The organism is Novosphingobium sp. PASSN1 (assembly GCF_002278815.1).
In genome coordinates, this window is sequence record NZ_NKIS01000019.1 from 1 (window position 1) to 51,287 (window position 51,287).

A 51,287-nucleotide genomic window follows, 5' to 3' on the forward strand; every position below is an offset into this window, starting at 1 on the left:
GGCACAAGCACACTCGGGCATCAGGACAGCTAATCCCAATGAAACACGAGGTCGCCACTTCAACCTCGATTAATCCCGCTTACCATCCCCAACCGGTGTCGCCGCTGCAGCAACAACGCCCTCTCGTCGGAGATGGCCTTAAGTTATGCGGGGTTTGATGGGTGGGGGATAAGTTTTTATTTGTCCCTGCAAAGGACCGCGCAGCACGAGCTGCGCCTGTCAACGCGTACCGATGCGCAGCTCTTGCTGCGCGTTCCCATTCAGCGGCTTCGGCGGACATCGGCGCATGCGCCGAAACCCCGCGAGCGGGGAAGCTGTCCCGAAGGGACTGAAGGGGTGTTCAGCGGGGATAAGTGTTGTTTTTTCGCTCCCCTCTCCCACTGGGGTCGACCTGTAGGTCGACGGGTCGGGGGTGAGGGCCTTTAGGGCGTAAAAGCTACTTGTTCTGGGCAAATGAAAACTCGCCAACCCGCCTTATAGATTGGGTGCGTGTAAGCCCTCACCCCCGCCCCTCTCCCAGAGGGAGAGGGGAGAGCGGCAGCAGCTGGGACACGCCGCTTCCCCACTGGTGGGGAAGCTGTCCCGAAGGGACTGAAGGGGTAGGTTTCCATCTGGAAGGCTTTGGTGCAGGCCCTGCCTGCACCAAAGGCCACCCTCAATTGTTTGTGGGCGATTTGACGAGTCAAGTCCGCTTCGCGCCGCTGCGCGGCAGATTTCTGAAAGAAATCTGGACTTGACGCGACACATCGCCCGATCACGATATTCAAAGCGGTTTGGTGAGACAGAAGGATCACCAAAACCGCTTCTAAATAGAAACCCCATCAAAAGGACCGCGCAGCACGAGCTGCGCATGCAATCGCGATGACAAGCGCAACTGTTGTTGCGCGTTCCCCTTCAGTCCCTTCAGGACAGCTTCCCCAAGGCTGCCGCATGCCGCTTAAGTTTTTATCTGCACGCTCCTAACCCCCTCACTTCCCCGCTTTAGCCGCCTCAATCGCGATAAGATTATCGTCGCTGTTGCGATCAATCCGCTTCACATAGGGATCGATGCCGACAAAGCCCGGTTCGGGGACGGCAGGCAAAGTTAGGACCAATTGTTGACGACCGCTGCGGATAGGGCGGCGTTCAAACGCCAGAACATTGGCTTTGGTAAAGACCTTGTCTTCGGGCTTTTGATTAAAGACGCCCACTTCCCAAGCTTCCGACATGGGGGCCTCGGTCTCTTTGCCTTCGCCATCGGCATAGAGCTTTTTGGCCTCGACCGTCAGCGTCACTTGCCACCGGCCATCTGGCAATTGGACCTTAGACGCTTCCGCCACTTTGGCATCATAAAGCGTGATCTTCTCAAACAGATCGGTGATTAGCTGTTGCTTGACGGGATCGGGTCCCACTTCAGCGCGCAGGTAGGTGATGAATTGGGCGCTGGTAGGATAGGGCGCAGGCTTGAACGCGAATTGGGCGATCAATTTGCGAATGGCGGCATTGACTGGTGCCTCCCCCACTTCATTACGCAGGAAGTACATCACCAAGGCACCCTTATTATAATGGATATAGCCTTGGTTCTCGCCCCGCATCAGCGGCAATTCTTCCACCACTTCGCTGCCGCGTGCGCCCAGATAGGAATCGAGCTCATTCTTTAGGAATTGGCGGACATGATCTGGCCCCAACATGTCTTCCATCACCAAAAGCGCACCATATTGAGAGAAGCTTTCTGACAACATGGTCGAGCCTTGTTTGTCACCGCCCACAAATTGGTGGGCAAACCATTGGTGTGCGATTTCGTGCGCGGTGACGAAGGTGACGAGGTCAATCTTCGTCGGGTCTCGATTGGCCTGCAGCCAGCCAATGTCCTCACTGAACGGCACGGTGTTGGCAAAGGACTGGGCAAAGGCCGCATAGGCTGGAAATTCCAAAATGCGGAATTGGCGGAACTGGTAGGGCGAGAAGCGCTCGGAGAACAGGGTCAAAGACCGATGCGCCGCCTTTTCCATCCGCTCTAGGTTCGCGGTATGATTGGGGTGATAGTATAATTCCACCGAGACAGGCTTTCCCGCCACTTGGACTTGCGAGCGCTTTACACCATAGCGCGCCGACTGGATCGAGAAGAAGTGGTGGATGGGCGCTTCGGTTACAAAACGACGCGTGATGCGGCCGTCCTTCTTGGTCTCAGAAACCTGGTAACCGGGCGCGATGGGAATTTGATCATCATCGGTGCTGACTGTGATGTCGGCATTCACCCAATGGCTGTCAGGCCGCAAATAATGGTGTGCATCGCCCTTAGGATCTTCCAATTTAAAGGGGCGACGGTCTGGGTCGAGGCCATATTTGCGCCGCTTGGACCGATCGGTCATCCAATTGCCGCGCGAGACGCCGAGGATGGGTGTCAACTCAAAATTATCGAGGAAGGTGCCATTGGCGATCAAGCGGCTCTGCCCACTGCCATTGGTGAAGCCCTTACGGCCATAGGTGGTTTCAAACGTCACAATGCGCTTTTCACCCGCTGCCATCGGCTTCTCAAACCGGTAGAGTGTCACATTATAGTCCGGCCAAGCCTTTTCAACGACCACGCCGGGGATGGATAGGCTGGCGCGTTCTACTGTTGATCTGTCGGGCAGCGCGGCAATAATGCGTGACAGTGGCGCGCCGGTTTGGTTTTCGATGACATAGCTGCCGGTCACATCGGCTTGGCGATCCTTTAGGCGCAGATTGACGTTGAGTTTTACGTCCGTGATCGTTGGGCCTGGCATCTCCTCATATTGGGCCAAAGCCTTTTCGGCATTGGCTAGGCTTTCTTCGCCCGCGACGCTTGATTGATAGATGTTGAGCACATTGGTGTTGTAAAAAATCCACCCGCCAAGGCCGGCAAAGGCGGCAAGGGCTGAGGCCAGAACAAGCCCTGTCGCGCCCATCATGCGTCGTGGGAATCGGTTGATCCGCGGCATCAATCGTGTCTCCGCCCCACGACGCCACAGGCCGTAGGATAGGATCACCAGAACGACACAGAAAGCACCCCAATAGAGGTCAAACCACGTTTTTCCGATCCAGAAATGCGCCATGCCGTTAAAGGCGCTTAAGGGTGTGCCGGGGTTGCCGCCGTAATTATAGAGATTGTGCTGGAAGCCCATGCTCGCCAGCGTGATCGAGGCGACGAGATAAACCAAGAGACAACCCCAACCTACATATTTATTGGGCGAGAGCGCTTGGAAAAAGACAGCCAAAATAGCGAGTTGCAGCCCCGAAATGGTGCCCGGAACAATCCACCAGAGCAAATAGCCCACGGGTTCAAGGCCTGCGTAACCTTTGAAGAGCTGCACCCCCATCGCCGCCAGCATGCCGACGACATTGGTTGCCAACAGAACCAGAAAGATCGCCAAGACTTTTGGGAAGACAAAGGCCCAATCGCTGACCGGGGTGGAATCGATAATCTCTGCCATGCGGCGCTCGCGGTCGCGCCACACAAGGTCACCCGCATAAAAGCCGGCAATGATGATGGGGATGATGGAGAAAGAGCCTTGCAAGGCCACGACCATCAGGCGTGTGACCGGCTCAATCGCGGTGCCCCGCACTTCATCCGCATAGAGAAGGGCGCCCATGGCGTTAAAAAGGCCCAAGACCAATAGTACAAAGAAAGCCGGGCTGAAAATCACCGCCTTCACGTCAAACGCGGTGCGCGCCCAGAGCTGCGCCAAGCGCACTTGGCCGGTGAGGACAGGCGCGATGACGGGTGCGGTAGCCACGATTGGTCCAACGACGGCTTTACCAGCCTTGGCTGCCTTGTCTGCCTTCACACCTTTGCCGCCCGGGCGATAGATGAAATAGGAGAGGCCTAGAAAGGCCAAAGCAATGCTGAGCCAGATGGCTCGGTTCTGCAGAAATGTGCCGACCAGTTCTGGCAGGCGCGTGTTGCGGTCTGCCGCCGTCCAATATTCGGTCTGGCGGAACAAGGCGCTGACGCCAGTAGGGTCAAATAGGCCGGCAATGTCCTTCATGTCGGGCTTGTCGAAGATGACGCCCGTGGTCACCCAAGCAACCAAAATGCCGATCAGGCCCAGATAGGCCCCCATCATGGAGCGGGTCGCGGTAGCAAAGGCAAACAACATCGCGCCAAATACGAACAACATCGGCAAGGCGATAATGAAGTAAGCAAAGGCATAATGGGCCAAAATCAGCGGCCCGACCTTCTCTTGATCCAGCCACGGCATGAGCGAGCCGATCAAGATCGCCAGCGGCACCGACAGATAGCCCACCGCTGCTGCCAGCCAAGACCCGGCAAAACGGCCATACAGATAGGCCGCTTTGCCCAAACGTGTGGCACGTAAAATGGGGCCATAGCCGGTCTCGTCATCGCGTGTGACCGAATTGGCGACAAAGGCTGTCACGGCAAACAGCGCAAAAATCCCCATCACCATCATGGTTTGATTGATGGCAAAGGGCGAGTTGATATTCGTATTGCCGGTGCCCCCGATCTGGATTTCATCGACCGTGACGGCCCCGAACGTCAGCAGAAAGAAGAGGGTAAAGCTGACCCAGAGTACCGGGTTACGAAGCTGATAGCCGAACTCAAAGCCGGCCACAGACAGGAATTGGCGCAAGGATTTCATAATGTCTGTCCCGATCTCAAGCAGCAGCGCGCGTAGCGGCGAGGGTTGAGAAATAGACGTCTTCCAGCCCCCCTTCGACGGCATTAAAGCCGGGCTCTGGCTCTTGGTCGGCCAACACATGAATGACGGTCTCGCCGCCAAAGAGGCGCGAGGAGATGACTTGCATCCGCGCTTGATAATCCGCGAGCGCGGCGCGCCCAATGGTCTTGCGCCATACCCGCCCCGACAGCGCGTGGGTTAGGTCTTTGGGTGCACCCTCTGCCACAATCTTCCCACCGGCCAGAATGGCCATGGCCGGGCAGAGATCGGCGACATCTTCCACGATGTGGGTGGAGAGGATCACGACCACTTCATCGCCAATCGCGGCCAATAGGTTCAAGAAGCGGTTGCGCTCTTCAGGGTCGAGGCCCGCGGTCGGTTCGTCCACGATGATCAGCTTGGGGGCACCAATCAAAGCTTGTGCGATCCCAAACCGCTGCCGCATGCCGCCGGAAAAGCCCGCGATGGCTTTGTTGCGCACCTGCCAAAGATTGACTTGGTTCAATAGGCCTTCAACGACTTCCTTGCGCTCTTTAGCGCCAGCAAAGCCCTTTAGGATGGCCATATGGTTCAGCATGTCTTTGGCGGTGACGCGCGGATAGACGCCGAAGTCTTGCGGCAGATAGCCCAAAGTCTCGCGCAAGAGTTCGGGCTGTTGCAGCACGTCAATCTTACCAAACTCAATCGCGCCAGAGGTCGGCGTTTGCAGCGTGGCGATGGTGCGCATCAAGGTCGATTTGCCAGCACCATTGGGGCCGAGCAGTCCATACATGCCCGGCGCTATGGTCAGATTGATGTTATCAAGCGCCTTGACGCCATTGCTATAGACATGCGTCAGGCCGGTAATCTTTAACATGTTAGTCCCCCGTTTTGCCGGAGGGTAACGTGCGCGTTATGAGGCGGCAATGCCCCCAGATAATTAAATTAACGTCATAAACCTCTAGGATTATGCCCCTTTTTATCCAATTTCTAAGCCAAAAGCCGAATGGCGTCGCGGAGACGTATCACACGACCTCGTTACAAAAAATCTCATGACTTTATGTCATGGTTGATGCCCATGAGTAGACCAAGTCATTGTCAATATTTGATCACAGGGCAAGCCCAAGTGCCCCCTAATTCAAAGGTGCAAAACGATCTCAAAGGGAGAATACAGCCCAACTGAAAGCTTCATTATTGTGCCAATAAACAAAAAAGGGCCCAAGCCTTTCGGCTTGAGCCCATTTAGAAGGAGATTTTTTCTTGTTGTTCGGTTTAGCGGAACAGCGACAGAGCCGACTGCGACGAGCTGTTGGCAATCGACAGCGCTTGAATGCCAAGCTGAGACTTGGTTTGCAGGGCCTGCAGTTTCGCGCTTTCCTTGGCGAGGTCGGCGTCTGCAATCGCCCCGATCCCGTTGTTCAATGCGTCCTGCAGCTTACCGATGAACGTGCGGTGCACGTCCAAACGCTTTGCGCCAGCACCCCAGGTTGCCAATTGGGTACCCAAGTTGGTGATGGATGCGTTCACAAGGCCCAATGCGGTGCCCGAAGTGGTGTTGTCCGTCAGAACGCTACCAGCTGCGACGGTCACAACCGTACCACCCAATGCCAAACTGGCACCGTTGACCGTGATGGTGTTACCACCCGCCGCGTCGCCCAAGGACACAGCATTGCTCGGCGTACCTTGGATCATGTTCGCGCCGTCGAATGAAGCGTTTGCGATGACGCTGGTGATTTGGTCACGGAGCTGGGCAAAGTCGGCGGCAAGCGCTGCCTGTGCAGATGCCGAGTTACCAGCTTGGGTGCCGGCCAAAGCCTTGCCCTTCATTTCGTTCAGAAGTTCCATGATGCTCTCACCAGCCGCAATGCCGGTGTCGAGGATGGAGGCGGCGCGGTCAGTCGATTCACGAACGCGGTCATAGGCACCAACGTCGGAGCGCATCTTATTGGCGATAGCCCAGATCGCACCATTATCTTTTGCGGAGGCGACCTTCAAACCCGTCGAAATCGCGTTTTGGGTTTTGTCGAGGTCGGAATTGGTCTTATTCAAAGTTTGAAGCGCGACCATAGCGCCTTGATTCGTGTTTACGCTGAGCATTTCTAGCCCTCATCCATACTTGGTTGTCCCCCGCTACGAGCGAGGTGTATTCGTTTTGAATACCAGACCAGCGTAAAATTGAGTTCTGAATCCGGCGTTGAGAAACATGGTAAACAAATTCCTACCAAAAGAGAGAATGCAGTATTGTTGGGTAATGGAAATGGTTGATGGATGTTTTCAACTGAAATCAACAAACGAACCAATCAACAGAATGCTATGACATTTTTTGAATATTTATGGTTTATTTTGGAAGCCTTGTACGACCTATAAAGCCCGTATCGAGGCCGGTTGGCAGGTTTTAAAAAAATTTGGGGGCCGCTGCGATTCACCCTTTTTCGCGCCGCTTTTTCTGAACCAACGACCAAAAGAGGGCACGACGGAGCCGCTTGAAAGTCGCTTGACCGATCGGATTGACCAAGTTTGCCCGCCAATTCAGCGATAGACTTTAATGCTTGCGGACGAATTCCGCACGCAGCACGAGGCCGCGAATGGTGTCGTGCTTGCAGTCAATTTCCTGCGCATCGCCCGTCAGGCGGATCGAACGGATCACGGTGCCTCGGCGCAACGTTTGCCCAGCCCCCTTCACATCGAGATCTTTGACGAGAACCACGGCATCGCCGTCTTGCAACACATTGCCAACCGCATCGCGCACCACGACAGCGCTTTCCGCCTGTGTCCGCGCAGCCAATTCGGAGGCCGGCATCCACTCCCCGCTCGCTTCATCATAGACATAGTCGTCGTCACTGGCGGTCATGGGCGGTTCCTTCAATCTTTAGACACCTCTCATTGACATGCTGGCCGCTAGAAGACAAGTTTGAACAGTAGTAACTGATACTTCATACATCAAATAGGTGGCCTCCATGCTGACTTCCGCTCAACTCAAAGCTGCCCGCGCGCTTCTTGGCCTCGACCAAAGTGATCTGGCAACAGCAGCTGGGGTATCTTTGCCGACCATCCAACGCATGGAGGCAAGCGACGGCATTGTGCGGGCGCAGGTCGACAGCCTGATGAAAGTCTTGGGCGCACTTGATCGGCTGGGCGTTGAGGTCATTGGCCCCGAGCAGCCGAGCCATGCGCGCGGCAGGGGCGTGAGGCTAAAAGATGAATGAAGTCGCGCCGGACCCTGCCCGAACCTTTAAGCCCAAGCTCATCAGCGTTCTAAAAGAGGGCTATGGCTTAAACGCCTTTGGAAAGGACGCCTTGGCTGGGGCAACGGTGGCTGTGGTTGCGCTACCCTTATCGATGGCCATTGCCATTGCGTGCGGACTACCGCCCGAAAAGGGCTTGATCACCGCGATTGTCGGCGGTCTGATTGTTTCAGCAACGGGCGGGAGCCGGTATCAAATTGGCGGACCCGCAGGGGCCTTCATTGTGCCCGTAGCCGGAACCGTATTGGCGCATGGCGTTGCGGGCCTGATCACGGCGACCTTTCTCTCGGGCATTTTTTTGGTTCTTGCAGGGGCGCTTCGTCTCGGCCGCTTTGTGCGTTTGATCCCTAAAGCGGTCGTCCTAGGGTTTTCAGCTGGCATTGCGATCATCATTGCAGCCAGCCAGTTGCATGACTTTCTGGGGCTACAGATTTCCCATGAGCCCGCTGAACTAGCCGAAAAGATCCGCACACTGATTTCAGCGCGAGCGAGCTTTAACCCCGCCGCCTGCGCCCTTGCGATTGCAACCATGGCGGTCATTCTGTTGGCGCGTCGCTGGAAGCCCGCTTTTCCCGGTATGCTGCTGGCCATTGTGGTGACAAGCCTTGCGGCGGAGCATTTTCACCTACCAATTGAGACTTTGGGTGATCGGTTCAGCACCTTGAAGGGCGTTTGGCCTGCCCCGAGCTTACCCCAATTGGACCCCGCCTTTATCATGAAGCTTCTGCCAGCTGCCGCATCTTTTGCTTTGTTAGGGGCGATTGAATCGCTCTTGTCAGCGACGGTGGGGGACACGATGGGCGGGAGGCAACATCGACCCGAAGCTGAATTGGTTGCCCAAGGCCTAGCCAATATGGGGGCGGCACTATTTGGCGGATTTTGCGTCACGGGGACAATTGCCCGTACGGCCACCAATATCCGCGCGGGGGCCCATGGCCCCATTGCAGGCATCCTTCATGCCATCTTTGTGCTGATTGCCTTCTTGGCCCTGATGCCGCTGGCCGCCCATATTCCCTTTGCCGCCTTAGCCGGGGTACTGATGGTGGTGGCATGGGGCATGATCGAGCGTCATGAGATCGCCAGTGTCGCCAAATCCTCTTTCGGCCAGGCGACCGCAATGCTGGTTACTTTGCTGGTGGTCGCTTGGTTTGATTTGACCGCAGGCATAGCCGCAGGCTGCGTGATTGTTGCGGTCAGCACGTGGACGAAGCGGCCAAAGCCGCCACAGGCCTGAGGCAGGCGCTTTGATGCACCTGCCGCCAACTATTTCAGGGACCAAGCCGCACCAAATGTACGCCGCCCTCATGGTCGGTCAGATTAAACGCCCGCCCCGTAAAGCGGGTTGCAAGGTCCATCGCCGTCAGCAAATGCTGGGTTGGTTTGACCGTCGTGAACGCGCCGCGCCCAGCAAGGACAAAGGGCAAGATCAATTGATCCGCCAGATGTGGCCCAGCGAAGGCGATGCTGTCCTGATAGCCTTGCATCCGCGCAGCAGCCACTTTCCCCAATTGTTCAGCCGGGACGCCCAATTGCCCAAAGCCACTTACCAGCTCGGTTACATGGGTATAGCGCGCGGTCAGCATCAGGATCACGCCGGGGCCTTGATCGGCTGGCAGCTCTCGAACCGAGAAGGCACTTTCTGGCCAAGTCGGAAAAGCCGCCTGTACGCGGCCGCGAAGGCGTCTCGCCACATCAAAGGAGAGGCCCGCGAAGTTTGCCTCACAGGTTGCATCCACGAGCGCACCGCGATCCAGACATGCGATGGGGCGCAAAGGTGCCGGCTCGATATCGATCTCAATCCGCCCACCACCACGGGGGTAAAACCCATGCCGGATCAGACGTGCGGAAACCTTCGGCCCCATTTGATTGATCAGGGGCAGAAAGCAGCGCTCCAAGAACTCAAAGGGCGGTGCGCCCATCGCGTGGGTCCCGCCTTCGAGAACCAATTTCGAGGGGCCATCCGCAAAGATCAGCGGCATGAGGATTGTTTGCAACACGAGGCCGGTGGATCCCGCAGTACCAATTGAGAATTGATATTCGCCCGGCGTTATCTTGCCCGGGCGAAAGGTCAATTCGGTGGCACCGACATGGATGCCGTCGCAAACAGACCCCGAGATGTGGCGCGCGGCTTCCACCGCTGTCGCGTGCTGACGCATGAGGCCGGGCTTTGAGCGCTTGGCGCGAATATTGGTCAGGTGAAACGGCTCACCCGTGATGAGCGACAAGGCGCACGCATTGCGCACCATTTGCCCGCCGCCTTCACCTTCCGACCCATCAATACTAATCATCTTAACTCACTTAATCTCATTGTTTTGGACAAGTGGTGGCCACCAAAAGTGCCAACAGATGCGCCCCTTTTTTGTATCCGTATGAAGCACGAAATCGCCTTCGCCGCACGCAAGCCGTTGAAGGCAAGCTATCAGGTCGACATAGCCTGCCGCCCCGATCGTCAACAGCAGTTGGTTGCCTTCTTCGACCAGTTCTAGACCAGCTAGCTCTGACGAATAAGCGACGCGAAGCTTGGACACCTGCCGATCACAGACTTGATTGTAGCCAATTCCGTGCAACAGCGCCTCAGAAACCGGCTCCAAAGGCAGGGTTCGGTAGGAAGCATGATCGTTACGAAGAAAATCAATCAAGGCAATGAAAGCTTGCGCGCCTTGCCCGTCAGCTGACACATGCCAGCCACGCCAGCCCTGTTTTGGCTGGCGATACTGCCAAATCCACAGCTTCCCCGTAAACACAGGGGGCGATTTCCAAGCCTGCATTTGAGCCTCCAAAATCTCTGAAACCCGTGTGAAGGGCATTACCCCTTCACACAGACAACTTGCTTCAGCGTATGGACAATCTCCACCAGATCAGCCTGCGCGGCCATCACGGCTTCGATTGGTTTGTAGGCCTTCGGCGTCTCATCGATCACGCCTGCGTCCTTGCGGCACTCAACCCCTTCGGTGTCACGAATGTGCTCGTCCAAGCTGACACGCCGCTTGGCCTCGTTACGAGACATCACGCGACCTGCACCATGGCTGCAGCTATGGAAACTCTCGGGATTACCAAGGCCGCGAACGATGAAGCTTTTGGCCCCCATCGATCCCGGAATGATGCCCAAGACATCCTTAGCGGCCCGAACAGCACCCTTACGGGTCACCAAGACATTTTCACCGAAGTGATTTTCCCGCGTCACATAATTGTGGTGACAGTTAACCGCCTCCAATTCTGCTTCAAACGGTTTGGTGATCTCGCGCCGCAGCGCGGCAATGACATTGGTCATCATCATGCGACGGTTCAAAGCGGCAAAGTCTTGCGCCCAACCAACCGCTTCAACATAGTCATTGAAATGATCGGTCCCCTCCGGGAAATAGGCCAAGTCCTCATCGGGCAAGTTGATATGCCACTTGCGCATATCTTGCTTAGCCAATTCGATGAAATAGGTGCCAATGGCGTTACCGACCCCGCGGGATCCAGAGTGTAACATCACCCACACCCGCGCCGCTTCATCGAGACATAATTCAATGAAGTGATTGCCGGTCCCCAAGGTTCCTAGATGCATCAAGTGATTGGTGTTCTTGAAGCGTGGGTATTTGGCACAGATCAGGTCAAACCGCTCAACCAGATTGGCCCAAGCCGCAACGATGGCAGGTGGTGGATTGCTCCACGAGCCCTTATCGCGTGCGCCACGCCCGACCGTCCGACCATGGGGCACCGCCACCTCAATCGCCCGGCGGATGCCCTCCAGATTATCTGGCAAGTCATGCGCCATTAGCGAGGTTCGCGCCGCCATCATGCCGCAACCAATGTCGACGCCGACAGCGGCAGGAATCACAGCCCCCTTGGTCGGAATAACCGATCCAACTGTGGCCCCAATCCCCACATGAACGTCGGGCATGGCGGCAACATGCTTGAAGATGAAGGGCATCTTCGCCGCACTCGCCAGCTGTTCGCGTGCCTTATCGTCAACGGGAACGCCGCGCGTCCACATTTTGATCGGCACCCCACCTTCAACGGCGGTAAATTCAAATGCTGCCTCGCTCATCGAAGCTCTCCTTCTCTCTTCTCTAGAGAGGTCTGGCCGCAATGTGCGGCAAAAGACCTCTCGTGCAAAACTGTTTTTTGGAACTTCCGGGGCAGCCGGCCCATTCCGGCTGCCCCATCCATTCCTGCGGGCTGAGCTGTTTGACTGACCCAGCGCCTATACAAAAGCAACGCCTGTGCCAACTTGTGCCAAGTCGCACAGGAAAGTTTTTATCCAACTGATTTTATACACTGTTTTTTCTTAATTTTGATCAATGCGAGCAAAAAATGCCAATTTCATCCTAAGCAATTTGTATATTTCTATATAAGAATATATAATCTTGGCGCATGAGACCGATCACCGTCATCAGTATTCTTGGCTCGACCCTCGACGCCTCCCCCTATGGCCCAGCGCGCTGGCAGAAATGGCGGCCATCGGTGGGAATCTGCATGCATGAGGAGTTGCGGGTCGACCGCTTCCTGATGATCCACGACACCGCCCATCGGCGTCTTGCTGAGTTTGTCAGCGCCGACATCGCCTCGGTCTCGCCTGAAACCACGGTCGAGCGCCACGCCGTAAGTTTCAAGAACCCTTGGGACTTTGAAGAGGTTTATGGAAAGCTTCTTGACTTCGCCCGTGCGCAAAAACTCGACCCTGAGGCGGAAGATTATCTGATCCACATCACGACCGGCACGCACGTCGCGCAAATCTGCCTCTATCTGCTGACAGAAGCGCGCTATCTGCCGGGCCGCTTGCTCCAGACCCAGCCCAAGCGCGGCATCCCCGATGCTGCAGGCGATTGGAGTGTGATTGACCTCGACTTGTCGCGCTACGATTCCATCGCCACCCGTTTCGCGAAAGAAAGTGCTGAAAGCACGTCGTTTTTGAAATCGGGCATTGAAACGCGCAGCCGCACCTTCAACACCCTGATCGACGAGATTGAACAGGTAGCCAGTCGCACCCGTGCCCCTATCCTATTGATGGGGCCGACCGGGGCAGGCAAAAGCCAATTGGCACGGCGCATCTTTGAACTCAAAAAACTCAAGCACCAAGTCAATGGCCCCTTGGTGGAGGTCAATTGCGCGACCTTGCGCGGCGACAGCGCGATGTCGGCCTTGTTTGGGCATAAGCGAGGCTCGTTCACGGGCGCATCAGCCGATCGTCCGGGGCTGTTACGGGCCGCAGATGGCGGGCTGTTGTTCCTCGATGAAATTGGCGAACTGGGCTTGGATGAGCAAGCCATGATCCTGCGCGCTATTGAAGATAAGCGCTTTTTGCCCGTTGGGGCCGACCGGGAAGTGCACAGCGACTTCCAACTTATCGCGGGGACCAACCGAGACCTCGCCCAGAGCGTCGCGCAGGGCCGGTTCCGCGACGACCTCTTTGCGCGCCTCAATCTCTGGACATTTTCGCTACCGGGCCTCGCCGCGCGACGCGAAGATATTGCGCCCAATCTCGACTATGAGCTCGATCATTATGCCGCGCGTGAAGGCACAAGGGTGACCTTCAATAAAGAAGCACGAGAGCGCTATTTGGCCTTTGCCATGTCGCACGATGCGGCATGGTCTGGGAACTTCCGGGACTTGGCCGCCAGTGTCACGCGGATGGCGACCTTCTCGCCCAAGGGCCGGATTGATAGTGACGTCGTCGCCACTGAGATCACCCGACTGCAACGCGTGTGGACAGGCAGTACGACCCCGACCGATGATTTGGCCGACATTTTGTCTGCCGAAGAGCTGGATGGCCTAGACCCCTTTGATCGCGTTCAATTGGCCTATGTCGTCGCCACCTGCCGGACCAGCCCGTCACTGTCCGAGGCTGGGCGCAAGCTGTTTGCTGCCTCCCGAACCAAGCGGGCGAGCGTGAATGATGCCGATCGACTGCGTAAGTACCTCGGGCGCTTCGGCATCACGTGGGACCAACTTGCTGTCTAGGCAGGGACTTGCGTCCACCCCAAGCGCACCGCCAGACCACCGAGCTCTGAGGTTTCCAAGGTCAAATTTCCGCCGCTGGCGACGATGAGGTCGCGCGTGATGGCAAGGCCGAGGCCTTGGGTGCCAATTGCTTCGTCAAGGCGAACGCCACGCTCGAGCGCCAGACGGCTCTGATCCTGCGACAAGCCCGGCCCATCGTCCTCGACCGAGACCATCAAGCCACCAACTACGACACGGGCGCGAACTCTGATGAGGTGGCTGGCATGGCGGGTAGCATTATCCAGAAGCGCGCCCAGCACTTCAAAGGCGCTTTCCTCGGTCAGGGGCACCAGACAATCCTCTCCCACCTCTATCTCAAACCGCTTGCTGGCACCGGCAGGGGTACGCCCGACCACGCGAACCAAACGCTCTATCACCGGTCCTAGCAGACACGTACCGCGCGCATCGGGGGCCAATTGGGCACGCGCCAATTCTGCCTGAACTGCAATATTGAGGACCGACAGACTTTCCTGCAGGGCCGTTTGCGACTTGGCATCGCCTAGGTCGCCCACTTGCATTTTCAGCGCCGTAAGCGGGGTCTTCAGCGCATGAGCCAAGTCGCGCGCCCGGTCGCGGGCTCTGGCCATATCGTCACTTCGCGCATCGGCCAGCGCATTTATCGCCTGGATCAACGGCCCAACTTCTTGCGGATGCTCTCCTGACTCCAGCCGGGCCCTGGAATCGGCTTTCAGACCCGTCAGCCGCGCCCGCAGCGCCGCCAGTGGCTGTAGGCCCTGGGTCACTTGCACCACCGAGGCCAAGGTCAAAACCGACCAGAGCAGCAAGAGGAAAAGCGCGAGTTCTTGGGCAAAATCCTGCCTTGCCTGCGTGATAACAGCATGGTCCTGCCCAACTTCGATCAATAGCTCTGGCCCTTTTGCGTCCGGGCGGATGGTACGGGCCACCCGCAACATGGCGGGCTCAAACGGACCCTTGGTCGTCAAGCTTTCCCATGTTTGAGACGGGGCCTGCGTGAGCGAAGGCCAAGCGCCATCCCAAAGCGAGCGCGAGCGTAAATTGCCTTTCTCGCTGGAGACATACCAGTAAAGGCCGCTGGCAGGGCGGGTAAATCGCGGGTCATACAGAGCCTGGCTGAGCACGGGCTTCCCGGCCGCATCCATGGACATGCCTGCAACCAAGGCTTCGCCCTGACGGATCAACTCCGCCCTCACTTGCCGCTCTGTATGGCGCTCAAACAGCAAGGATAGCGCAACCCAGGAAAAGCCTAAGGCTAAGCCATTCCACAGCGCGGCCAAAGCAAACAGCCGGACCTTGAGGCTGTTGGACCTTTTGCTCATGGGGCTAAGTCCCGCAACACATAGCCAAAGCCGCGCCGCGTCTCGATGGTCTCAGACCCGATCTTGCGGCGAAGGCGCGCCACCAAGGCTTCGACCGCATTGGCGTCCAGCATGTCGGTTCCGTGCAAATGCTCGCCCAATTCACCAGCCGATAAGGGTCGCCCGCCAGCATTGGCGAGTAGGTCTAAAAGCCGAAACTCCAAGGGCGAGAGGCGCACTTGTGCCCCGTCATAGGTGGCAGTGGCGCGAAACAGATCGAGGCTAAGGCGGCCCGCAGTAATCACATTGCCGGTGCGTCCAGCGGCCCGGCGGATCAATCCACGCAAGCGGGCGATGAGCTCTGGCGGCTCAAACGGCTTGGCGAGATAATCATCGGCCCCCGCCTCAATACCTTCAACCTTTTCTGCCCAAGACCCGCGTGCGGACAAAATAATGACCGGCATGGTACGGCCTTCTTGCCGCCAACGCTTCAAGACAGACAATCCGTCCAATCGCGGCAAGCCCAGATCCAGAATGACAGCATCGAAGTCTTCGTCACTACCCAGCGCCCAAGCCCGTTCTCCATCGCCACAAGCTTCAACCAAAAAGCCCGCTGCCTCGAGACTTACCTTGAGAGCAGCGCTGATCACGGGATCATCTTCGACCAACAATACGCGCATCAATCGGCCTCCCGCTTCAGGATTTGGCCCGTCGCAGCGGCAATCTCCAACTCAATCACGCGGCCTGACGGCGCAAGGATTTTAAACTCATAGACGTCTTGACCATGCTCATTCTCCAAATCCACTTTCACGACTTCTCCCGGCACGGCGGCAAGGGCGATGGCTTGGACTTTGAGGAAGGGCAGATTGTTGCTTGCCGGTTGAACCGGACCTTCGTGTTGCGCAGGCGCAGGCGCTTGCGGCGGCTGCCCACAGCCAGCCAGCACGGCAAGGATCACGACAAGAAAAGGGCCAATCCGCTTCATACCACCCCTCTGTAACGAATTGGCGCTGACATCAAGCTGACGCTTTGCTGACGATTGGGAACGGCAGGGCGTCAGGAAGGGGCGGGTAAGGTCGGATAATCAACAACCCAAACCGGAGACTTCACATGGCCCTTTCAACCCCTATCCGCATCGCTCTTGGCATTGGTGTCGCCGCACTGGCAGTCGCAGGATTTGCTGTCGCTTCAGGCCAATTGTCGCCAGCCAAGAGCACGACAAATACCAATGCAATAACCAGCCAACCCACCAACCAAATCAGCGACAGGGATCAGGACGACCGTGACGACCGTCAGGAGAGCCGTACCGAATCCCGCGTGATCGACGCCAAGACTGGCCAAGTCCTGACCGAGGATGTGCGCCGCAGCGAAGATCGTACGCGTCATGAGCGCGGCGAGGATGAGTCGCAGGAAAGTAACGACGATCATGGCGGGCGCGATCATGACTGAGGCCGCAGCCCCCTCACCCAGCGCCGCGTCTGAGCCCAAGCCCGAAACCAATTGGGTGAGGGTTTGGGACCCACTGGTCCGCATCGGGCACTGGCTGTTGCTGATCGCTATTGCCACGGCCTTGATCACACGCGGCGAGCCCGAAACCCTGCATCAAGCAGCGGGCTATTTCGTTGCGGGCTATGTGGTGTTCCGCCTGTTCTGGGGAATTGCCGGGCCAGAGCATGCACGCTTTGAAAACTTCCTCGCCTCACCCATGGCTGCCTTTCGCTATCTGGCCAATTTGGTGACCGGCAAAGGCACGCGCCATATCGGTCACTCACCACCGGGTGGCCTCATGGTGATTGCTTTGCTAATCGCCATGAGCTTGACCGCCGGGACCGGCATGGCGATGGAAAACCACACGCCCGTGCCCGCCGCCTTTCAAAGCGTCCTGCAGATCGAAGATCGCGGACGCAGCGATGAAGACGATAGCCCGTGGGAAGATCTGCATGAGGCCAGCGCAAACCTGATCTTAGCACTGGTGATCCTGCATATTGGCGGCGTCGCGCTTGCCTCAATCGGTCACCGCGAGAACTTGGTCCGCGCCATGGTGGATGGCAAGAAGCGGGCGGAGTGAGGGGCGTGATCAATCGACCCTCTGAGAAATTGAGCCAAAAGCCCCTTCAGTCCCTTCGGGACAGCTTCCCCGCGAGCGGGGAAGCGGCGTGTACCAATTGATGCCGGCGACCGCTTCCCCGCTCGCGGGGAAGCTCCGGCGAAGCCGGTGAAGGGGTGAGTTTTCTTTGAAGCCACAACGCTGGCCAACAATACACTCCAGTCAGAGCGCAAAACTAAGTATATCCTTTATGCAGAAATCGGTTGCATAAATTACCATTCGCTTTCAAATCGAGTTTCAGAAAGCGCAGGCAAGTTTTGACAACTTTGCATCCGCAATAGGAGACGTGTTGTGGCAGATGATGGCCCCTTGAAGATGGCCGATGTGGCCCGCTTGGCGAAGGTGTCTATGTCCACGGTTTCGCGAGCGCTGGCCGATAACCCGCTAATCCCAGAAGATCGGCGCCGCGAGATCCAGCGCATTGCGGCAGAAGCTGGCTATGTCATCAATCAATCGGCGCGTTCGCTGCGCATGCGCAAAACCCAGACGATTGGTGTGGTGTTTCCACTCGGCCATGATGTCGGGCAATTGATCTCTGACCCATTCTTTATTGAGATGTTTGGCCGTTTGGCCGATGAGATCACGACGCGGGGCTATCAAGTGCTGCTGTGCCGCGTCACCGACACGTCGGAAGGTTGGCTCAATCGGATCATCCAATCCCATCGCCAAGATGGCTTGGTGATTGTCGGCCAATCCGATCAACATGAAGCCCTGAATCAAGCCGCTGAATCCTATCATCCCTTGGTCGTCTGGGGCGGGCATTTGAACGGACAGACCTATTGCTCGGTCGGGACCGATAATATTGGTGGTGCACGTCGGGCAGTGGATCATCTCTTGGGCCTTGGCCGCAAGCGGATTGCGTTTTTGGGGATGCTGGAATTGCCCGAGATCAGTCTGCGTTATGAAGGCTATGTGCGGGCCTTGCGTGCGGCAGGTATTGAGCAAGACCCTGCCCTTGTTATCCCCGCGCATTTCTCGTTTGAAACCGCCTATGAAGCTGCGCGCGAATTGATCGAGAGCGGCACTGAGTTTGATGCCATCTTCGCCACCTCTGACATTATCGCCCTAGCCGCCATTCAAGCGCTAGCGGCCGCTGGCATGGATGTGCCTGGGCAAGTCAGCGTCGTGGGCTTTGACGATATTGCCATCGCCGCCCAATCGACCCCGCCCTTGACCAGCGTACAACAAGACCTCGCCAAGGGCGCCAAGACCATCGTCGACCTCTTATTCAAACGCATGGCGGGCGAAGATGCGCCTTCGGCAACGCTTCTGCCTAAACTTGTCGTGCGTAAGTCCTGCGGCGGCACGAGCGCCGGTTAAACCTCCCCACCCTGAAACAGCCGAATGGGTCACAATTGCAACTTGCGCTTGCTTTTGCAATCGATTGCGTTAGCGTTAATCCTCGATAACAGAGCGCATAAGCGCCGGTGTATTTTTGGGAGAAAGAACATGACTCAACCGGCGATGAAGCCGCACCTGCCACTATGGCGCATTGCGGAAATGAATCTGGGCTTTCTCGGCTTGCAGTTCAGCTTTGGCCTGCAACAGGGCAATATGGGCCCGATCTATAGCTATCTGGGCGCAGACGAAGCCTCTTTGCCCTTGCTGCAACTCGCTGGTCCGCTAACAGGTCTTTTGGTCCAGCCCATTATTGGCGCGATGAGTGACCGCACCGCCAGCAAATGGGGCCGCCGCACGCCCTATTTCATCGCTGGGGCGATCATGTGCTCGCTCGGCCTGTTCTTCATGCCGCTCAGTTCGTCCATCCTGATGGCGGTATCGCTTCTGTGGATTTTGGACGCGGGCAATAACATCACGATGGAACCGTATCGGGCCTATGTCAGCGACCGCCTAAACCCCGATCAACGCCAATTTGGCTTTCTGTCACAGAGCGCCTTTACAGGTCTGGCGCAAATGCTGGCCTTTCTATCACCTTCGATCATGATCAATCTTTTGGGCTTTGATGTGAATGCCGTCGATGCCCACAATATCCCTGAAACAACCAAAGTCGCCTTTACCATTGGGGCGGTCTTATCGATCAGCACGATCCTTTGGTCGGTTTTCAGGGTGCGCGAACTGCCACTGACCGAAGCGGAATTGGCCTATATCAAGAGTAAACCGCTGACAGTGAAAGGGACGCTCCTCGAAATCTGGGATGCCATTGTCACCATGCCTCAAGTGATGCGCAAACTTGCGCTCATGAGTTTGTTTCAATGGTACGGGATGGCGGCCTATTGGGGCTATATCATTTATTCAATCGGCCGTTCGGTCTATGGCACGTCCGAGGCTGTGTCCGAAGGCTTCCGAATGGCGGTGGTCACCAATGGGGAAATTGGCGGCTTTTATAATGGGATCGCCTTTATCGCAGCCTTTGCGATGGTGCCCTTTACCAAGCGCTATGGCCCGGAAATCATGCACGCATGTTGCCTCACCTTAGGCGGTATTGGCATGCTATTCATCCCCCATATCAGCGACAAGGCCCTCCTCTTCATCCCAGCCATCGGGATCGGATTGGCGTGGGCCAGCATCATGGGCAATCCGTTTGTGATCCTCTCAGGCGCTGTGCCGCCAGAGCGCACGGGCGTTTACATGGGGATTTTCAACATGATGATTGTTATCCCGATGCTTCTGATCGCTGCTACTCTGCCCTTCTATTACAAGCCCCTGATGGGCGGTGACCCACGCCATGTGATCACCATGGCTGGCATCATGTTGATGATTGCGGCAGTCTGCGTCTTGTGGGTGCGGGATAAGCGTCCCGCTTAGGCAGGATGATGGCAATCGATTGGCTACAGATTGGACTGGCTCAGCGCGACCTTCAGGATATGGAGGGCGCGCTTGAGGCTTTAGAGCGTGCTGTCACCGACAACCCTACAAACCCCATCGCCGCCTTTGCCCATGCGCAAGTGCGGTTTGAGACAGGCCGCGATGCGGTTGCAGCTTTTGAGCGCGCCTTACACTTCGACCCCGCCAATCCGCAGCTGATCCGCACCTATACCGCAGCTTTGGCCGCCGAAGGCGAGGCAGAGCGCGCTCAATCCATCCTGCTCGATACCTTGGCCCTTCATCCCCAATGGCTCGACGGCCACAAAAGCTTGGCGACTTTGCGGGTGGCAATTGGCGCGCGGGAGAGTTTTGACGAAAGCTATCAACGCGCGATTGCGGCTTTGCCCGATAGCCTCAGCCTGCGGCTAGCCCACATCCATCTCCTCTCGACCGCACGGGCGTGGGAAGCGGCGCGCGCCAGCGTCGAGGCAGCGCGGCAGGCCTTCGGCCCAAGTCGAGGGTTGGAAGTCGCGCGAATCTCAATTGAGAGTGAAAGCGGCGGGCCGTTAAGTCGGGACCCAGATTTGTTTGATGCTTTAGCAGATTGGGCCGACCCTGGCCTTGATGTGTGCCGGGTCCGTCACGCCCTGCGCCTTGGCAATCCAGAGGCAGCTCTTGCCCGCGCGAAGCCCTATCTTTCAACACCCCACGCCCGCTTGTTCTGGCCCTATGTGTCTTTGTGCTGGCGCCTGCTCAATGATCCATTGTCAGACTGGCTCGATGGGATGACGGCGGACTATGTGCGCGCCATCGACTTGGACCTAAATACGACAGAGCTTGCCGAACTGGCCACCCGGTTGCGCGCACTCCACACCGCCCAAGCCCCCTATATTGAGCAATCGGTCAAAGGCGGTACGCAGACTGATCGACAGCTATTTTTCCGCCCCATCACGATTATCCAGCTGGTGCGCGACAAGATCGTGAAAGCGGTGGCGACCTATCTGGCTGAGCTGCCCTCACAGCAGACAGCGCATCCGTTGCTAGCCCCGCCGCGTGACCGACCCATCCTGTTTGAGGGCAGTTGGTCCGTCTTGTTGAAGGCGGGCGGTTTCCATAGCATCCATACCCATCCCCGTGGTTGGATCAGTTCAGCCTTGCATATCGATATGCCAAGCGCGACGGATGCGGGCCCGGCGCCTGCGGGCTATTTGCAATTTGGCGAAGGCCCGCCCGAGCTAAATCTCGCGCTTGGCGTCAGCCATCAAGTGGCCCCTCAAGCGGGGACACTCGTGCTATTCCCCTCAACCCATTGGCACCGGACGGTACCTATTGAAGCGGGTGAACGCTTAAGCTTGGCGTTTGATATTCGCGAGCCAGCTTAGTCGATGATACGGGTGTTCGCACCGTCCAGTCGCAAATGGCTGGAAGGCGCAATTGAGCCTGCGAATTGGGCTTGTTTGAGGGCTGAATCTTGGTGGATATCGCCACCCTTGAGGCCCCAGAAGTCCAAGAAGCTCACCACTTCCAGCGAGGGCAGCACTTGCCACGCATAGGCTTGGCGCGGCTCTTCTGGCGGATTGGCAAGCACAAGGCCTGAACCATTCAACGGCTCAAACGGTCCAAACAGCGAAGGTCCAACCATGCCGAAAAGCCCGGTTGGACCTTTGGCAAAGCGGGCATCAAAGATGTGGGATTGGGTCGACCAAAATACGTAATAGAGGCCATCGCGCACAAACATATGCGGCCGCTCCATCTCGCTGGCGAGGCCAAAGGCATCGAGAATGGGGGGCAAGAGCTCAAACATCTGGTGCCCGTCGACATCGGTCGCCTTGGCTAACCCAATCACGCCATCATAGGGACTAGCGGGCAAATGCGAGGCGCGCGAGGCGGTAAACATCACATAGCCCGCCCCATCGAGGGGATCACGGAACCAATAAGGGTCGCGGAAGCCCTTAATTTGACCGGGCACGCCTTGGGTGATGGACAGGTCAGCATAATATTGGCTGGGATTGGCGACCGTCGGGGTCAGGTTACGCCACTGGGTGACGCAGGGCAGCGCCCCCGTTACGTCCAGCGTGCCAACAGCATGGAACAAGCGCTGCTCAAAGTCTGGCTTGGCTTCGCCACGTCGGCCAGCGGCAGTAAACCAAAGCGTGACTTCGCCAGTTGCCGGATTAAGCCTTGTCGAGCCTGACCATTCGCGGCTGCCGGGGGAAAAGCCATCGGGCAACAGATTGCCGCAATCCTGCCAACCCGCTTCCGACTTCAAGAGCAAGCGCATCCGCGCCATATTGTGACGCTCATCGGGGTCTGGCAGACGAGGCGCAGACAACATCACCCACAGGCTGCCGCTGTCGAGCTCAAGAAGGTCGCCATTGTCCAATTGGACGGGCCAAATGTCCCACAAGGTCAAAGCGGGGTTGAGATGGTGGACATCGTCCTGCCCAAAGACGCGCGGACAGGGCAGATTGGCGAAATCAATCTGCGCCAGATGCGACGCACGCCAAAAGCTCGGCCGCCAAGCTTGCTTGTGATCAGACAGGAGGTTCGGAGAAGGGGTAGAAGGCAAGCTGAATTCGTCCTGATCGGTCGTCATCGAAATGAAAGGTCATGAAGGTGGCGGGAGGTCACTTAGGCAATAGCCCCTTCTGCCGCACAATGGGTGTTCACAAAGGCTTGGTGGCTGGAGACTTGCTCGGCGCTGGCCACCATCGCGGCTTTCAGTTTACCGAGATAATCGCGGCCATCGATGCCCCGGAAGTCAAACACGGGGTCGACATCTTGGGGGATATTGCCTTGTCCAATATGGACCGCAAGCCAGCTTGGCTGACCAAACAAATCCATATCGCGCGCGATATGACGCCCATACCGGCGGAAGTGGTCAATCTTGAGCTTGAGTGTGTCTGGGATGTCCATGCTGGCGCAATAGCGCCACAACGGGCTGTCATCCCGTGTCGTCAGCTTATAGTGCAAGACCAAGAAGTCACGGATGCGCTCAAACTCGGTCGACGCGATATGGTTGTACTCGTCCACGATCAACGGATCAAAATCGCGCTGTGGGAAGAGGGCAAGCAGCTTTGAAATGCCGGCTTGGATCAAGTGGATCGAGGTGGATTCAAGCGGCTCTAAGAAACCACTGGACAGGCCAATGGCCACCACATTCTTGTCCCAAAACTTGTCGCGACGCCCGGTGGTAAAGCGCAGCTTGTTCGGCCCGGCCAATGCCTCTCCGTCCAGATTGGCGCGAAGTGAGGCTTCGGCATCTTCGTCGGAGATGAACTTGCTACAATAGACATAGCCATTGCCCGTGCGGTGCTGGAGTGGAATGCGCCACTGCCAACCGGCCTCGCAGGCGGTGGAGCGCGTATAGGGCAGCATGTCGCCAACCTTGGCGCATGGCATGGCCACGGCGCGATCGCACGGCAGCCAGTGGGTCCAATCCTGATAGCCGACTTTGAGCGCTTCGCCGATCAACAGACCCCGGAAGCCCGAGCAATCGATGAAGAGATCGCCGGTCAGCTCCAGCCCGCTCTCCAGCGTAACGCCTTCGACAAAGCCGGTCTCGCCGTGTTGACGGACGCTGACGACTTTACCTTCATGGCGCTTGACGCCTCGAGCCTCAGCATAGTCCCGCAACAAGCGCGCATAGAGGCCTGCGTCAAAATGATAGGCATAGTCGAACGTCGACATGACCTGGCGGGGGTCTGGGCTGGGGCGCGTAAAGCGGCCACGCTGTGCCAAAGACCAAGCCATGGAGAAATCGTCAAACGACGTTGTATCGCCAGCTTCACGTGCTTTCAGCCAGAAATGGTGAAGGCCCACAATATCAAAGGCACGGCCATGAGGGCCAAAGGGGTGGAAATAGCGATTGCCCTGACGACCCCAATTCACAAACTCAATACCGAGCTTGAAGGAGCCTTTCGTCTTGGCAACAAACTCGCGCTCATCAATGCCCAGCATCTCATTGAAGGTGCGGATCGGCGGAATGGTGGCTTCGCCGACGCCCACGGTCCCGATCAATTCGGACTCGACGAGCTTAATCTCACAATCCTGCTTGAGGGTATTGGCCAAGGCGGCAGCGGTCATCCAGCCAGCAGACCCACCGCCGACGATGACGATGGAGCGGATGCGTCGATCTGATGATGGGGTCATAACGCCTCCTTGATCCAGAGTTTCAGCTCGGTCGAACAAATGGGGCCGAAAGCAGATGCGATCAGCCCCATCTATCAAGCTCCCTGCCCTGAAGGGAGCCTCATCTCGTTCTTAGCATTGGCAGGAAACCAAGTCTGGCTTCAAGCCTCCGCTTCGACAGCTTTCACTTTTTGAGCAACGCCCGTTCTATCTTTACCAGATAGAACGGATAAGCTGTTGCTCCAATTTAGATTTAACGCGCAACTTTGATCCTTAAGGATCAAAACGCGCTTTAGAAGGTGTAGCGGATCGCTGCCGTCACGGTACGACCCAAAGCTGGGTTACCACTGATGACGACTGGGTTTACAGCAGCGTTTGCCACACCACCATTACCGCGCAAGTCGAACTTGTCGAACAAGTTATAAGCCGAGAGGCTGAGTTCGATGTTCTCTTTGATTGCGTACTTCGCCGTTGCGTTCAGGATCGCACCACCTGGATATTCACGGCCAGCATCGTCGATCGACGAGGTCTGGCCCGTGGTGCTGACGCCCAAGGTGACCTTGTCGTTGAAGTCGTAATTGGCTGCGACGGTGAAGCTCAGGTCAGGAATGCCGGGTGCGCGGGTGAAGGGACCCGAGACACCGCTACCATTTGGACGCGAGATTTTTGCGTTCGAATAGGTGGCGTTACCAATGACCGAGAGTGGGCCGTTGCGATAGGTGGCATAGGCTTCTGCTCCGCTCGACTCATATTTCGCGTCGATCACGCAACCACCCGAACCGCCGGGGCAACGTGTGGCCGACAATTCAAATGTGCTCTGCTTGAAGTCGCCTTGCAGCAAGGTGAATTCCAGCGTGTAGCGGCCACCCAACAGGTCGCCACGGTTCTTCACGCCCAATTCGTCTTGGTTCACAAAGTCGACCGAAGCGGTGCGGCCAGCTTGGGTGAGCGAGCCATTGGCGTTGATCTTGCCGCTGACGGTCTGACGGTCACCGTTGAAACGGCCACCTTTCGAGCGACGTAGGAAGACGCTGGTGTCTTCGTTGACTTTGTACAAAGCCCCAAACGACCAAGAGGTATAGTCGCGGGTGTAGTTCAGATTTTCGCGAGCACCATTTGCACGGATCGTTGCGATCTGAACGCCACCGGAATTGACCAAGAATTCAGAGCCACCAGCAACGGTATTGCCGCTGGCTTCAACCGATTCAAAGCGGACCGAGCCGTCGAGAGCAAACTTTTCTGCGTCCAATTCCAACGCGATATAAGGCGCGGTGTTGGTGTAAGAGAGGTCGTAATCGCGGGCGCAGCAATCGCCCCAATTGTTGTTATAGCCCGAGATACCTTCTTGGGTCAGCTTGTTGCCTGCGGCATCAAAGAGATCCAATTGCGATGGGTTATTGCCACTCAGTTCACGCAGCGACTTGTTGACATGCCAGTCCATGGCAATGTTCTGCTTCATGTAGAAATAGCCAACCCGTGCCGTGACAGCGCCGAAGCCCGTATCGTATTTGCCGGTTAGCTTGAAGTCGTTTGCCGTGCTGCCGATGTCGCGGATGTTGGTGCGAACATTGACGTTATTGTCGACATAGGTGTCGGTGAAAGCTTGGCCAGCCTTAGGACCAGCGGCATAGCGGATGCTGGCCACAGTCGCATTGGGCAGACCTGGACGGCTGATGACCGAGCCAATCACACTGGCGCGGGTTGCGACGTTCAAGAAGGGCGCCGCAAAACCACCGCTCATATCCGTCCAACGGAAGTTGTTATCGACGCTCCAATTGTCATTCACATTGTAGCGCAACTGACCGCCCAAGGAGGTCGCCTTGGTGGTGATGCCATCCATTTTGACGCGCTCGAGCACGCCATCGCGGTTAAAGATCAAGAAGTCTTTGTTATAGACCGAATAGTTCGAGCCTTCACGGCCATCAAAGCCGGGGAATGGCTCGATGTTGGAGACTTCCAAACCATTGATCGAAGCAAGAGCTGGCGAGCCGGTATAGTTTGGCTCCTGCGTGTCAGCGATCTTCACCAGAACCCGAACAAAGCCTTTGTTGTCGGCGAAATCATGGGTCAGATTGCCCTTGATTTGGTAAGAGTTGCTGACGTCATAGCCTGCGTCCAATGGGCCGCTGCCCTTCTTGTAATAACCGCCAACGTGGAAGCGGGTCTGGTCGCTGATGGGGCCACCATAGCGGAAGTCTAAGCGGTTTTCGCTAAAGCCAAGACCGGTGCTGAGCTGGGCATAGCCACCTTGCTGTTGGCCAGTGTTGGAAATGTAGTTGATGACCGCACCTGGTGCTTGCGAGGCATAGGTGGAGGCCGAGCCACCGCGTACGCCTTCGACATTGGCGACGCTGGCGTCAAAGCGGGTCCAGTAATCATTGTTGCCGAACTGGATGTCACCGAACAAAACCGTTGGCAGGCCATCTTCTTGGAGCTGCACGAAAGGCGAACCACCCGTTGCCACTGGAAGGCCGCGCACCGCGATGTTGGAGTTACCACCTGGGCCAGCCGTACCAGCCACTTGGATACCGGGGATCATCCGCAGCAATTCTGATTCAGAACTTGGCTTGAAGTCCGCAATCGCCTGCGCATTGACGGTGGTCACGGAGACCGAGCTGTTGATTTGGGTGCGATTACCACCCGACGCGGTCACGATGACGACTTCCAGACCTTCGGGTTCTTGGGGTGCAGCTGCGGCCTGCTGGGCCATCGCAGGCGCACCTGCCGCGAGCGCAGTAACCAGCGCAATCGCAGAAACGCAATTAGAGAATTGGGCAACCTTCATAACTTAACTCCCGGTGTTTGTTTATAGCTAAGGCTCTGACGGCCTGCCTGATCTTTTTGATACCATCTATGCAATGGATTGCAAGAACGATAATGCAATCCATTGCATAAAAAAGTTCACAAAGTTTCTTACGCTCTGACAGAGTTAGGTTTTTTGTGCTAGTTACGCGTGGATATCGCCTTGCAATGCGCCGATGATGACGGCTTTTGCGCTAGGATTGTGCCTGTTCAGCCAGCCAAAGCGCACCTAGAAGCCCTGAGTCTAGGCCGAGACCCGCCCCCACAATCTCAAAACCACCTTCGCCGGGTGCGGCTGTTCCATACGGGCCAATGAGGGCTTTTGCCTTGGCGGAGACCCGTTCCACAAGGCCGCCACGGGCCATTACGCCGCCACCAAAAATGACGCGCTTCACAGCCGTGGTCAGCACCAGATTGGCTGCCAGATGTGCCAGATAGTGCGCTTCGATGTCCCAAGCGGGGTGATCATCTGGCAATTGCGACGCATCCATGCCCCAACGCGCCAGGAGCGCAGGCGCAGAGGCTAACCCTTCAATACAATCGCCATGAAACGGACAAACGCCGGCAAAAGCCAGATCCTCTGGATGCCGGGGTGCCCGCATATGGCCTGCTTCGGGATGCATCGTGCCCCAAACCGCTCTGCCGCCCAAAATGATCCCAGCACCAATACCTGTGCCCACGGTCACATAAGCCACATCATCCAAGCCTTGGCCCGCGCCCCAAGCCCGTTCTGCAAAGGCCGCTGCGGTGACGTCGGTCTCCAGCGCGATTGGACAGCCTGTCCCTGCCGCCATTTGCCCGGCAACATCGGTCCCCGACCAGTGCGGCTTGGTGGTAGCAAGGATATGGCCCCAACGCGGACTGGCAGGATTGACCGCCAAGGGTCCAAAACAGGCAATGCCGATACGGCTAACCGCCAAGCCTTTGTCCTTATGGTCATTAAAGAAGGCGATCGCACGCGCCAAAGTCTCAGCAGGCGTGGTGGTTGGAAAAGAAGTCCGCGCGAGGATCGTGTCTTTGTCTTCAAAGACCGCGCAGCGCCACGACGTTCCGCCCGCATCAATGCCACCAAACTTGCTCACGCCTCAGCCCTTTTTCGTTCGCCAACCATGCGGGCTCCCCCTCTAGCGGGAATTGTGCGGCTGGCAAGGGCGACCTGCGCGCCTGATTGCATCAACTTAGTCATGGCCGGGACCACCAGCTTGCGCCGCGACCGATTGGCGAAGCATCGGCCGAGCAAAGATCAACGCGACTACGGCGATGGCATAAAGGCCAGCCATCATCGCGAAGCCAGCCGCTAAGCCCGTATAGACCGCCATGGCTGGCAATGCGAAACTGGTGATCCCCGCCCCGATAAAGCCCAGCATGGTCATCAGGCCGGCAGCCGTTGCCCGCGCCTCTGGTGGCATCACATCATGCATGGCGGCATAGATACACCCATCAAACAAACCTTTGCCAAAGCTGGTTGCAAACAACAAAAGCCCCACACCCGTGGCATTCGACACCCAAGGAAATGGCACAAGGAATAGGGCAGCAAAGCTCAAACCAATTGCCAAAACACTGAAGCGACCAATCGGGCTCTGGGCTGCAAATTTGTCAGCCATAAAGCCGCCAACCAAGACCGAGAAGAAGCCTGCCGTCGTGATCATGACGGGGCCAACCAACGCACTGTCAGCGAGGTTCAGTCCCAATTCGTCATGGGCATAGGTGTTGCACCAATTCAAAACCCCAGAAGAGGCCGAGGTTGCCAAAAAGAAAACAAAGCAGAGCAACAAGGCGGATGGATTCTTCAAAATAATCCCAATGGGCTCAGCACGCTTGTCGTCTTTAACAACAGGCACACCGGGGGCGTCATCCCGCAGCATTTTGTAGAGAATGGCCATCACCACAAAGCCAAGTGCGGCAAAGACGATGAAGGGCGCGGCCCAGCCGTGATGATCGGCCAGCTTACCCGCCACCCAGCCGCCAATGCCCCCACCCGCGAAAACAGCGGTCTGATGGATCGATAGCGCACGGCTGCGCATGCTTGGCTTATGCCACGAACTGATGAGAGCGGTTGCAGTTGGATAATAGGTCGACTCTCCAATCGCCACCAAAGTCCGCATACCGAGCAACATGGCAAAGCCCGTCGCCAGCGGCATAATACCGGTCGCCAGACTCCAAAAGACCAGCCCGAAAATAATCATATGACGGCGACGGACACTGTCGCCCATCCGGCCAAACACAAAGGCGCAGACGGCATATGTCCAGAAAAAGGTCGTATCGATGATCCCTAGCTGAACGTCTGTCAGGCTGAAAGCGTCGCGCAATAAGGGTTTAACGGAGTTGAGGATGGAGCGGTCGGCCGCATTCAGGAATGACACCATCCACAGAAGGGCGATCAAGATCCAAGGATAATTATCCGGGGCGGGTTTGAGTTGCTTGTCGGTCATGTCCTGCCTCACTTTCCGCACCACGCAAGCCACATGGCCGCTGTCCAAGAAAAGTCTGGTCCACCAGACCCTGCGCCCGTCTCTGGGCTAAAACTCTCATAAAAGCCCGATAGCTCGATTAGCTTACGAGAGTCGGTGCGGATGCGCTCCGCCCAATCCTCATGGCCTGCTTCAGCTAGGCCTTGGCCGACCATATAGCTCACCACCAACCAAATGGGTCCGCGCCAATAGCGCTTGTGGTCGTAGGCGCGGCTGCCTGCTTCCAAGCTCGGCACCAAATAAGTGGCACTTCCGGTCATGCGGTCCAATGCGGCCAAAAGGCGCCGGCGTTGGGCCGGTGAGCCCACGCCCGCATAAAAGGCAAGGAAGCTGGCATTGGTCACAAGGCCAGAGCTTTCCCCTGTCGTGACATCACGCGAACAATAGGCCCCGACTTCCTCATGCCACAGCCAGTCCATGCCAGCTTCAGACAAGGTGATACGAGCTTCAAGTTCCGCCACAACCGCCGTGTCGCCCAAGGCCTGTGCCAGTACCAATAGGTCGCGATTGGCGCGCAACAATTCCATCGACATGCCGACATCCAGCATACGGAATGGGCCATGGTCGGCGATCTCACGATGGTTCCAACCCGACTTGCGGCCAAACTGAAGGATGGCGACATAGCGGTCATATTCAACAGCTGTCGGGCGCATTGCCGCGTCGACATGACCCGTATCGCGACGCTGGTAGGTACCGACGCCAGAGGTATCGACCCGCGCGAGCGCATCATCCCACTCGCTGCTATTATCGCGACCTGTCTCCCAATTATGGGTCACCATCACAAGGCCATTGCCCAAGGGATCGCGGTAGGTGTGAAACCAGCGGTGGCTCTTCACGCAGGCCTGATAGAGGGCGCGCATGCGGGGGTTGGCGGGGTCTGCGCCTTCATCTTCCCAGAGCTTGCGGACAATCGTGGCCAGAACCGGGGGCTGGGTGATACCAGAGGTCGCAGGCGTTTTACCTGTTGCCCAAACCGACGGCCCCGGGAAATAGCCGGGGTCATCCTTGTGGAAGATGATGTGCGGGATCATGCCATCTTCCCACTGACCCGAGATCAACGTCTCAATTTCTTGCCAAGCGCGATCTCGGTCAAATTCCGCAAACCCCAAAGCGACAAAAGCAGAGTCCCAATTCCATTGGTAGGGGTAGAGGCCATGGGTTGGGACGGTATAGCCGCCACGATCATTTCGGCGCAAAATCTCTTGGGCAAGCTGGGAAAGGTCCTGCGTCACGTGGAAGCTCCTTCAATGGCAATCAGGCGAATATCATTCACATTGGTGCGCGTCGGGCCGGTCATGATCAGACCGCCGAAACGCTCAACAAGGGGATAGGTGCGGTTGGTCTCCAAGGCATGGACCGCATCGCTCTGCGGCACCCAGGATGCGTGCAAATAGCCGCCGGCATTGTCTTGGGTCCCGTCAATCCCATCTGTATCGCCCGCAAGGGCTTCGATCTTGGCAGTGTGCGGCAAAGCCGACATCAGACCGACTAAATACTCAAGATTAGGGCCACCTTGGCCGTCTTTGCGGGCTTTGGTGACCGTCAATTCGCCACCTGAAATCATCAGATGCCGACCGGGTGTACGAGCATACATCTGGGCCCGCAAAGCATGGGCTTTGCCACAGGTTGCCGCATCGCCCGTCAAAGCTTTACCCGCGTCTATCACGTTCCAGCCGTCCGCACGGGCGCGGCTCTCAACAGCGGCCAAGGCGTCTCCATTGGTGGCGAGCACCTTGACGGGATGATCGACCACGGTGGCGGGCTGATTGCTGTGTATCGCGCTGCGGACATGCTCTGGCACCTCAACACCGGCCTTAAGCAACACAGACAAAGCGCCTTCAGGATAAAAGTTCGACGCAATGCTGGGACCAGAAGCGACAAGAGCTGGATCATCACCCGCCACATCTGAGATGACATAGGTCAAAAGCTCTGCGCCGCGCGCCCCAGCGACGGCACCAAGACGGCCACCCTTTACGCGCGACAAATGGCGGCGCACCAGATTTATGTCTTGAATAGGTGCACCCGAACGCACCAAAGCGTCGGTCATCGCCTGCTTCTCAGCCAAAGTAATGCCTTCAGCTGGCGCACACAAAAGGGCCGACCCACCGCCAGACGCCAAAAAAATGACCCGATCGTCCGGACCTGCTGTCGAGGCGAACTCTAGCATCCTTGTTCCGGCTTGCAGACTATGGTCGTCTGGAACCGGGTGGCGGGCTTCAATCAATTCAATCTTGGTATGACTTAAATCCACACCATGACCATGACGCGTCACCGCAAGCCCGGTCACCGGCCCGTCCAAGGTTTCAGCAGCAACCAAAGCCATTTCAGCCGCAGCCTTACCATAGGCCAGAACGAAGGTTTTACCCCTGACCAAATCTTTCGGCAACGCGGGCGGCAATACAAGCCGAGGGCTTGCGGCGGCAATGGCTGCAGCGAAATAATCAGTCAGCATGGTGCGATACGTCATGATGCGCGTGCTCCGCCCCGGCAAAATGCCAGTAGACTTCGATCAAAGTCGCGGTTGGAAGGAAAACGTGCAAGGCCGGACTTGCGCCAAGCCCTGCACATTTTGGATCACCAGCTTCAGAAGCTGTAGGTTACGCGTGCCATGATGCGGCGTGGCAGCACGGGCCGGCCCACGAAGAATGCACCATTGGCGGCTTGGTTATTGTCCTGCCGTGGCGAGCCCTCTGTCACCGCATCCTCATCGGTCAAATTATAGACATTGAGGCTGAAGCGCGCGGTTTGATTACCGATTGGCATCGTATAGCCGAGGTCCAAGTTCACGATATTCCACTCATCCAACAGGATCGTGTTGCTGGACGAGGTATAGTTGGAGCCGGTGAAATTGGTGAAGAGGGACGCATCCCACTTGCCATCATCATAATAAAGGCCCGCATTATACAAGAACCCTGGCTGGCGCTCGACATCCTTGCCAATCAAGGCGGTGTTTGAGTCAAACGCGCTATATTGATTGGACTGCAGGGTCATATTGCCGCTGAAGCGCAAGTTCGAGGTGATCTTATAGTCAATCGTACCTTCGACCGCATAGGATTCGGTACCAACCAAATTGACCTTTTCGGTAAAGCCACCAGCACCATCATTGACGAACAAGACTTGGCGACGATTGTCCAAGCTGGTCGCAAGGCCCGCGAGCGTCAAAGACACGCGCTTCATATTCATCTTCAGACCGATTTCGCCCTGATTGATGATTTCGGCCTTGAAGGTCGAAGGTTGGAACAAGCTATTGAACGACACCGAGCGCAATTCTGGGAAGAAATAGCCGCGCGAGAAGTTGGCATAAAGGCTCACCCGGTCGGTTGCCTTATAGAGACCGCCGATGGCCCCGGCCCACTCGGTGGTGGAGACCTTGCCCTTGGTGAAAGCGCCATTACCCCAAATCACATCGCGGAGGGCCGTCGACAGATTGGCCGTGGTAGAATCGGTGACCACTGTGGCCGTCCGTTCACGGCTGATGTTGCCCATCAGCTTTTCAACCCGGAAACCAATGTCGAGGTTGAACTTCTCGCCAATCTTGATCTGATCAGCGAAATAGCCCGCATAGCGCTCTGCCTCGTGACGGTTATTCACATAGCCAGCACCCGCGTTCAAAAGACCATTGCGCGACACGATGGTTTGAGCGGCACCATTGGTGACAACCAGATTGACCAAGCGAGGGCGGTTGTTCAGTTCTGCCAAATAGGTCGTGGTGACGTTATAGTCGCCCGCGCTAGCATTGCCGTAGAAAGCCCCCAAAGTGACGCTGTGGTCCATTGCCCCGGTCACGAAGCCCTTGGTCAGATTGACTTCCGTGGTGAAGTCTTCCGCAGGGCGCACGCGGTCGGTAAAGCGGTTGGCGAACAGCAAGGAATTGGCTGCCACTGTGCCACCGCCGACGAAGGTGAAGTTCGCATTGGCCGTGCTGCCAAGGCCACGATTGGTCAGGAAGCTTTGCAAGGTTTCAGGCACGTTGATCACGCCATCGCCGTCGGAGAACAAGCCAAACTTGTGCTTATAATCGCTATATTTGATGCGGCCATTGGCGGCCCAACCAGAATCGCCAAAGCTCTTGTCAAAGGACAAAGCGACGAGGCCACCCGTGGTAGCAACACCGTCATTGATCTCAGAGACGAAATTGCCGGTTGGGGTCTTAAAGCCCAAGCTGGGACCGAAGTCATTCTGGACGGAATTGACGATCTGACCGTCATTACCAACCAAGCGCTCGCGGCTTGCACCATTGAGCGGGATCGGCAAATAGAATTGGGCTTGGTCGTCGATATATTGGCCCGACAGGGTCACCGAGCCACTGCCATCGCCAAAGCGATAGTCGAGATTACCGCGAATCTGGCCGCCGACCGTATCAAGATTGGTGTCCAGTGGCCCTTTATCGCTGCGATAGAAGCCAGAAACTGCATAGAACAGGTTTTCGCTGATTGGCCCGCTGACAGCAAAGTCACCGCGAACACGGCCTTCTTCGGCCACTTCCACTTGCGCGACGCCTTGATAACTGTCGCCACCTTTTTTGCTAATATAGTTGATCAGGCCTGCAACCGATCCCGGTCCAAACAAGTTAGACACACCACCGCGCACAAACTCAAGGCGCTGAACGCCCAAATCGTTGCGGTAATAAACGTCATAGGCTGAGGAGTTCAGACCAAAGCTCGAAAGGACGGTGATGCCATCATACATCAGCGGCGTGAACTGATACTGGCCGCCCGAAGGTAGACCCTTCACAAAGATGTTGGCAGCAACTTCACCGCCGCCGCCATCCGCTTTGATCGTTGGCACTGAGTTCAAAATGTCGGCTTGGCCACCCGACGACAGGCGCGACAAGGCTTGCGCGTTCAATTGGGTTACGGCCAACGGGGTATCCAAGGCTACCCGGCTGCGGCTTGTCCCCGTTACGATAACAACTTCGACTTCTTTCTCCGGTGCATCGCTCGCTGCAGGCGCTGATTGATTCTGGGCCCAAGCCATCGGTGCGAAGGCAAAAAGCGACACGCCGCCCAACGCGATCGCCAGTTTTGACGCTGTTTTCATTGTTTCTCTCCCCGTCGTTGGGTTTCCGCAAAGACCCCAACTGTTCATGAATGTTTTAAGACTAGCAGGAATATAACTTATGACAAGTATTATTCAGCGGTGGACGAGTTGCGCTCCGATAAACTTCGCGTCAAACTGATCTCCATGACGCAGACGTTCCTATCCCCTGACCAGTTTGAGCTGCCCTCTGACAGCGAAATGGCGATTCTGAGCCATATTCTGCGCAATAAGGGCGCCGCGCAGCCAGACATTGTGACGGCAACCGAACTCTCTCAGCAAACGGTCTCACGATTGGTGAATGGCTTGTTGGCGCGTGGTGCCGTCCAATCGGGTGGACGGATTCCCAATGGCAAGCGGGGCCAACCGCGGTTGAAGCTAGAGATCGCGCCAAGCTATGCTTATTCGCTCGGTGTCGCGCTGATGACAGATGCGATGTCCGTCCTTTTGATGGATTTTGCCGGCCAAGTCGTCGATTATCATTATGTCGAAATGCCGAAGATGAGCCGAAGCGCCGTGTTCGCGCAGCTTGATGAAACCGTACACGGATTTCTAAAGCGCCACCCGCGCGCCAAAGACCGCTTATTGGGCGTTGGTGTTGGCATATCGGGCTATAGTCTCGATGGCCGGGCTCGCTATAATCCACCTTCAGCGCTAGACGATTGGGCCATGGTGGATATTGACCACCTATTCACCGAAGCGCTTGGGCTGCCTGCTTGGGTAGAGAATGATGGCAATGCCGCCGCCATCGGGGAAAGTTTATTGGGTGTCGGCCGACGCTATGCAAACTTTGTCTATGTCTTCATCGCGGCCGGTATTGGCGGTGGCGTCATTTCGAACCACCAGCTGTTGCGCGGTATCCATGGCAATGGTGGCGAGATTGGTCTTATCTTGCCGCGCAATATGTTTGAACTGCCCACACTTGAAACCCTGTTGGCCTCGATCCGCGAAGAGGGCATTGAGATGTCGAGCATTTCGGAGATGTTGGCGCGCTTTGATGTGAACTGGCCAGGCATTGACGCATGGATCGAGCGGGCGCGCGACCCGCTCTCTCTCATTGCCTCGTCGATTGCCGCTTTGCTAGACCCTGAGGCGATTGTGCTGGGGGGCCGCCTTCCAGCAGAGCTGTCACAAAAGATTATTCCGATGATCGAACTTTATGATGACGCCCGGCGCGAGGAACCCCGGCCCTTGCCGAAATTCCTCTTGTCTGAGACCAAAGTCGACGCCTGTGCCATCGGTGCGGCCATGTTGCCGCTGGAAAAACAATTCTTCGCCAGCATGGTTTGATTGTGACACGACCTAATCGGGACAGGCCCCTAAGCGCCGACCGCTCACCTTGGTTTCGATGATGCGTCGCAAGAATTGAGCTCTTCCAACGACCATAAAGTCCTCATCATCGAAATTGCCCTGCCAACTTGTGACCATGGTGCCAAAGGGCATGGCGCAACGCGTTTCAAAGCGCACCCAAGTACCCTCAACGATGACATTCTGGGTCTGGCAAGCAACCGCCTCACGCCCTTGCGGTGGCGCGGGTTTGAAAGGAGCCATGGCGTCCGTTTGGAGACTCGCTTCCGAATAACACGCCTTGCGGGTTTGGATCTGATCGGCATCAGGCCCGAGATTCATACTTTGGCTCAACTGCCATTGGCCCGCCATCAAATGGGGGGCTGTTTTGGTCGTGGGCGGAGGCACCACGGGAGCCGCCGCGATAAGGCAGAGGATTGTTGGAACGACAAGAGTAGCAGTGAGGCGACGTTTGGTAACAGAAAATGGAAACATGGTTTAGGCCTTTCATGTGAAGACCTTTAGAGCTTAGCGCAGGGGCCAAAGCCGTGGGTGACAGGCTCTGGCGCCTGAGCCCAATTTTGTGACAATCTGTGACAAGGCAATTGAATATGGCGGCGATCTGGGGTGAAGGGGGAAATGTGACATCACCACTTGGAACCCGCGCCTATGATTACGCCTGAGACCCCCCACATTCTAATCGTGGATGATCATCGCGAAATCCGTGACAGCCTTGGCGCCTTTCTGCGCCGTCATGGCCGACGCGTGACGACAGCTGACTCGGTTACGCAAGCGCGTGAGGCGATGAAGGTAAATCGGTTCGATTTGATCGTCCTCGATATCATGATGCCGGGCGAAGATGGTCTGTCCTTTTGTAAATCCTTGATCCCCAGCCAGTCACCGCCCGTCATTCTGATCTCGGCGCGCGGCGAAGATGTGGACCGCATTGTGGGGCTGGAGATCGGGGCGGATGACTATTTGCCTAAGCCTTTTAACCCGCGCGAGCTTTTGGCGCGCATTGATGCCGTGATCCGACGCGCCGTTCAGCCGCCGCGGGGCAGTGTGACGGGCAGCATGAAGAAAGCCCTGTTCGGCGACTGGTCCTTTAGCCCGACGCAATTCCGCCTGCAGCGAGACGGAGACGCGCATATGCTGTTGTCCTCGACTGAGGCACGCCTTCTACAGGTCCTCGTGCAGCGCCCAGGCATCGCTTTCTCTCGGGATCAGTTGCTCGATCTCTCCAGCGTCCATGGCTTGGATATTAGCGAACGGGCGATCGACACGCAGATTTCCCGTCTGCGCAAAAAGCTGGGTGATGACCCCAAGAACCCGCGCTTTATTCAAACCATTTGGGGCGGCGGCTATGTCTTTGCGGAGGCCGTGACATGGTCGGACGAAAACTAATTGGTTCTAGACTTGCTCTGCAAGTTGGCGGTCTGGCCGTTTTGGCGGTCGTTCTCTCCAATATTCTAACGGTCGTCTTCTTTTTTGGCGACCGCAATGAAATCATCCGCACGATCGTCAATGCCGAAACGCTAGCGCGCCTGACACCTGTCGTGACATCGCTTGAGCGCGGCGAAGTAGTCGGCTTAGACGAGACCATCAGCATTCGCCCTGCCGCGACTTGGACCCCGGACCCGAATGCTTGGCAGGAAGCCCCGCTGCTGGCCAGCCAGATCATGGCAACTTCGGGGGGCAGCAGCTTGCGCGTGTTTACACCGCGTATTTCGGCTTTCACCTTTGGCGACCTCTTTCAACAGGTCCAAAAGGGCGGGCCAGAGGTAGGCGCAATCCTGACACCGCGCGACCAACAGCCTCTCGCAATTCTGATCCGTATCCAGCCTGATCTGCCCCCACCCCTAGCCGCCCTGATCGCAACCCTGATCTCGGGCGTGTTGATCACCTTTGGCACCAGCTTCCTGATTGGGCGCATGACCCAGCCTTTGACCACCTTGGCGGCCGCGTCCGAAAATATTGGGCAGAGCCAGCGCATCGAAACAGTCCCAGTTCGCGGGCCGCTGGAGCTTCGGATCGCCGCTGGTGCCTTCAACCGCATGGCCCAGCGGATCAGCCAATTGCTCGACCGCCAGCGCGCAACACTTTGGGCCTTGGGCCATGACTTACGCACACCCGTGACAGCCATGCGCATTCGCTTAGAATTGGTGGACGATGACGAGACGCGAGATCGCTTGCGCGAGTCAGTTCGCGAAATTGAACGAGTTGTCGAAGACGCGTTATTCCTCGCGCGCAGCGACTTGGCGACCGCGCCGACGCAGATCGCTTATCTCGATGAGTTGGTTGAAAAGGCCGTCGCAGGCTTGATTGATGCCGACCCGGAATCTGCAAGCCGACTAACGATTACCAAGAACCCGAAGGCGCGGATTTTGGCGCGGTCAAATGATATGGTCCGTGCCATTCGCAATCTGATCCACAACGCCCTGCGTCACACCGAAGGGCCCGTCCAAGTCATTGTCTCACTTGACCCCACCCCCGCAATCGAAGTCGGTGATTGGGGACCGGGTCTTCCAACAGAAGTGCTAGCAGCCCCGGGCGAGCCCTTCGTGCGTGGCGATCAAGCCCGCAGCGCCGACGGCAGTACTGGGCTAGGGCTGGCCATCGTGCGCTCGATCGCCGAAGGGCACAAAGCCAAGCTAAGTGCTAAGAACCGCAGCGGCGAAAGTGGCACCTTGATGCGCATTGACTTTGATCGGATTTGAGCCAGTCAGCAGCCGTGACATACTTTGCCACATCTATACAAAGCCTTGCCGCACATCGCTTTATGCCTTGAGCTAAAGACCAGACCATCCCTCCCCTAGAAAAAGAGATGGTCTTATGAAACTCACCGCCTGCCTTGCCTCAACCGCCCTCTACTTGTCGCTGGGCCTCCCACAAATTAGCGCCGCCCAGTCCGTTCCAGACGCCCCAAAAGCGGACCCCGCGATGGAGGTCGTGGTCGTGCGCGGATCGCGCCTGCCAGAGAGCGTACCCGGCGATGTCAAGCCAGAGCTGGTGATTGGCACATTCGAAATCCGCACAACCGGCGCAACGAGCCTGCCCGAGCTCTTGCTGACGCTCTTGCCCCAAACGCAAAGCGGCGCTCGACGCGGCGACAATAAGCCGATCCTCTTGGTCAATGGCCGCCGGGTCGCTGACTTTAGTGAGATTCGGGCTATCCCAGTTCGCGCGATCCGCCGGGTCGAAGTCTATCCGGAAGACGTGGCGCTGCGATACGGCTTCCCAGCCGATCAGAAGGTCGTCAATCTGATTTTAGTCGGCCGCTTTTCAATCAACGGCATCACCGGTGGCATTGGCCAGTCCGCCGATGCTGAACGCGAGACCTATGATCTGGTCCTCGACAGCACGAGGATTGATACGAACGGCCGGTCCGTATTCAGCTTTGATGCCCAGAAAGCCTCCGGCGTCAGTGAAGAGGATCTTGGCCTTTCTCTGTCGCCTGGCGGAATACCAAGCATACGGAGTATCCTGCCTGAGACCGAGACTTATCGCTTCTCCGGTGCCGTAGGTAAGTCCGTCGCCCGCTTGGGGGAGCAAGGCTATGTGACCATGGGTGTGGATGCTCAATCAGAGACAAGCCAGTCCATCCTGTCCCGGTCGCTGACGGGGTCGCGGTTAGCGCGCGACAGTGAGACGACCAAAGCCAAATCCTCGGTGACAACGGAAGGTGTTGTGAAAGACCGCCGCTGGACCGCAATTGTCTCTGCCCTCTCTGAGGACCAGACCACGCGGACGGACCGGGCCGACGGGCGAGCACGCGACCGCACCAATCAACAGCTAACAGGCGCATCCTTTGACGGCACGCTGGCAGGCCCTGTGCCCGGTCTTTTGGCGGGAACGGGAGCCTTTAGTGTGCGCACACAAGCATCCGCCGAAAGGCTGGAGTCTGACTATACGCGCGGATTACTTGCGGGCTCAAACGACCTCGACCGCACCAAAGTCGATATAAACGGTAGTTTTACCATCCCTTTGGCAAGCCGAAAGGCAGCTGGAAGCCGCTTTGGTGATCTATCTCTCACGCTCAATGGCGAACTGGGCAGCAGCAGCGACTTTGGTGGCTCTGGCGGCTGGGGAACGGGTCTCAATTGGTCACCCACCAATGAGCTACAGATCACAACCCGTTACAGTACCAGCGAGAAGCTTGCAACCCTTGAGCAATTGGGCGGACCTCAAACCAATATCCCATCCGCATCAGTCTATGACGCACGAACAGGCCTAAGCCTGAGACTCGACGAAACGCGCGGCGGCAATGGAACCCTTCTCCCCGAACAACAACGCGACTTCATCTTGGGGGCCAGCTTTGCACCGCTTCAAATTGATGGCCTCAATCTGTCTTTGACCTATGCCCGCAACAAGACTGAGGATTACATCGGCAGTATCGGGGTCAATACCCGCGCCGCAGAGACGGCCTTTTCAAGCCGCTATCAGCGCAATAGTGCCGGGACGTTGATTGGGCAGGACACGCGCGCCCTGAATTTGGGGGATCGCGAGACCGAGACTTTGAGCTTTGGTCTGTCTTATAGCCGCAACTTTGGCCAAGCCCCGCAATTCCTGCGCGACATCGTCACGAAGGTTCAAAAAGCGCAGGACGAGAACCCAGATGCTACTACTTTGCCCGGCGGCCTGCCCCCCGGCATTACGCCACCGCCCGGATTCAAGCCCCCACCAGGCGGCACGCCACCTGACTTCAACCAACTCATGCAAGCAGCCAAGATCCCTGGGGGTCGCTGGAACATTGGCTTGAATTACGCCTACACACTGGATGATACGCTTATCCTGAAAAATAGCGGCGTGAAGCTGGATTTGCTGGATGGCGGTGCGCTGGACACGGAGATGGGGCGCAGACATCATCTGACCCTCGACGGCGGCCTCAATTATCGGGGTATTGGCGGACGTCTCGCTGCGGTCTGGAAGGGCGAGGGAGAGATCGCGACGGGATATGGTGCGGAGCGTCTGTTCGTCGATGATCAGGCCACGTTGGACCTATCGCTCTTTGCATCCACGGATTTGATGCCACAACTCAATATGGCGGTGCCCTTCTTAAACGGTGCACAAATCAGGTTTGAAATCAATAATCTGACCGATACTGAGCGCAAGGTCACGAATTCGGCAGGTCTCGTTCCAACAGCCTATCAAAGTGGACTCTTAGAACCCGAAGGCCGCAGCTATAAGCTCAGCCTGAAGAAGCAATTCTAAGCCGCAGCCCAGCCTCTGTGCCCATGGAAGGGCACAGAGGTAGGGCATTTTGGATTAGCGGATATAAGGCAAGTCTGCCGGCATCAAAACGGTGTCAATGGCGTGGATGACGCCATTGCTCGCCGGAATGTCGGCTTGCACCACGGTCGCATTGTTGACGCGAACGCCATTGCGACCGTCAATGGCCACAGAATGTCCTTCCAAAGTTGGGCTGGTCATGGTGATGCCCATGAGGCCAGACGAAGGCACACGTCCACTAACGATATGGTAAGAGACGATACGGCGCAGAGCGGCACGATTTTCAACCTTGAGCAATTTCTCCAACGTGCCAGCTGGCAGATTGGCAAAGGCCTGATCCGTCGGTGCAAACACGGTGATCGGGCCCGACATGGTCAGGCGGTCATAAAGGCCAGCAGCATTGGCTGCCGCTAGCAAGGTGTTGAACTGGCCATAGCCAGCGGCCACGGTCGCGACATCGCCAGGGCCGGTTGCCGGCACGGTCATCACAATGGGGTCTGCTGTCACGACCGTGACCGCTTGCGGCTTCGGCGCTTCAATGGTGGTGGTGGAGCATGCGCCCAAGGTCAGAACCAAGAGCGGTAAAATGGCATAGGTTTTTTGAAAATTGAAAATTGACATGGGAATATCCTTTATCGACGGGCAGTCAAAGCTGTCTGAAAGGCAACGCCCGAGCCGCCTGCAGGTTCCCGGCGACGCACTTTAGTGAAGCTGTTCAAGGAGTTTTGGGATGTCGATTAGGCCAAAGGCCACGGAAGAATCTGAGACCCCATAGGGAAGTAGGATTTTGCTGCCATTGCGCAGAGCCCCGCAGGCATAGACTACATTCGGCACATAGCCGTTGCGGCCCCGATCGCTGGGCACCAGAATGGGTTCAGGCGTACGGCCTAGGACCACACGCGGATTTGTCTTGTCGAGCAAAAGGGCACCCATCGCATATTTGCGCATCGCCCCAACCCCATGTGTTAGCACCAAGAAGCCTTCATCCAATTCAATGGGAGATCCGCAATTACCCGTCTGGACGAGGTCCCAAAGATATTTTGGGCTGGCAATCACCTCGCCCTTGTCCCAATGCAGCAATTGGTCAGATTGCATGTAGAAATGGCTCTCACCATCATAGCGGCCGAGCATGGCATAAGCCCCATTTATACGGCGCGGGAATAGGGCCATACCTTTTCCGGTGACGGCCGTACCGGTCATGGGTTGTAGCTTAAAGTCAGTAAAGTCGGCGGTTGTCATGAGTTCTGACCGCACCTCCAATCCTGAATAGGCGGTATAGGTGCCATGGAAAGCTGACGGTTGCCCCTCCTCCTCAAACCGCACCATTCGAAGGTCTTCGAGTCCATTACGCTGGGCATTGGTGACCGGGAAGATCACGGCGGCTGAAATGGGAACGGTTGGCGGCCGCTGCACATTAACGAAACCGTCTGCGTCAGGTCCGATGGAGTTGGCCGCCAGCGTAGGGCTGGTTTGTGGCCAGATCTGCAAGGTATCATCCCGGGTCAAAATCCCTTCCCGAAACGAAATAGAGGAGATATGCCCCTCCCCCACGTTGCGAAGCGAAAGGATGAAACGCAAATCTCCAGGGCGCATGCCAGTCTGATCGGGGTGCGCGACTATTGACGGGTTGGTCACTGCAGCGGCACAATAAGCGTATTCAAGGCAGAAATAGGCACCGATCAGCTCCAGATGGGCCGACGACAGCGTATCGCAATCGCCAGCAATCGCCTCACAAATCCGAAGGCTGCGATCGAGAAACAAGCTGCGGGTTTCCCAGTGTCGCCCTTTAAAGTCTGCGTTCACATGCGCCAGAGCACGCAGACAGGTTTCTTGATCGAGCGTGGCCACCGTGTGAAAGATACGTCGTGCCCGCGCCAGTTGCGTCGGGTGCAAATCGCGTGGCTCCGGCGCGATGTGAAACGGCCGGATCACAACCAAGGACGGATCGGGAAGAAGGGTGCCTTCCAATAATTGGATCACATGGATAGACCGATTGGGCGCGCTGGCGGGCTAATCCCAACACTTGTCACACGCGCCATCGCGCAATTTGCCATTTGGAGCGCCAGTATCGATTCAGCACCTTGATTTCGATTGACACCTGTCTCGGTTAAGCCATCAAAACAGCCGCCCCGCTGATCACTCAACGGTAGGCCATTATCATTCTCGCCAAAGAACCACGCATGGGCGGTTTGCGCCATGATCAGCCACTTGCTCTGTTTGGTGGCGGCATAAGCAGCTAAGGCCGCATCAATCGTCGCACAGGCCTCAATCGGTTGTTGGTCGAGCAGTCGCGGCGGCGCGAATGCGGTCGCGGGGGTCGAACTTCCCACCGCTCGGAAAAAGCCATTGGGAGATTTTTGAATGGTGTCGAGCCAAGCCAAAGTCTTGAGGCCAATAGCCAGCATGTCAGGTCGGCTGAGACTAACGCCAGCTGCGATCAGGGCCTGTGGGATGCGGGCGTTGTCATAGGATAGGCTGGGCTCCAGCCACTGCCAAGTTGGCGCGCTGTGGGTTTCAAACCGCGCCATCAGGCCTTCGGCATGCTGCACCAACATGTCATAGACTGCCAGATTATGCGGCTCTCCATGTAACAGACTGACCGCCCCGAGGATCGTGAAGCACTGGGCTCGCAACGATCCTAAAGTTGCTGCCGATGGCCCTACTTCTTTTGCAAGAGCGATAGCCCACAAGCGAACTTGCTCATGCTCAGCATAGCAAGCTGTCTCACCCAGCGCCCAGAAGGTTCGACCATTGCTGTCGGGCGAACCCTCTGCTTCTAACCACGTACGATTATAGCCCATGAAATTTCGGAAGCGCTGTGTGTCCGGATTCCAAGCATGTTGGACAAAGGCTGCATAGGTGCGTTCTAAATGATCGAGCGTATGGTTCTTATGACCTAATTCCCTAAAGCGCTGGATGAGGATAAGCGCGCGAACCGCATCATCAATACAATAGCCATGAGCGCGATTGTCGATGCCATAGGAAGCATGCTGCATAATCCCGCAGGCGTCGGTCACACGCTGGACCGCCAGGAGCGACGGCAGGCTTTGATCTGTCAGGCGGGGGGCCGGCAAATGCGGTTCTTGACGCCGGGTGATCGCGGTTTGAAACGCGGCGGCATAGGCTTCGGCAGAGCGCTCCCAAATCGTCGTGCGGCCCTTGGCGTAAGCCGACTGCCCGGCTGCTAGAAGCTGTGCGGGGTCTTCGAGCAAGCGGGAAATGACAGCAGCAAAGCCAGCGGAATCACCAAAATCGACCAAAGCACCGCACGTCTCATCCACCCATTCGGTTGCGTGCCAAAATGGCGTGGATATGACAGGCTTGCCCAAGGCAATCGCGTAAGCCAGCGTGCCGGATGTGACTTGGGCTTGGTTCAAATAGGGTGTCACATAGATGTCTGCCGCGCTGAGATAGGTCAGCAAAAGCGCATCATCGACAAAGGCATCCACAAAACGGATGTGGTCCGCAACGCCCAAATCTTCCGCTAGTCTTATCAAACCATCGCGGTAGGCCTCTCCGTCCACCCGCTTGAGGTTGGGGTGGGTTGCACCGAGGACGACATACAGGGCGTCTGGATGGGCGGCGACAATTTGAGGCATGGCGGCAATGAGGGTTTCAAGGCCCTTGCCCGGCGACAACAAGCCAAAGGTCAATAACACTTTATAGGGGCTAAGGCCCAAACTTGCTTTGAAGGAATCCGGGCGCGCAAACGGCCGATTTGGCGTGCCATGCGGACAAATAGTGACCTTCGCTGGGTCGGCACCATAGACGTCATTCAGCAAATCCGCGCCCTTCTTGGCCATCACAATGACTTGGTCGGCACGCCGCAAAAGGGCGGCGACCACATGGCGCTGTCCTTGGGTTGGTGTCTCGATCACCGTATGCATGGTGATCACTACGGGGGCGGTCAGACGGTCGATCAGGTCGAGAATATAAGCGCCATCAATGCCGCCAAAAATCCCAAATTCATGCTGGATCGACACCACGTCGATACCGAGATGATTGAGGCGATCAGCCGCTTTGCGATAGTCGGTTTGCACATGCTGACGGATACGATACAGCGCGGGCTCCTCTGTCAGCGCTTCGTCGTCATCTAAGATGCGAACAAGGTCGCAGGCCCAGCCGTCCAACAGGTTTAAAGAGCGCCGGACGTCTGCGGTAAAGGTTGCGATTCCGCACCGTCGCGGCGGAAAAGTGCCAACAATCGCGACGCGTCGGTCGGTCGGCTCAGCCGTTTGCGGCAGAAAGCGCAATAGCCCCTCGAGGCTTGGCAGAATGGTCGTACGTGGAGCATCAGGGGGAGCTGGCTGCATGGACTTGATCCTTATCACGCCAGCAAAGGCCGGCATCAGTCCATCAACGCCAACACGAAAAAAGGGTTCCTTTCAGAAAGGCGAACACAGATATTTTTGGAACCTCGTGCGGGTGGGGGCGTAACCCTAACCGAGAGCAACGCCCACTCAATCTGGATCAGATGGATCAAAGGGACACTCAGGAGACACGCATGCCCGAACTGCCAAGCGACGATGCAACCCACCCAGATCAAGCGCCTCAAGACCTAGCGCCAGACTCCATTCTAAAACTCTATGACCAAGACTTTGACCGCTGGGAGTTTACTGAGGCGCACCCGCGCATCACGCCCTTTTGCGAAACTCTGAGCCAACTTGGAGGCTCCGATGTCGCTTGAAGGTCACACCCTTTCCCCCGATGAATCCTTCGGTGTCTTCAACCGATCGTCCGGAACCTTTGTCCTGCCCACGCTGCCCTTCGAGGTTACGGCTTTGGTACCAATCACTGGGGCCGAAACTTTGGGTGTCCACTTGGGCAAGCACCACCAAGCTTATGTGGATGGAGCGAACCGATTGATGGAGCCCATGGCCAAAAAGTTCGAAACGGCCGTCGAAGTGATCAGCTTTGCCCGCAGCATTGAAGCCCACGGTCTCTTGGAACAAGCCGGTCAAGCCCTCAATCACGGCTTCTTCTGGACCTGCCACCAAGCCGCCGGCCTTACCCGTCCGGACGGCAGTCTCGAGATCGCCATCAATGGCAAGTTCGGTGATTTCGCGGGCTTCACCGACGCCGCCATTGCCTTAGGCAAAAGCAGGGTTGGATCTGGCTGGATCTGGCTGGTCGCCGACCATGAAGGTGCGGTCCGCTTGGAGCTGACACGCGATGCCGAGACACTTCTGGATGACCCCAGTTTGGTCGTCTTACTGGTCTGCGACATCTGGGAGCATGCCTATTACCTTGATCGTGCCTCTGACAGAGCCGGTTGGATCGATGGTTTCTTTGGGCAGTTGGCAGACTGGTCGATGGCCAAGACACGCTATGAAGATGGGCTGAGCCGGGAACCAGATGCCGCTTAGAGCGTTTCATCCATACCTCCCAACCAAAGGCGAAGATCATGAACAACGACACCATCAAAGGCCAATTCGATCAATTCATCGGCGCAGCCAAGTCCGAATGGGGCAAGCTGACCGACGATGATTTCATGCGCGTTAGCGGCGATCTGCAAAAGCTGAAAGGTGCCGTGCAAGAGCGCTATGGCATCACCAAAGAAGAGGCTGAAAAGCAGGTCAGTAAATGGGAATCCGGTCGCCCACGCGACATGACAGATCGTTCCAAGCACTAATTCTTCACGCCCACCGGCATCCGACATGGTCCTCTAGCTGGATGCCGCACCGGGCTTGAGCCAAGCATCAAACACCACAGTCCCCACTGTGATCCCCCTGTTTGTTACTTGGTCTTGGCCGTCGCATTCCACCCCGAGTGCGGCGGCCAATTTTTGGGGCGCGTCAACAGCAGAAAAAGCCAAACCGGCCCAACTCCCTCACCTTGGTGGGGGAGTTGTCTGTTTGGCGGGATATCGTTTTAGTGAGTTTGAAGGGATGCCCCTCCCCGAAAGGGAAGGGGCAATAGGACTTACAGACCGCGCGGCGTCTGATTGCGCGACCAGCATGTGCGGTTTGTACCGGGGATGACGTAATAATAGGAACCATTGCGATCCCGGTAGGTAGGTCCACGCTGAGCTGTGGCGCATTCATCGCGTCGTTGATCCAAGCTATAGCCACGCACAGCACCCGCCGTACCGCCAATGACGGCACCAACGACAGCGCCATTCCCGGCATCGCCACTGCCCGTATTATTGCCAATGACCGCCCCGGCGAGCGCACCAATCGCGGCACCGGCCCCTGCGTTACGTTCCATATTGCCGGTCGTGGTGCACGCACCCAAGATACTTGCCAAGGCGACTAGGCCAAATGTGAGAGTCTTCATGTTGAATTCCAATTCGAAGTGAGAGGGGAGGATCGTGCTAGCTCGGCAGCCTGCCCCGAAGGGCAGCTGCAATGGCACTGATGAGAAACAGAACCGCAAAGACGAAGAAGAGGATCTTGGCAATATCGACTGAAGCACTGGCAATGCCGCCAAAACCCAGCACCCCTGCAATCAAGGCCAAAATCAAGAAACTTATCGACCAACGTAGCATGTCGGTTTTCCTTTCCGTGAAGGTGGGTCCACATGGCCCACGCCATGCAGATCAAACGCTGGCTTCGAACATACGTTCCCTTTTTCGCTTAGGTCGGATCGGCTCAGAGGCTGGTCAGTAAGAAGCTGACCCCGACGCAAGACCCGCCGCCATTGTAAGGCGAGAGCGTCAGCTTGCTGCCCAATTGGCGTCCAAACGCCGTCAATAGACTGTGGCCAGTACCAAGCTTGGAAGTCGTTTCTGCCCAACCAACCCCGGTATCGCAAACCTGCAGGCAAACCAGCTTTTGCGCATCGACTCGCAAGGAAACATGGACCTGCCCAGTCGCGTCGCCGGGAAAAGCGTGAATGATCGCATTGGTCAACGCCTCCACCACAAACATGGAGATGGGCACGGCCAAGTCAGTTGCAATCGGCAATGGATCGCAATCACACTCGATTTTGATCCGTTGCATTTGAACCGGATAGCTACGGCGGATTTGTGCACATAGATCTGTGAGCAAAAGCTGCACATCAATGGTCGAAGCATGTGCTGGATCGTCACTTTCGACGATCAAACGCTGAACCAATGCCAGGGCAGTTACCCGGGCTTGGACCTGTTCCAAGGGCGCGCGCTGTTCTGGGGTCTCAAGCTGACGGGCCTGCAAACTCAACAAACTCAACACGACTTGGATATTGTTTTTGACCCGGTGATGCAGCTCGCGAACCAAAGCGTCCTTTTGCTTGGCAATTTGAATGAGATGACGGTCCCGTAGGTCGACGCGGGCAGCCATGGCGACCATTTCTTCATGCAGCTCAAGCAATTCCTGCGGCTCGAACGCGTCGCCTACATGATCTTCCGGTACAAGACCCGCGCCATAATGCTTAGCAATGCGCCTAAGCCGCTCAATCGGGCGGATGGCCCAATATTCCATCGCAAACCACGTCGCGGCCCCAGCAAACAAGAGCGCGATCAATGGCAAGGCGATATCGGTCGCCATATGAAAGAAGGTCGATGAATACAAAACCTCATCTGGCATCGCATAGCGAATGGCCAAATGCTTTGGTACGAGGACCTGTGTAGCAGCCGACCAAGTGCGGCCTTGGCTGTCGCGGCCAACTTCAATGGGGTCGTTCGCACGTGGGTCACTCGCCAGCACCTTGGCATCGATCAAGGTCAACTGCGCACGTCGGTCGAGCATGCGGCGATTGAGGTCCTGCTCCAATCGATTTAGATCCACACCGAAAGCTATGTGGCCCTCTGGATTTCCCTGTTGGTCCACCAGGCCAAGCGCAAGGACCAAACTGGGCTGACCAGTCGCACGGTCGATTAAGGGACCAGCGGCCGATAGAGCTGGACCAGACGATAGCTCCTTCCACCAAGTTCGATCACTGACATCTGCCGTGACAAGGATCGGATGGGCTGAGCATAGGATTTTTCCTTTAGGATCAATCCGAGCGAGATTTGAAACAAACGGCATACCGACCAAGGCAATCGCTAAAGTTTCTCGGCACTTAGGTGTTCCTTGCCGGACATCAAGACGGTCAGCCAAGCGCACCAAAGCCTGCTGACCCGTTTCAATGACATGCCGGGCTTGTTCTTCCGAAATCGACACTTGATCCGTCAGACTGGATTGGACGACTTCGCGGTCATGGGCTAGCCGCGCAAAAGCCTGCCCAAAGCTGATCAGAAACACAGGAACCAATGCCCCGCCTACGGCCGCCAGCAAGAGGCTGCGCAAAGACTGGTTTTGAAACCACCTGCGCCAGAAAGCGGAAATACGTGGTGCCGACATCAATGACTGTTGGGATCAAGACGGCGGAGTTCACCTAAAATCGCCTGACTGGCTTCCGCACTTGTTGGTCTGGCTTGGCTGAGGTCACGCTGTCGACTATCGACAAAGTCCCGCAAAAAAGCGCGCCCCCGGGCCACTCGGCTTTTTACGGTGCCAACTGCGCAGCCGATGATTTGCGCCGCTTCTTCATAGGCAAATCCACCAGCACCGACGAGGATTAAGGCTTCGCGTTGTTGAGCCGGCAAAGCCTGCAAACCTGCGGCTAACTCGGCTAATGCCAGATGGCCTTGCTGCGCGGGCTCGCACACCAACAGCTTATCTGCGGCATCAGGGTCCCAGGGGGCAACGCGCCTTTGCTTGCGACACCAAGAATAATAATGGTTGCGCAGGATGGTGAAGATCCAAGCCTTGAAGTTCGTGTTAGGCAAATAGCTGGCGCGCGCCGCCCAAGCCTTCGCGAGGGCTTCTTGTGCCAAATCATCAGCCAGATCGGCCCGCCCACACAGGCCACGCGCGAAAGCCCGTAACGGGGGGATTACCAAGACGAGCTTCGAAGCAAATTCAGCAGCGAGGGCGCGGGCTTGCTCCACATCGACCTCAGGGACCTTCACCGGCACGGCGGCAATACCCCGACGGGCAAAATGCAAACGGTCGCCGGTCATGAGCCTGGCTCTTTTTCAGTCTCAACATTTGGCGCTGCGGCCGGATCGACGGGTGTCGCGGCAAGGGCTGCATCAATCTGGGCAAGGAGATCCGTGAACTCGTCTGGCACAGGCTCAGCCAAGACTTCGCGATATAAGGTACGCAGGCCCGCGACGATTGGGTCGTCGATGAGGTCTGGGCCAAGCTCTGGTCCAAGTTCTACACATGGATTCGTATTAGGGTCGTTCAGCGGATCAATTAGGGGCGGTGGCGACTGAGTCACGCAGCGGGTCCGATCTGTGATAAAGCGCATCCCGATCCCGCTGGATCGAGGTGGCGCGAACAAGTCTTCAGCAGGGTCGGGGTAGGTTTCAGGCCGCCCCAGATAGGGTTCCAACGCGGCCGGTTTCAAATCGTTCCATAGTACGGGAACTTATTTCCAAGATGTGCGTTGTCGCGGAGCAAGCCTTGAGGAGAATTCCATGTCAGCAGTTGCCAATTTCGGACCGCACCTTCCAATCCTGCGCCGTTATGCGCGCGCCATGACCGGTTCGCAAGTGAGCGGGGACGCCTGCGTTCGCGCGGCGCTAGAGGCCATTTTGGCCGCACCAACCCAGATCTCCACCGCCCATCCGCCGAAGGTGGAATTGTTCAGACTGTTCCACGCGGTTTGGACCTCTGTCGCGCCCGCACTTGACCCGAAGTTGCGACCAGAGCGCAGCGCCCTTCTCCTGACAGCGGTAGAGGGCTTTAGCCATGATGAAGCGGGTCTTGTGCTCGGGAAATCCGCCGTTGACATTGCCGAAGAAATCCAGACGGCACGCGCCGCCATACAGTCAGAATCGATCGGCCAAGTCCTTATTATTGAAGATGAGTCGATCATCGCCATGCATTTGCAGACTTTGGTGGAAGACCTTGGTCACCGCGTCATCGGTGTGGCAACTACCCGCCGTGAAGCCGTCCAATTGGTCGAACAAGCCCAACCAGATCTGGTCCTAGCCGATATTCGCTTGGCAGATGGCACGTCGGGGATTGATGCGGTGGCCGACATTCTAACGATGTGCGATGTGCCAGCGATTTTCATCACCGCCTTCCCTGAGCGCCTCCTCAGCGGTGAGACTCTTGAGCCGACCTATTTAATCACCAAGCCCTTCCTACCAGAGACGGTAATGGCGACAATCAGCCAGGCCATGTTCTTCCATCGCGAGAACCAGCGGGAGATGACAGCGAACCGTTCCTAGGTAATGTTCGTCCGCAAAGCGCTCAAATAGAAAGGCCCGGCCAATTGATTGGCCGGGCCCCAGACTGCTGACAAACCCCTGGCGGATGCTGGGGGTTTGTGATTCATAGGGTTATGTTGAGACATCCTGAACCTGAACAGACCGCCCTTGAGATGGTTAGACTTGAGGAGTTGGTTCCCAAGGATCA

General features: G+C 56.9%; 42 protein-coding genes. 15 read left to right on the forward strand and 27 right to left on the reverse strand.

Annotated features, from left to right (window positions below):
- Window positions 1-968 precede the first annotated feature (968 nt).
- The 4 genes from CFE35_RS21030 to CFE35_RS21045 all read right to left on the reverse strand — a co-directional run bounded on the left by CFE35_RS21030 (window position 969) and on the right by CFE35_RS21045 (window position 7,470).
- Window positions 969-4,601, reverse strand: a complete 3,633-nt coding sequence (locus CFE35_RS21030; protein WP_292933676.1) for a M1 family aminopeptidase — start codon at window positions 4,599-4,601, stop codon at window positions 969-971.
- 16 nt (window positions 4,602-4,617) lie between these two features.
- A complete protein-coding gene (locus CFE35_RS21035; protein ID WP_292933677.1) occupies window positions 4,618-5,496 on the reverse strand; it encodes an ABC transporter ATP-binding protein in 879 nt (292 codons plus the stop codon).
- Window positions 5,497-5,891: 395 nt separating this feature from the next.
- The gene (locus tag CFE35_RS21040; protein WP_292933679.1) at window positions 5,892-6,716 is read right to left on the reverse strand and encodes a flagellin; all 825 of its coding nucleotides are present in this window, start codon (window positions 6,714-6,716) and stop codon (window positions 5,892-5,894) included.
- Window positions 6,717-7,161: 445 nt separating this feature from the next.
- Entirely contained in the window at window positions 7,162-7,470 is a 309-nt protein-coding gene (locus CFE35_RS21045) for an alkylphosphonate utilization protein (protein WP_292933681.1), read from the reverse strand.
- A 106-nt stretch (window positions 7,471-7,576) separates the two neighbouring features.
- On the opposite strand from CFE35_RS21045, the gene CFE35_RS21050 reads away from it, so the two are divergent.
- Window positions 7,577-7,825 (forward strand): helix-turn-helix transcriptional regulator, encoded by a 249-nt coding sequence (locus CFE35_RS21050; RefSeq protein ID WP_292933683.1) that lies wholly within the window; start codon window positions 7,577-7,579, stop codon window positions 7,823-7,825.
- A complete protein-coding gene (locus CFE35_RS21055; RefSeq protein WP_292933685.1) occupies window positions 7,818-9,098 on the forward strand; it encodes a SulP family inorganic anion transporter in 1,281 nt (426 codons plus the stop codon). The genes CFE35_RS21050 and CFE35_RS21055 overlap by 8 nt, the downstream gene beginning before the upstream one ends.
- A gap of 34 nt (window positions 9,099-9,132) precedes the next feature.
- Here the strand turns inward: CFE35_RS21055 and rtcA are convergent, their stop codons facing one another.
- From rtcA to CFE35_RS21070, 3 genes are read right to left on the reverse strand one after another with little or no spacing between them, the layout of a single operon-like run.
- Entirely contained in the window at window positions 9,133-10,152 is a 1,020-nt protein-coding gene (gene rtcA, locus CFE35_RS21060; protein ID WP_292933687.1) for an RNA 3'-terminal phosphate cyclase, read from the reverse strand.
- A 6-nt stretch (window positions 10,153-10,158) separates the two neighbouring features.
- Window positions 10,159-10,671, reverse strand: coding sequence for a hypothetical protein (locus CFE35_RS21065; RefSeq protein ID WP_292933688.1), 513 nt, complete (start codon window positions 10,669-10,671; stop codon window positions 10,159-10,161).
- Complete coding sequence (locus CFE35_RS21070) at window positions 10,671-11,897, reverse strand: RtcB family protein (RefSeq protein ID WP_292933689.1); 1,227 nt, start codon at window positions 11,895-11,897, stop codon at window positions 10,671-10,673. The genes CFE35_RS21065 and CFE35_RS21070 overlap by 1 nt, the downstream gene beginning before the upstream one ends.
- 326 nt (window positions 11,898-12,223) lie before the next feature.
- On the opposite strand from CFE35_RS21070, the gene rtcR reads away from it, so the two are divergent.
- Window positions 12,224-13,810, forward strand: coding sequence for an RNA repair transcriptional activator RtcR (rtcR, locus tag CFE35_RS21075; RefSeq protein ID WP_292933691.1), 1,587 nt, complete (start codon window positions 12,224-12,226; stop codon window positions 13,808-13,810).
- On the opposite strand, the gene CFE35_RS21080 is transcribed toward rtcR, so the two are convergent.
- From CFE35_RS21080 to CFE35_RS21090, 3 genes are read right to left on the reverse strand one after another with little or no spacing between them, the layout of a single operon-like run.
- Window positions 13,807-15,147 (reverse strand): HAMP domain-containing sensor histidine kinase, encoded by a 1,341-nt coding sequence (locus CFE35_RS21080; protein WP_292933693.1) that lies wholly within the window; start codon window positions 15,145-15,147, stop codon window positions 13,807-13,809. The genes rtcR and CFE35_RS21080 overlap by 4 nt on opposite strands.
- Window positions 15,144-15,806 carry a response regulator transcription factor gene (locus CFE35_RS21085; protein ID WP_292933695.1) on the reverse strand — a complete coding sequence of 221 codons (663 nt, stop codon included), beginning with the start codon at window positions 15,804-15,806 and terminating at the stop codon, window positions 15,144-15,146. The genes CFE35_RS21080 and CFE35_RS21085 overlap by 4 nt, the downstream gene beginning before the upstream one ends.
- Window positions 15,806-16,111: a PepSY domain-containing protein gene (locus tag CFE35_RS21090; RefSeq protein WP_292933696.1), complete on the reverse strand. Its 306-nt coding sequence runs from the start codon at window positions 16,109-16,111 to the stop codon at window positions 15,806-15,808. Before CFE35_RS21090 ends, CFE35_RS21085 begins: the two co-directional genes overlap by 1 nt.
- A gap of 125 nt (window positions 16,112-16,236) precedes the next feature.
- On the opposite strand from CFE35_RS21090, the gene CFE35_RS21095 reads away from it, so the two are divergent.
- The 5 genes from CFE35_RS21095 to CFE35_RS21115 all read left to right on the forward strand — a co-directional run bounded on the left by CFE35_RS21095 (window position 16,237) and on the right by CFE35_RS21115 (window position 21,381).
- Window positions 16,237-16,575, forward strand: a complete 339-nt coding sequence (locus tag CFE35_RS21095; protein WP_292933698.1) for a hypothetical protein — start codon at window positions 16,237-16,239, stop codon at window positions 16,573-16,575.
- Window positions 16,553-17,194, forward strand: a complete 642-nt coding sequence (locus CFE35_RS21100; protein ID WP_292933700.1) for a cytochrome b/b6 domain-containing protein — start codon at window positions 16,553-16,555, stop codon at window positions 17,192-17,194. The genes CFE35_RS21095 and CFE35_RS21100 overlap by 23 nt, the downstream gene beginning before the upstream one ends.
- 354 nt (window positions 17,195-17,548) lie before the next feature.
- The gene (locus CFE35_RS21105) at window positions 17,549-18,553 is read left to right on the forward strand and encodes a LacI family DNA-binding transcriptional regulator (protein ID WP_292933738.1); all 1,005 of its coding nucleotides are present in this window, start codon (window positions 17,549-17,551) and stop codon (window positions 18,551-18,553) included.
- Between the two features lie 129 nt (window positions 18,554-18,682).
- Window positions 18,683-19,999, forward strand: a complete 1,317-nt coding sequence (locus CFE35_RS21110) for an MFS transporter (RefSeq protein WP_292933701.1) — start codon at window positions 18,683-18,685, stop codon at window positions 19,997-19,999.
- Window positions 20,000-20,004: 5 nt separating this feature from the next.
- A complete protein-coding gene (locus CFE35_RS21115; RefSeq protein ID WP_292933702.1) occupies window positions 20,005-21,381 on the forward strand; it encodes a putative 2OG-Fe(II) oxygenase in 1,377 nt (458 codons plus the stop codon).
- Here CFE35_RS21115 and CFE35_RS21120 read toward each other — a convergent pair.
- The 8 genes from CFE35_RS21120 to CFE35_RS21155 form a co-directional block, all read right to left on the reverse strand.
- The gene (locus tag CFE35_RS21120) at window positions 21,378-22,595 is read right to left on the reverse strand and encodes a glycoside hydrolase family 68 protein (RefSeq protein ID WP_292933703.1); all 1,218 of its coding nucleotides are present in this window, start codon (window positions 22,593-22,595) and stop codon (window positions 21,378-21,380) included. The two genes, CFE35_RS21115 and CFE35_RS21120, sit on opposite strands and share 4 nt — an antisense overlap.
- 35 nt (window positions 22,596-22,630) lie before the next feature.
- Entirely contained in the window at window positions 22,631-24,151 is a 1,521-nt protein-coding gene (locus CFE35_RS21125) for a tryptophan halogenase family protein (RefSeq protein WP_292933705.1), read from the reverse strand.
- A gap of 271 nt (window positions 24,152-24,422) precedes the next feature.
- Window positions 24,423-26,915 (reverse strand): TonB-dependent receptor, encoded by a 2,493-nt coding sequence (locus CFE35_RS21130; protein ID WP_292933707.1) that lies wholly within the window; start codon window positions 26,913-26,915, stop codon window positions 24,423-24,425.
- Window positions 26,916-27,126: 211 nt separating this feature from the next.
- The gene (locus CFE35_RS21135; protein ID WP_292933709.1) at window positions 27,127-28,014 is read right to left on the reverse strand and encodes an ROK family protein; all 888 of its coding nucleotides are present in this window, start codon (window positions 28,012-28,014) and stop codon (window positions 27,127-27,129) included.
- Between the two features lie 96 nt (window positions 28,015-28,110).
- Window positions 28,111-29,364: an MFS transporter gene (locus CFE35_RS21140; RefSeq protein WP_292933711.1), complete on the reverse strand. Its 1,254-nt coding sequence runs from the start codon at window positions 29,362-29,364 to the stop codon at window positions 28,111-28,113.
- A gap of 8 nt (window positions 29,365-29,372) precedes the next feature.
- Window positions 29,373-30,635, reverse strand: coding sequence for a trehalase family glycosidase (locus tag CFE35_RS21145; protein ID WP_292933713.1), 1,263 nt, complete (start codon window positions 30,633-30,635; stop codon window positions 29,373-29,375).
- Entirely contained in the window at window positions 30,632-31,870 is a 1,239-nt protein-coding gene (locus CFE35_RS21150; protein ID WP_292933715.1) for a DUF4147 domain-containing protein, read from the reverse strand. The genes CFE35_RS21145 and CFE35_RS21150 overlap by 4 nt, the downstream gene beginning before the upstream one ends.
- Window positions 31,871-31,986: 116 nt before the next feature.
- Window positions 31,987-34,443 (reverse strand): TonB-dependent receptor, encoded by a 2,457-nt coding sequence (locus CFE35_RS21155; protein WP_292933716.1) that lies wholly within the window; start codon window positions 34,441-34,443, stop codon window positions 31,987-31,989.
- Window positions 34,444-34,587: 144 nt separating this feature from the next.
- Here CFE35_RS21155 and CFE35_RS21160 point away from each other — a divergent pair, with 144 nt between their 5' ends.
- Complete coding sequence (locus CFE35_RS21160; protein WP_292933718.1) at window positions 34,588-35,730, forward strand: ROK family transcriptional regulator; 1,143 nt, start codon at window positions 34,588-34,590, stop codon at window positions 35,728-35,730.
- A 12-nt stretch (window positions 35,731-35,742) separates the two neighbouring features.
- Here the strand turns inward: CFE35_RS21160 and CFE35_RS21165 are convergent, their stop codons facing one another.
- Window positions 35,743-36,222, reverse strand: coding sequence for a DUF3617 family protein (locus tag CFE35_RS21165; RefSeq protein WP_292933719.1), 480 nt, complete (start codon window positions 36,220-36,222; stop codon window positions 35,743-35,745).
- Between the two features lie 207 nt (window positions 36,223-36,429).
- Here CFE35_RS21165 and CFE35_RS21170 point away from each other — a divergent pair, with 207 nt between their 5' ends.
- From CFE35_RS21170 to CFE35_RS21180, 3 genes are all read left to right on the forward strand, one after another.
- Complete coding sequence (locus tag CFE35_RS21170; RefSeq protein WP_292933720.1) at window positions 36,430-37,131, forward strand: response regulator; 702 nt, start codon at window positions 36,430-36,432, stop codon at window positions 37,129-37,131.
- Window positions 37,113-38,444: a HAMP domain-containing sensor histidine kinase gene (locus tag CFE35_RS21175; RefSeq protein WP_292933722.1), complete on the forward strand. Its 1,332-nt coding sequence runs from the start codon at window positions 37,113-37,115 to the stop codon at window positions 38,442-38,444. The genes CFE35_RS21170 and CFE35_RS21175 overlap by 19 nt, the downstream gene beginning before the upstream one ends.
- A 115-nt stretch (window positions 38,445-38,559) precedes the next feature.
- Window positions 38,560-40,938: a TonB-dependent receptor gene (locus CFE35_RS21180; protein ID WP_292933724.1), complete on the forward strand. Its 2,379-nt coding sequence runs from the start codon at window positions 38,560-38,562 to the stop codon at window positions 40,936-40,938.
- Window positions 40,939-40,992: 54 nt separating this feature from the next.
- Here the strand turns inward: CFE35_RS21180 and CFE35_RS21185 are convergent, their stop codons facing one another.
- From CFE35_RS21185 to CFE35_RS21195, 3 genes are all read right to left on the reverse strand, one after another.
- The gene (locus CFE35_RS21185; protein ID WP_292933726.1) at window positions 40,993-41,577 is read right to left on the reverse strand and encodes a fasciclin domain-containing protein; all 585 of its coding nucleotides are present in this window, start codon (window positions 41,575-41,577) and stop codon (window positions 40,993-40,995) included.
- 81 nt (window positions 41,578-41,658) lie between these two features.
- Complete coding sequence (locus tag CFE35_RS21190; RefSeq protein ID WP_292933727.1) at window positions 41,659-42,924, reverse strand: glycoside hydrolase family 130 protein; 1,266 nt, start codon at window positions 42,922-42,924, stop codon at window positions 41,659-41,661.
- Between the two features lie 8 nt (window positions 42,925-42,932).
- Entirely contained in the window at window positions 42,933-45,269 is a 2,337-nt protein-coding gene (locus CFE35_RS21195; protein WP_292933729.1) for a glycosyltransferase family 4 protein, read from the reverse strand.
- 363 nt (window positions 45,270-45,632) lie between these two features.
- Here CFE35_RS21195 and CFE35_RS21200 point away from each other — a divergent pair, with 363 nt between their 5' ends.
- Window positions 45,633-46,322, forward strand: coding sequence for a superoxide dismutase (locus CFE35_RS21200; protein ID WP_292933730.1), 690 nt, complete (start codon window positions 45,633-45,635; stop codon window positions 46,320-46,322).
- A gap of 38 nt (window positions 46,323-46,360) precedes the next feature.
- Window positions 46,361-46,588, forward strand: coding sequence for a CsbD family protein (locus tag CFE35_RS21205; protein WP_290804892.1), 228 nt, complete (start codon window positions 46,361-46,363; stop codon window positions 46,586-46,588).
- 290 nt (window positions 46,589-46,878) lie between these two features.
- Here CFE35_RS21205 and CFE35_RS21210 read toward each other — a convergent pair whose 3' ends face one another.
- The 5 genes from CFE35_RS21210 to CFE35_RS21230 all read right to left on the reverse strand — a co-directional run bounded on the left by CFE35_RS21210 (window position 46,879) and on the right by CFE35_RS21230 (window position 50,172).
- Window positions 46,879-47,232, reverse strand: a complete 354-nt coding sequence (locus CFE35_RS21210; RefSeq protein WP_290804890.1) for a YMGG-like glycine zipper-containing protein — start codon at window positions 47,230-47,232, stop codon at window positions 46,879-46,881.
- Between the two features lie 37 nt (window positions 47,233-47,269).
- Window positions 47,270-47,443, reverse strand: coding sequence for a DUF1328 domain-containing protein (locus CFE35_RS21215; protein ID WP_290804887.1), 174 nt, complete (start codon window positions 47,441-47,443; stop codon window positions 47,270-47,272).
- A 103-nt stretch (window positions 47,444-47,546) separates the two neighbouring features.
- Window positions 47,547-49,217, reverse strand: coding sequence for a sensor histidine kinase (locus CFE35_RS21220; RefSeq protein WP_292933732.1), 1,671 nt, complete (start codon window positions 49,215-49,217; stop codon window positions 47,547-47,549).
- Window positions 49,217-49,879 carry a sigma-70 family RNA polymerase sigma factor gene (locus tag CFE35_RS21225; RefSeq protein WP_292933734.1) on the reverse strand — a complete coding sequence of 221 codons (663 nt, stop codon included), beginning with the start codon at window positions 49,877-49,879 and terminating at the stop codon, window positions 49,217-49,219. The genes CFE35_RS21220 and CFE35_RS21225 overlap by 1 nt, the downstream gene beginning before the upstream one ends.
- A complete protein-coding gene (locus CFE35_RS21230) occupies window positions 49,876-50,172 on the reverse strand; it encodes a NepR family anti-sigma factor (RefSeq protein ID WP_292933740.1) in 297 nt (98 codons plus the stop codon). Before CFE35_RS21230 ends, CFE35_RS21225 begins: the two co-directional genes overlap by 4 nt.
- Before the next feature lie 169 nt (window positions 50,173-50,341).
- On the opposite strand from CFE35_RS21230, the gene CFE35_RS21235 reads away from it, so the two are divergent.
- The gene (locus CFE35_RS21235) at window positions 50,342-51,100 is read left to right on the forward strand and encodes a response regulator (RefSeq protein ID WP_292933736.1); all 759 of its coding nucleotides are present in this window, start codon (window positions 50,342-50,344) and stop codon (window positions 51,098-51,100) included.
- Window positions 51,101-51,287: the final 187 nt, after the last annotated feature.

What these genes read in the sequence shown, in the direction of transcription:
- CFE35_RS21080 (WP_292933693.1), bottom strand. Translation starts at nt 15,147, where the DNA reads ATGAGCAAAAGGTCCAACAGCCTCAAGGTCCGGCTGTTTGCTTTGGCC.
- CFE35_RS21205 (WP_290804892.1), top strand. Translation starts at nt 46,361, where the DNA reads ATGAACAACGACACCATCAAAGGCCAATTCGATCAATTCATCGGCGCA.
- CFE35_RS21045 (WP_292933681.1), bottom strand. Translation starts at nt 7,470, where the DNA reads ATGACCGCCAGTGACGACGACTATGTCTATGATGAAGCGAGCGGGGAG.
- CFE35_RS21090 (WP_292933696.1), bottom strand. Translation starts at nt 16,111, where the DNA reads ATGAAGCGGATTGGCCCTTTTCTTGTCGTGATCCTTGCCGTGCTGGCT.
- CFE35_RS21050 (WP_292933683.1), top strand. Translation starts at nt 7,577, where the DNA reads ATGCTGACTTCCGCTCAACTCAAAGCTGCCCGCGCGCTTCTTGGCCTC.
- CFE35_RS21220 (WP_292933732.1), bottom strand. Translation starts at nt 49,217, where the DNA reads ATGTCGGCACCACGTATTTCCGCTTTCTGGCGCAGGTGGTTTCAAAAC.
- CFE35_RS21140 (WP_292933711.1), bottom strand. Translation starts at nt 29,364, where the DNA reads ATGACCGACAAGCAACTCAAACCCGCCCCGGATAATTATCCTTGGATC.
- CFE35_RS21165 (WP_292933719.1), bottom strand. Translation starts at nt 36,222, where the DNA reads ATGTTTCCATTTTCTGTTACCAAACGTCGCCTCACTGCTACTCTTGTC.
- CFE35_RS21225 (WP_292933734.1), bottom strand. Translation starts at nt 49,879, where the DNA reads ATGACCGGCGACCGTTTGCATTTTGCCCGTCGGGGTATTGCCGCCGTG.
- CFE35_RS21100 (WP_292933700.1), top strand. Translation starts at nt 16,553, where the DNA reads ATGGCGGGCGCGATCATGACTGAGGCCGCAGCCCCCTCACCCAGCGCC.
- CFE35_RS21120 (WP_292933703.1), bottom strand. Translation starts at nt 22,595, where the DNA reads ATGACGACCGATCAGGACGAATTCAGCTTGCCTTCTACCCCTTCTCCG.
- CFE35_RS21160 (WP_292933718.1), top strand. Translation starts at nt 34,588, where the DNA reads ATGACGCAGACGTTCCTATCCCCTGACCAGTTTGAGCTGCCCTCTGAC.
- CFE35_RS21150 (WP_292933715.1), bottom strand. Translation starts at nt 31,870, where the DNA reads ATGACGTATCGCACCATGCTGACTGATTATTTCGCTGCAGCCATTGCC.
- CFE35_RS21230 (WP_292933740.1), bottom strand. Translation starts at nt 50,172, where the DNA reads ATGCGCTTTATCACAGATCGGACCCGCTGCGTGACTCAGTCGCCACCG.
- CFE35_RS21235 (WP_292933736.1), top strand. Translation starts at nt 50,342, where the DNA reads ATGTCAGCAGTTGCCAATTTCGGACCGCACCTTCCAATCCTGCGCCGT.
- CFE35_RS21040 (WP_292933679.1), bottom strand. Translation starts at nt 6,716, where the DNA reads ATGCTCAGCGTAAACACGAATCAAGGCGCTATGGTCGCGCTTCAAACT.
- CFE35_RS21085 (WP_292933695.1), bottom strand. Translation starts at nt 15,806, where the DNA reads ATGCGCGTATTGTTGGTCGAAGATGATCCCGTGATCAGCGCTGCTCTC.
- CFE35_RS21125 (WP_292933705.1), bottom strand. Translation starts at nt 24,151, where the DNA reads ATGACCCCATCATCAGATCGACGCATCCGCTCCATCGTCATCGTCGGC.
- CFE35_RS21030 (WP_292933676.1), bottom strand. Translation starts at nt 4,601, where the DNA reads ATGAAATCCTTGCGCCAATTCCTGTCTGTGGCCGGCTTTGAGTTCGGC.
- CFE35_RS21105 (WP_292933738.1), top strand. Translation starts at nt 17,549, where the DNA reads ATGGCCGATGTGGCCCGCTTGGCGAAGGTGTCTATGTCCACGGTTTCG.
- CFE35_RS21055 (WP_292933685.1), top strand. Translation starts at nt 7,818, where the DNA reads ATGAATGAAGTCGCGCCGGACCCTGCCCGAACCTTTAAGCCCAAGCTC.
- CFE35_RS21195 (WP_292933729.1), bottom strand. Translation starts at nt 45,269, where the DNA reads ATGCAGCCAGCTCCCCCTGATGCTCCACGTACGACCATTCTGCCAAGC.
- CFE35_RS21110 (WP_292933701.1), top strand. Translation starts at nt 18,683, where the DNA reads ATGACTCAACCGGCGATGAAGCCGCACCTGCCACTATGGCGCATTGCG.
- CFE35_RS21130 (WP_292933707.1), bottom strand. Translation starts at nt 26,915, where the DNA reads ATGAAGGTTGCCCAATTCTCTAATTGCGTTTCTGCGATTGCGCTGGTT.
- CFE35_RS21210 (WP_290804890.1), bottom strand. Translation starts at nt 47,232, where the DNA reads ATGAAGACTCTCACATTTGGCCTAGTCGCCTTGGCAAGTATCTTGGGT.
- CFE35_RS21185 (WP_292933726.1), bottom strand. Translation starts at nt 41,577, where the DNA reads ATGTCAATTTTCAATTTTCAAAAAACCTATGCCATTTTACCGCTCTTG.
- CFE35_RS21155 (WP_292933716.1), bottom strand. Translation starts at nt 34,443, where the DNA reads ATGAAAACAGCGTCAAAACTGGCGATCGCGTTGGGCGGCGTGTCGCTT.
- rtcA (WP_292933687.1), bottom strand. Translation starts at nt 10,152, where the DNA reads ATGATTAGTATTGATGGGTCGGAAGGTGAAGGCGGCGGGCAAATGGTG.
- CFE35_RS21175 (WP_292933722.1), top strand. Translation starts at nt 37,113, where the DNA reads ATGGTCGGACGAAAACTAATTGGTTCTAGACTTGCTCTGCAAGTTGGC.
- CFE35_RS21200 (WP_292933730.1), top strand. Translation starts at nt 45,633, where the DNA reads ATGTCGCTTGAAGGTCACACCCTTTCCCCCGATGAATCCTTCGGTGTC.
- CFE35_RS21065 (WP_292933688.1), bottom strand. Translation starts at nt 10,671, where the DNA reads ATGCCCTTCACACGGGTTTCAGAGATTTTGGAGGCTCAAATGCAGGCT.
- CFE35_RS21095 (WP_292933698.1), top strand. Translation starts at nt 16,237, where the DNA reads ATGGCCCTTTCAACCCCTATCCGCATCGCTCTTGGCATTGGTGTCGCC.
- CFE35_RS21180 (WP_292933724.1), top strand. Translation starts at nt 38,560, where the DNA reads ATGAAACTCACCGCCTGCCTTGCCTCAACCGCCCTCTACTTGTCGCTG.
- CFE35_RS21115 (WP_292933702.1), top strand. Translation starts at nt 20,005, where the DNA reads ATGATGGCAATCGATTGGCTACAGATTGGACTGGCTCAGCGCGACCTT.
- CFE35_RS21215 (WP_290804887.1), bottom strand. Translation starts at nt 47,443, where the DNA reads ATGCTACGTTGGTCGATAAGTTTCTTGATTTTGGCCTTGATTGCAGGG.
- rtcR (WP_292933691.1), top strand. Translation starts at nt 12,224, where the DNA reads ATGAGACCGATCACCGTCATCAGTATTCTTGGCTCGACCCTCGACGCC.
- CFE35_RS21035 (WP_292933677.1), bottom strand. Translation starts at nt 5,496, where the DNA reads ATGTTAAAGATTACCGGCCTGACGCATGTCTATAGCAATGGCGTCAAG.
- CFE35_RS21070 (WP_292933689.1), bottom strand. Translation starts at nt 11,897, where the DNA reads ATGAGCGAGGCAGCATTTGAATTTACCGCCGTTGAAGGTGGGGTGCCG.